Annotated in this window: 53 protein-coding genes and 2 tRNA genes (2 of these 55 running past the window's edge); 18 read left to right on the top strand and 37 right to left on the bottom strand. The window is 65.3% G+C overall.

Translation table 11 applies throughout. The annotated features are described in order from the left end of the window. The 3 genes in view from lysA to argH are tightly spaced (at most 18 nt apart) and all read right to left on the bottom strand, a layout consistent with a single transcriptional unit that may run on beyond the window. A protein-coding gene (gene lysA / locus PP1Y_RS08505) for a diaminopimelate decarboxylase (protein ID WP_013831872.1) crosses the window boundary here: on the bottom strand, positions 1 to 130 show its start. The gene continues 1136 nt to the left of window position 1, outside the view; 130 of the gene's 1266 nt are visible here — the first part of the coding sequence; the start codon lies at positions 128 to 130; the stop codon falls past the left edge of the window. 18 nt (positions 131 to 148) lie between these two features. Then, positions 149 to 388, bottom strand: a complete 240-nt coding sequence (locus PP1Y_RS08500; RefSeq protein WP_041558695.1) for a hypothetical protein — start codon at positions 386 to 388, stop codon at positions 149 to 151. A gap of 7 nt (positions 389 to 395) precedes the next feature. Beyond that, the gene (gene argH / locus PP1Y_RS08495; protein ID WP_007013027.1) at positions 396 to 1769 is read right to left on the bottom strand and encodes an argininosuccinate lyase; all 1374 of its coding nucleotides are present in this window, start codon (positions 1767 to 1769) and stop codon (positions 396 to 398) included. A 19-nt stretch (positions 1770 to 1788) separates the two neighbouring features. On the opposite strand from argH, the gene PP1Y_RS08490 reads away from it, so the two are divergent. Beyond that, complete coding sequence (locus tag PP1Y_RS08490) at positions 1789 to 2373, top strand: TlpA disulfide reductase family protein (RefSeq protein WP_007013026.1); 585 nt, start codon at positions 1789 to 1791, stop codon at positions 2371 to 2373. 133 nt (positions 2374 to 2506) lie between these two features. Here PP1Y_RS08490 and PP1Y_RS08485 read toward each other — a convergent pair. Continuing rightward, a tRNA-Val gene (locus PP1Y_RS08485) sits at positions 2507 to 2582 on the bottom strand. Between the two features lie 206 nt (positions 2583 to 2788). On the opposite strand from PP1Y_RS08485, the gene PP1Y_RS08480 reads away from it, so the two are divergent. Next, the gene (locus PP1Y_RS08480; protein WP_041558694.1) at positions 2789 to 4087 is read left to right on the top strand and encodes a HAMP domain-containing sensor histidine kinase; all 1299 of its coding nucleotides are present in this window, start codon (positions 2789 to 2791) and stop codon (positions 4085 to 4087) included. Between the two features lie 13 nt (positions 4088 to 4100). On the opposite strand, the gene PP1Y_RS08475 is transcribed toward PP1Y_RS08480, so the two are convergent. From PP1Y_RS08475 to dcd, 6 genes are all read right to left on the bottom strand, one after another. Further along, on the bottom strand, positions 4101 to 5543 hold the full coding sequence (locus PP1Y_RS08475) for an aspartate kinase (RefSeq protein WP_013831868.1): 1443 nt from the start codon (positions 5541 to 5543) through the stop codon (positions 4101 to 4103). Beyond that, entirely contained in the window at positions 5540 to 6454 is a 915-nt protein-coding gene (gene thpD / locus PP1Y_RS08470; protein WP_013831867.1) for an ectoine hydroxylase, read from the bottom strand. The genes PP1Y_RS08475 and thpD overlap by 4 nt, the downstream gene beginning before the upstream one ends. A gap of 18 nt (positions 6455 to 6472) precedes the next feature. Beyond that, on the bottom strand, positions 6473 to 6886 hold the full coding sequence (locus tag PP1Y_RS08465; protein ID WP_013831866.1) for an ectoine synthase: 414 nt from the start codon (positions 6884 to 6886) through the stop codon (positions 6473 to 6475). Positions 6887 to 6956: 70 nt separating this feature from the next. Next, complete coding sequence (gene ectB / locus PP1Y_RS08460) at positions 6957 to 8288, bottom strand: diaminobutyrate--2-oxoglutarate transaminase (protein WP_041558693.1); 1332 nt, start codon at positions 8286 to 8288, stop codon at positions 6957 to 6959. Between the two features lie 17 nt (positions 8289 to 8305). Continuing rightward, positions 8306 to 8794, bottom strand: coding sequence for a diaminobutyrate acetyltransferase (gene ectA / locus PP1Y_RS08455; RefSeq protein WP_013831864.1), 489 nt, complete (start codon positions 8792 to 8794; stop codon positions 8306 to 8308). A 454-nt stretch (positions 8795 to 9248) separates the two neighbouring features. After that, complete coding sequence (gene dcd / locus PP1Y_RS08450; protein ID WP_007013018.1) at positions 9249 to 9803, bottom strand: dCTP deaminase; 555 nt, start codon at positions 9801 to 9803, stop codon at positions 9249 to 9251. A 685-nt stretch (positions 9804 to 10488) separates the two neighbouring features. Between dcd and wecB the strand changes: the two genes are divergently transcribed. Together wecB and wecC are read left to right on the top strand one after the other, a co-directional pair. Next, positions 10489 to 11628: a non-hydrolyzing UDP-N-acetylglucosamine 2-epimerase gene (gene wecB / locus PP1Y_RS08445; protein ID WP_013831862.1), complete on the top strand. Its 1140-nt coding sequence runs from the start codon at positions 10489 to 10491 to the stop codon at positions 11626 to 11628. Then, on the top strand, positions 11606 to 12907 hold the full coding sequence (gene wecC, locus PP1Y_RS08440; protein ID WP_013831861.1) for a UDP-N-acetyl-D-mannosamine dehydrogenase: 1302 nt from the start codon (positions 11606 to 11608) through the stop codon (positions 12905 to 12907). Before wecB ends, wecC begins: the two co-directional genes overlap by 23 nt. 192 nt (positions 12908 to 13099) lie before the next feature. Here wecC and PP1Y_RS08435 read toward each other — a convergent pair whose 3' ends face one another. The 5 genes from PP1Y_RS08435 to PP1Y_RS08415 form a co-directional block, all read right to left on the bottom strand. Continuing rightward, on the bottom strand, positions 13100 to 14608 hold the full coding sequence (locus tag PP1Y_RS08435) for a sodium:alanine symporter family protein (protein WP_013831860.1): 1509 nt from the start codon (positions 14606 to 14608) through the stop codon (positions 13100 to 13102). Positions 14609 to 14766: 158 nt separating this feature from the next. After that, complete coding sequence (locus PP1Y_RS08430; RefSeq protein WP_013831859.1) at positions 14767 to 16146, bottom strand: L-serine ammonia-lyase; 1380 nt, start codon at positions 16144 to 16146, stop codon at positions 14767 to 14769. Positions 16147 to 16266: 120 nt separating this feature from the next. After that, the gene (locus tag PP1Y_RS08425) at positions 16267 to 17034 is read right to left on the bottom strand and encodes a molybdopterin-dependent oxidoreductase (protein WP_013831858.1); all 768 of its coding nucleotides are present in this window, start codon (positions 17032 to 17034) and stop codon (positions 16267 to 16269) included. Continuing rightward, positions 17031 to 17885: a cytochrome b/b6 domain-containing protein gene (locus tag PP1Y_RS08420; protein ID WP_013831857.1), complete on the bottom strand. Its 855-nt coding sequence runs from the start codon at positions 17883 to 17885 to the stop codon at positions 17031 to 17033. Before PP1Y_RS08420 ends, PP1Y_RS08425 begins: the two co-directional genes overlap by 4 nt. A gap of 19 nt (positions 17886 to 17904) precedes the next feature. Beyond that, complete coding sequence (locus tag PP1Y_RS08415; RefSeq protein ID WP_013831856.1) at positions 17905 to 18321, bottom strand: secondary thiamine-phosphate synthase enzyme YjbQ; 417 nt, start codon at positions 18319 to 18321, stop codon at positions 17905 to 17907. A 319-nt stretch (positions 18322 to 18640) separates the two neighbouring features. Here PP1Y_RS08415 and PP1Y_RS08410 point away from each other — a divergent pair, with 319 nt between their 5' ends. Together PP1Y_RS08410 and PP1Y_RS08405 are read left to right on the top strand one after the other, a co-directional pair. After that, a complete protein-coding gene (locus tag PP1Y_RS08410) occupies positions 18641 to 21250 on the top strand; it encodes a TonB-dependent receptor (protein ID WP_041558692.1) in 2610 nt (869 codons plus the stop codon). A gap of 17 nt (positions 21251 to 21267) precedes the next feature. Beyond that, a complete protein-coding gene (locus PP1Y_RS08405; RefSeq protein ID WP_013831853.1) occupies positions 21268 to 22320 on the top strand; it encodes a tyrosine-protein phosphatase in 1053 nt (350 codons plus the stop codon). A gap of 30 nt (positions 22321 to 22350) precedes the next feature. Here PP1Y_RS08405 and PP1Y_RS08400 read toward each other — a convergent pair whose 3' ends face one another. From PP1Y_RS08400 to PP1Y_RS08385, 4 genes are all read right to left on the bottom strand, one after another. After that, positions 22351 to 23610 (bottom strand): bifunctional alpha/beta hydrolase/OsmC family protein, encoded by a 1260-nt coding sequence (locus PP1Y_RS08400; protein ID WP_013831852.1) that lies wholly within the window; start codon positions 23608 to 23610, stop codon positions 22351 to 22353. Between the two features lie 25 nt (positions 23611 to 23635). Beyond that, the gene (locus PP1Y_RS08395) at positions 23636 to 24022 is read right to left on the bottom strand and encodes an OsmC family protein (RefSeq protein ID WP_013831851.1); all 387 of its coding nucleotides are present in this window, start codon (positions 24020 to 24022) and stop codon (positions 23636 to 23638) included. 29 nt (positions 24023 to 24051) lie between these two features. Further along, positions 24052 to 24948 carry a pirin family protein gene (locus PP1Y_RS08390; RefSeq protein WP_013831850.1) on the bottom strand — a complete coding sequence of 299 codons (897 nt, stop codon included), beginning with the start codon at positions 24946 to 24948 and terminating at the stop codon, positions 24052 to 24054. 67 nt (positions 24949 to 25015) lie between these two features. Continuing rightward, positions 25016 to 25729, bottom strand: coding sequence for a pirin family protein (locus PP1Y_RS08385; protein WP_013831849.1), 714 nt, complete (start codon positions 25727 to 25729; stop codon positions 25016 to 25018). A 182-nt stretch (positions 25730 to 25911) separates the two neighbouring features. On the opposite strand from PP1Y_RS08385, the gene fumC reads away from it, so the two are divergent. Beyond that, complete coding sequence (gene fumC / locus PP1Y_RS08380) at positions 25912 to 27303, top strand: class II fumarate hydratase (protein ID WP_013831848.1); 1392 nt, start codon at positions 25912 to 25914, stop codon at positions 27301 to 27303. Between the two features lie 116 nt (positions 27304 to 27419). Beyond that, a tRNA-Gly gene (locus PP1Y_RS08375) sits at positions 27420 to 27493 on the top strand. Between the two features lie 20 nt (positions 27494 to 27513). Here the strand turns inward: PP1Y_RS08375 and PP1Y_RS08370 are convergent. The 10 genes from PP1Y_RS08370 to PP1Y_RS08325 form a co-directional block, all read right to left on the bottom strand. Beyond that, entirely contained in the window at positions 27514 to 28011 is a 498-nt protein-coding gene (locus PP1Y_RS08370; protein WP_013831847.1) for a nuclear transport factor 2 family protein, read from the bottom strand. Next, positions 28004 to 29059 (bottom strand): NADP-dependent oxidoreductase, encoded by a 1056-nt coding sequence (locus PP1Y_RS08365; RefSeq protein ID WP_041558691.1) that lies wholly within the window; start codon positions 29057 to 29059, stop codon positions 28004 to 28006. The genes PP1Y_RS08370 and PP1Y_RS08365 overlap by 8 nt, the downstream gene beginning before the upstream one ends. A 43-nt stretch (positions 29060 to 29102) precedes the next feature. Further along, positions 29103 to 29405 carry a putative quinol monooxygenase gene (locus PP1Y_RS08360; protein ID WP_013831845.1) on the bottom strand — a complete coding sequence of 101 codons (303 nt, stop codon included), beginning with the start codon at positions 29403 to 29405 and terminating at the stop codon, positions 29103 to 29105. A 36-nt stretch (positions 29406 to 29441) separates the two neighbouring features. After that, positions 29442 to 30638, bottom strand: coding sequence for an SRPBCC family protein (locus PP1Y_RS08355; protein WP_013831844.1), 1197 nt, complete (start codon positions 30636 to 30638; stop codon positions 29442 to 29444). 41 nt (positions 30639 to 30679) lie between these two features. After that, complete coding sequence (locus PP1Y_RS08350; protein ID WP_041559210.1) at positions 30680 to 31315, bottom strand: Dabb family protein; 636 nt, start codon at positions 31313 to 31315, stop codon at positions 30680 to 30682. 132 nt (positions 31316 to 31447) lie between these two features. Next, positions 31448 to 32035 (bottom strand): TetR/AcrR family transcriptional regulator, encoded by a 588-nt coding sequence (locus PP1Y_RS24645; RefSeq protein ID WP_013831842.1) that lies wholly within the window; start codon positions 32033 to 32035, stop codon positions 31448 to 31450. A 72-nt stretch (positions 32036 to 32107) separates the two neighbouring features. Continuing rightward, a complete protein-coding gene (locus PP1Y_RS08340; RefSeq protein ID WP_013831841.1) occupies positions 32108 to 32560 on the bottom strand; it encodes a MaoC family dehydratase in 453 nt (150 codons plus the stop codon). Then, complete coding sequence (locus PP1Y_RS08335) at positions 32560 to 34413, bottom strand: acetyl/propionyl/methylcrotonyl-CoA carboxylase subunit alpha (RefSeq protein WP_013831840.1); 1854 nt, start codon at positions 34411 to 34413, stop codon at positions 32560 to 32562. Before PP1Y_RS08335 ends, PP1Y_RS08340 begins: the two co-directional genes overlap by 1 nt. 5 nt (positions 34414 to 34418) lie before the next feature. Then, on the bottom strand, positions 34419 to 36020 hold the full coding sequence (locus tag PP1Y_RS08330; protein ID WP_013831839.1) for a carboxyl transferase domain-containing protein: 1602 nt from the start codon (positions 36018 to 36020) through the stop codon (positions 34419 to 34421). 187 nt (positions 36021 to 36207) lie between these two features. Beyond that, on the bottom strand, positions 36208 to 37227 hold the full coding sequence (locus tag PP1Y_RS08325; protein ID WP_013831838.1) for a DUF2889 domain-containing protein: 1020 nt from the start codon (positions 37225 to 37227) through the stop codon (positions 36208 to 36210). A 226-nt stretch (positions 37228 to 37453) separates the two neighbouring features. On the opposite strand from PP1Y_RS08325, the gene PP1Y_RS08320 reads away from it, so the two are divergent. Next, on the top strand, positions 37454 to 38908 hold the full coding sequence (locus PP1Y_RS08320) for an NAD-dependent succinate-semialdehyde dehydrogenase (RefSeq protein ID WP_013831837.1): 1455 nt from the start codon (positions 37454 to 37456) through the stop codon (positions 38906 to 38908). 25 nt (positions 38909 to 38933) lie between these two features. On the opposite strand, the gene PP1Y_RS08315 is transcribed toward PP1Y_RS08320, so the two are convergent. The 4 genes from PP1Y_RS08315 to PP1Y_RS08300 form a co-directional block, all read right to left on the bottom strand. After that, the gene (locus PP1Y_RS08315; protein ID WP_013831836.1) at positions 38934 to 39800 is read right to left on the bottom strand and encodes a DUF2182 domain-containing protein; all 867 of its coding nucleotides are present in this window, start codon (positions 39798 to 39800) and stop codon (positions 38934 to 38936) included. Further along, on the bottom strand, positions 39800 to 40432 hold the full coding sequence (locus PP1Y_RS08310) for a DUF1326 domain-containing protein (RefSeq protein WP_013831835.1): 633 nt from the start codon (positions 40430 to 40432) through the stop codon (positions 39800 to 39802). The genes PP1Y_RS08315 and PP1Y_RS08310 overlap by 1 nt, the downstream gene beginning before the upstream one ends. Before the next feature lie 409 nt (positions 40433 to 40841). Next, the gene (ppa, locus tag PP1Y_RS08305; protein ID WP_007012444.1) at positions 40842 to 41378 is read right to left on the bottom strand and encodes an inorganic diphosphatase; all 537 of its coding nucleotides are present in this window, start codon (positions 41376 to 41378) and stop codon (positions 40842 to 40844) included. A gap of 109 nt (positions 41379 to 41487) precedes the next feature. Then, positions 41488 to 43422, bottom strand: a complete 1935-nt coding sequence (locus tag PP1Y_RS08300) for a M61 family metallopeptidase (protein WP_013831834.1) — start codon at positions 43420 to 43422, stop codon at positions 41488 to 41490. A gap of 179 nt (positions 43423 to 43601) precedes the next feature. Between PP1Y_RS08300 and hisS the strand changes: the two genes are divergently transcribed. From hisS to PP1Y_RS08265, 7 genes are all read left to right on the top strand, one after another. Then, positions 43602 to 44858: a histidine--tRNA ligase gene (gene hisS, locus PP1Y_RS08295; protein WP_013831833.1), complete on the top strand. Its 1257-nt coding sequence runs from the start codon at positions 43602 to 43604 to the stop codon at positions 44856 to 44858. A gap of 45 nt (positions 44859 to 44903) precedes the next feature. Then, positions 44904 to 45974, top strand: a complete 1071-nt coding sequence (gene prfA / locus PP1Y_RS08290) for a peptide chain release factor 1 (RefSeq protein ID WP_013831832.1) — start codon at positions 44904 to 44906, stop codon at positions 45972 to 45974. Then, the gene (prmC, locus tag PP1Y_RS08285; RefSeq protein ID WP_013831831.1) at positions 45967 to 46800 is read left to right on the top strand and encodes a peptide chain release factor N(5)-glutamine methyltransferase; all 834 of its coding nucleotides are present in this window, start codon (positions 45967 to 45969) and stop codon (positions 46798 to 46800) included. The genes prfA and prmC overlap by 8 nt, the downstream gene beginning before the upstream one ends. A 241-nt stretch (positions 46801 to 47041) precedes the next feature. Next, entirely contained in the window at positions 47042 to 47842 is an 801-nt protein-coding gene (locus PP1Y_RS08280) for a DUF4167 domain-containing protein (RefSeq protein WP_083835185.1), read from the top strand. Between the two features lie 70 nt (positions 47843 to 47912). Beyond that, complete coding sequence (gene lnt / locus PP1Y_RS08275) at positions 47913 to 49613, top strand: apolipoprotein N-acyltransferase (RefSeq protein WP_013831829.1); 1701 nt, start codon at positions 47913 to 47915, stop codon at positions 49611 to 49613. A gap of 43 nt (positions 49614 to 49656) precedes the next feature. Further along, the gene (gene metK, locus PP1Y_RS08270) at positions 49657 to 50874 is read left to right on the top strand and encodes a methionine adenosyltransferase (protein WP_013831828.1); all 1218 of its coding nucleotides are present in this window, start codon (positions 49657 to 49659) and stop codon (positions 50872 to 50874) included. Positions 50875 to 51041: 167 nt separating this feature from the next. Then, positions 51042 to 51905, top strand: a complete 864-nt coding sequence (locus tag PP1Y_RS08265) for a sulfurtransferase (protein ID WP_013831827.1) — start codon at positions 51042 to 51044, stop codon at positions 51903 to 51905. Between the two features lie 17 nt (positions 51906 to 51922). Here PP1Y_RS08265 and PP1Y_RS08260 read toward each other — a convergent pair whose 3' ends face one another. From PP1Y_RS08260 to PP1Y_RS08245, 4 genes are all read right to left on the bottom strand, one after another. Further along, entirely contained in the window at positions 51923 to 52606 is a 684-nt protein-coding gene (locus tag PP1Y_RS08260; RefSeq protein ID WP_041558690.1) for a glutathione S-transferase family protein, read from the bottom strand. Positions 52607 to 52644: 38 nt separating this feature from the next. Further along, on the bottom strand, positions 52645 to 53190 hold the full coding sequence (locus PP1Y_RS08255) for a glutathione peroxidase (RefSeq protein ID WP_013831825.1): 546 nt from the start codon (positions 53188 to 53190) through the stop codon (positions 52645 to 52647). 98 nt (positions 53191 to 53288) lie between these two features. Further along, the gene (locus tag PP1Y_RS08250) at positions 53289 to 53942 is read right to left on the bottom strand and encodes a CoA transferase subunit B (RefSeq protein WP_007012457.1); all 654 of its coding nucleotides are present in this window, start codon (positions 53940 to 53942) and stop codon (positions 53289 to 53291) included. Continuing rightward, positions 53942 to 54649 carry a CoA transferase subunit A gene (locus PP1Y_RS08245; RefSeq protein WP_013831824.1) on the bottom strand — a complete coding sequence of 236 codons (708 nt, stop codon included), beginning with the start codon at positions 54647 to 54649 and terminating at the stop codon, positions 53942 to 53944. The genes PP1Y_RS08250 and PP1Y_RS08245 overlap by 1 nt, the downstream gene beginning before the upstream one ends. A gap of 89 nt (positions 54650 to 54738) precedes the next feature. On the opposite strand from PP1Y_RS08245, the gene PP1Y_RS08240 reads away from it, so the two are divergent. After that, positions 54739 to 55641, top strand: a complete 903-nt coding sequence (locus tag PP1Y_RS08240; protein ID WP_013831823.1) for a LysR family transcriptional regulator — start codon at positions 54739 to 54741, stop codon at positions 55639 to 55641. Between the two features lie 110 nt (positions 55642 to 55751). After that, positions 55752 to 55933, top strand: the beginning of a protein-coding gene (locus PP1Y_RS08235) for a universal stress protein (RefSeq protein ID WP_013831822.1). 601 nt of this gene lie beyond the right edge of the window; only the first 182 of its 783 coding nucleotides appear in the window; the start codon lies at positions 55752 to 55754; its stop codon lies off the right edge, out of view.

The raw sequence follows: 55933 nt of genomic DNA, 5'->3' as shown, positions 1-55933 counted from the left end.
AGACGCGGGCATGGCGCGTCAGCGTGGCGCGCGAATAGACGTAGACCGGCGTGCCGACTTCGCGCGCGATCGTTTCGAGCGGCACGTCCTCGGCGTGAAGCGCGCCGTTCTTCAGTTCGAAATGGTCCATTGTTGTCCTGTCAGGGGCTTATTCGGGCGGCGGGAGATCGTAGGGATCGTCCTCGCGTTCCTCGGATCGGGTGCGCAGTTCGACGCTGCGCTCGGGGATCGCCAGGGTCGGCGGATTGAGCAGTTCGTCCGATGTCGGCCTTTCCGCACGGCCATAGGGCGCGGGCGGCAATTGCTGCCCTTCCCGCAGCGACAGCCCCTTGCGCTGGCCGCAGGCAACCAGCGCAAGAACGAGAACGAGCGGGATGAGCTTGCGCAAGGTAGACTTACTCCAGACCGAGCGCGGACCGGGCCTCGGCCACGCGCAGGCGAACCTGATCGGGTGCGGTGCCGCCGTGCGAATTGCGCGCGGCGACCGAAGCCTCGACCGAGAGCGCCTTGAATACGCGCTCGTCGATGCGGCTGTCGATCTCTTTCAGGTCGGAGAGCGGCAACTGGTCCAGCGCCAACCCGCGCGTTTCGGCGAGCTTGACCGCAGCGCCGGTTATGTGATGCGCCTCGCGGAAGGGAATGTTGCCCTCGCGCACCAGCCAGTCGGCAAGGTCGGTGGCCGTGGCAAAGCCCAGCTCGGCCGCGCCGCGCATGCGGTCGGTGCGGAATCTGGTGTCGGCGACCATCCCGGTCATCGCCGCGACCGACAGCGCCAGCAGGCTGGCGGCCTCGAAGACCGGTGGCTTGTCGTCCTGCATGTCCTTCGAATAGGCGAGCGGCAGGCCCTTCATCGTCATCATCAGCGCAGTCAGGCAGCCGGTGATGCGACCGGCATGGCCGCGCACCAGTTCGGCGGCGTCCGGGTTCTTCTTCTGCGGCATGATCGAGCTGCCGGTCGACAAGGCATCGGGCAGAGCCACGAAGCCGAAGGGCTGGCTCGCCCAGATGATGAATTCCTCCGCCAGACGCGAGAGGTGCAGCGAGCACTGCGAGGCCGCCATCAGGTAGTCGAGCGCAAAGTCGCGGTCGGACACCGAATCGAGACTGTTGTCGGTCGGCGCATCGAAGCCCAGCGCCTGAGCGGTCATCTTGCGGTCGATCGGAAAGCCGGTCCCGGCCAGCGCCGCCGAGCCGAGCGGGCTGCGGTTCATCCGCTTGCGGGCATCGGCGAAGCGCGAACGATCGCGCGAGATCATCTCGTAGTAGGCCATCAGGTGATGGCCCAGGGTAACCGGCTGCGCGGTCTGCAGGTGGGTGAAGCCGGGCATGATCGAATCGGCATGCTCACCGGCGCGGGTGACGAGCGCGACCTGCAGCGCCTCCAGACCGGCGTCGATCTGGTCGATGGAGTCGCGCACCCACAGGCGGAAATCGGTCGCCACCTGGTCGTTGCGCGAACGCGCCGTGTGCAGGCGACCCGCCGCCGGGCCGATCAACTCGGTGAGGCGCGATTCGGTCGTCATGTGGATGTCCTCGAGGTCCCAGTCCTCGGGCACGCCGTTCGCCTCGTACTCGGCCGCGACCTTGTCCAGCCCCTCGGAAATCAGCACCGCGTCCTCGCCCGCGACGATGCCGCAGGCACCCAGCATGGCGACGTGCGCCTTGCTGGCGGCGATATCCTGACGCCACAATGCCTTGTCGAAGGGGATCGAGGCATTTATCTCGCGCATGATTGCCGACGGTCCACCTTCGAACCGTCCGCCCCACATCTGGTTGGAGCCTCCCATCTTGCTGTCTTCCCGATCGCTCAAGTGTCTCGTCCTTACTGGCGCCCTGCTGGCCGCGGGCTGCGATAGGCAAAGCGAAGGGGAGTCGCAACCGCAGGCTTCGCAGGCGCCTGCCGAATCTGCCGCGCCGGCCCAGGCCGCCTCGAAAAAGCTGGATCGCTCGCACAAGGGCGATCCGATGCCGGTAATCACGCTGGTCGACAATACCGGCGAAACGCTCGACCTTGCCTCGTTCAGGGGCAAGCCGCTGCTGATCAACCTGTGGGCCACCTGGTGTGCGCCCTGCATCGAGGAAATGCCGACGCTGAACGCCCTGATCGCCCGCGAGGACGAGACCGGCGTCGCCGTCCTGCCGATCTCGCAGGACATGGGCCAATCGGACAAGGCCGTGGAAATCCTGCGCCGCCGCAAGCTGGACCATATCCAGCCATGGGTCGACGACAACGGCGACCTCGGCTTCCAGTATGGCGGCAACTTGCCGGTGACGGTGCTGTTCGACAGCAAGGGCAAGGAAGTCTGGCGCTACACCGGCGGCAACGACTGGACGAGCCCGGAGGCGCTCAAGCTGATCGCCGAGGCCAAGTAGGCTCTCGGCGGAGGGAGGAGAAGGCCCTGCGCCATCAGCCTTCCGGGCTGACCACCTCCTCCTGCCCCACCAAGACGAGCAGCATGGACAGCGTGCCAACGGCACCGCGCGATGAACTGAGACTTGAGGAAAATGGTGGGCGGTGAGGGGCTCGAACCCCCGACCCTCTCGGTGTAAACGAGATGCTCTACCAACTGAGCTAACCGCCCGGCCTGCCGGAGCCCCGGGCCTTTACGCGAAAATGACCGCTCGTCAACCGGAGGTTTCGTTTCCGGCGCGTCGGACGTTCGCCGGGTTTCAAATCGTTGCTGGCCGCGCTTGGCGATTGACCTGCATGGCGCGGGGTGGAAGCCAGCACATGACAAGCATCGGTAGCCGCGCAAAAGGCGGCCCGGCCGAGAGAGGATCGAGATCAGTGGCCCGCCCAGTCCCTACCCGTCTTGCAGCCTACGTGGCGGTCGTGTTCCTCGTCCTTGCACTGGTGCAGCTGGGCGCGAGCCTGCTGTTCTACAGCGCGATCGATCGCCAGACGCTTCGCGACGATCATGCACGGCGCGTGGCCGAGCTGCTGGTGGTGAGCGACAGGGTGAATGCGCTCGATCCCTCGCGCCTTGCCGAGAGCATGACGACGCGGCACCTCTCCGCCCGGGTGGCAACGGCTCCGCTGGTCGCCGCGCCGACGGGCGATGCCGCGCTCATGGCGATTGCCGCGCGCATCGTGGAATGGGAGCCCTCACTCGCCAATCGTTCGCTGAACCTTGCAACGACGCGCGCGTCCGGCGGCGGACGGGACCTGATCGGCTCGATCCGGCTGGGCGAGAAGGGCTGGCTCAACTTCCGCTCGCGCGACATCAGTTCGATGTGGCCGGTCGCCCTGCGCGCTACCGCGCTGACACTGGCGACGACGCTTGCCTGCCTGGCGCTGGGCCTGGGCGCGCTGCATCTGCTGACGCGCCCGCTGCGACGGCTGGCCGATGCCGCCGAAGCGATCGGTCAGGGACGGCAGGTGCCGATCCGCGAAGGCGGCCCCAAGGACTTGCGCAATCTGGGCCATGCCATGAACGTCATGCAGGCGCGCATCGAACGCCTGCTGCGCGACCAGGCGCTTTCCTTCGAGGCGATCAGCCACGATTTGCGCACACCGCTATCACGCCAGAAAGTCGCCAGCGACCTGATCGACGATCCGGAAATCGCCGCGCTGATGCGCGAGAGCGTCGATGAAATGGAAGACCTGCTGGCCTCGCTGCAGCGCTTCCTGCGCGCGCAGCACCTCTCCGCTGAGCCAGAGAGCATCGACCTTGCGTCGTATCTCGCCGACCTCCTCGCCGGGTTCGGCAACCGCGCGAGCCTGGAAATGCACGGTCGTTCCACCGCGCGCACCTACCGTGAGCCGCTGGCGCTCGCCGTATGCGCCCTCGTCGAGAACGCTGTGCACTTCGGCAAGCGGGCCCGAGTTTCACTGGTGGAAGAGAACGGGCGTCACGCGGTGATTATCGAAGACGAAGGGCCGGGGATCCCGCCCGACTATTTCGAGGCGATCCTCGACCCTTTCTTCCGTCTCGACGAAGCCCGTCAGCGCGACACGAGGGGCTTCGGTCTGGGTATTCCCACGGCGCACCGGCTGATGATGCGCTTCCACGGCGGGCTCTCGTTCGCCGCTGCGCCGGGCGGCGGATTGATCGCCCGACTGGAAGTGCCCAGCCCGCCGCCCTGACAGGCAGAGCCCGTCAGGCTGCGGCGCGCTGGCCCAGTCGTCCGGCGTCCTCGACGAGCGCCCCGTGGAGAGCGCGGATCGCCGCGTCGAAATCGTGTGAGTGGATGATGAACTGTAGGTCGACGTTGCGGATCTGGTGCTGCATCGCGAGCACGTCCACTTCGGCGTCCATCAAGGCCGCAAGCGCGTGGGGGACGAGGCCCGGTTCGGACAGGTCGCTGCCGATCGCCGAAACCATCGCCACCGGCTGCGAAGTGATTACCGCACCCGGATAGGCACGCTCGAGGTCGGTAACGATACGCTCCATCTTCGCTGCGGCGATACCGCTCAGGTAATGGGTGATCGTGTTGGCGTTCGAGCTCTTGCTGACGATCCACGCCCCGTGCTTGGTGAGGGTTTCGAGGATCGCGGCGTCGTAGCCCTTCTCGCCGACCATGTCCTGCTCGAAGAACTGCAGGGCGTGGACGGTCTGGAGCCCGGTGACGATCTCTACACGCGGCTTGTCGGACACATAGTTGCCGCGGATGAGCGTGCCTTCGTCCTCGCGGTCGAAGGTGTTGCGCACGCGCAGCGGGATTTCCGACTGGCGCAGGCCGCGGCCCGCGCGCGGGTGGATCGCTTCCATGCCCAGGTTCGCGAGCTGGTCGGCCACATCGTAGTTGGTGCGGCCGATCTTGCGGGCCTTGCCGGTGCCGACGAGCTTGGGGTCGGCGCTGGAAAGGTGGAACTCCTTGTGGATGATCGCCTCCCGCGCCTCGGTCAGCACCGCGATGCGCGAGAAGGTCATTTCCGAATAGCCGCGGGCATAGCGGCGCACCATGCCGCCTTCGCAGCCGGCATAGCCGGTGACGATCGGCATCTGCGTCGCCAGGTCGATCGGCTCGAGCGCCTTGAGGATCTGGTCGTCGAGGCTGGCAAGCTCGTCATGGTTCCAGGTGGTGAGGTCGACGAAGACCGCGTTCACGCCCCGGTCGCGCAGCAGCAGCGCAGTCGAGTGCGCGGAATGCGCTTCGCCGAGGCCGGCAAGCATTTCGCGCACGGTGACCATTTGCTCCTTGAGACAGAACCGGCCATGCGAGCGCAGGCGGTCGAGATCGTCGAGGCAGGCATCGAGCGCGGCAACACGGTCGTCGACGAAGCGGTTCGCCTCGCGCAGGCTCTCCGGCCTGACGAACATCTGCGCATTGCGCTCATGCATGGCGTCGCGCACGCGGGCGAGCGCATCCTGCCAGCCACCTTCGACATCGTTGGCCGAGAAGTGGGCATAGACGCCCGCCTCGCCCGACTTCTTGTGCTCGAGCAAGAGGTCGGTCATTCCGGCATAGGCCGAAACGACGAAGATGCGATTGTACAGCTCGGCGCCTTCGCGTCCCGCGATGAGGACATTGTCGAAGACGGTAGAGGTGGCGGCCATCGAGGTACCGCCGATTTTCTCGACGCTATGGGCTGCAGTCATGCGGCAACTCCCATGAGTTCGCCCGAGACCGGCCGGATCGGCTCGACCTTGCGGGCAGCAATGAAATCGGGGCGGGGCTTCTCCGCGCCGAAAGGAGCAACGAGGCGATTGCTCACCGCGTTGAATACGAAGAATGCATTGGAACGGGGAAACGGCGTGATGTTGCCGTTCGAGCCATGCATGGTGTTGCAGTCGAACAGGATCACCGTGCCGGGCTTGCCGGTAGGCGCATCGATGCCGTGCCTGTGGGCCAGTTCGGCCAGGCTGTACTCATCGGGCACGCCGAACTCCTGCTTGCGCAGCGAGTGCTTGTAGTGATCGTCCGGCGTCTCCCCGACGCAGCTGACGAAGACCCGCTGCGAACCCGGAATCAACATGAGCGGGCCGTTGTTGGCATCGTTTTCCGCCAGCAGCACCGACATCGACAGGCAGCGCATCGACGGCATGCCGTCTTCGGTGTGCCAGGTCTCGAAGTCCGAGTGCCAGAAAAATTCCTTGCCCTTGAAGCCCGGCTTGTAGTTGAGGCGCGACTGGTGGATGTACACCTCGTCGTCGAGCAGGTAGCTGGCGACGCCCGCCAACCGCTCGTCGGCGGCCAGGCGCTCCATCATCCGGCTCTGTCCGTGGATGCGAAAAATCGAACGGACTTCGCGGCTGTCCGGCTCGGAAATGACGGTCTCGTCCTCCAGCCCGGCGGGATGGGAGAGAAGACGGCCGGTCTCGGCCTGGAGTGCGGCAATTTCAGCTTCGGAAAAGACGTTTTCCAGTACGAGATAACCGTCCCGGTCGAACCGCTCGATCTGCTCGGCGGTCAGCGGCGCGCCCGGTTCCCAGGCACGCCGCGCGACAGGTTCGTGACGCGCGAGCAGCTCGGGCTGCCCGGCGCATCGCGACGGATATTGGTCCTGCATTGCTACCCCCGTCTGCGTTCAGTCCGAAAGCGCGGGTTCGCGCTCTGCGTCGACATCGGCGGGGTAGGCACCGTTCTCGTCATGGACCTCGCGGCCGGTGACGGGCGGGTTGAACACGCAGGCACACAGGATCTCGGTCTCGGGACGGACGATGTGCTTGTCGTTGTTGTTGAGCGCATACATCACGCCCGGCTTCAGCTCGTGGGTCTCGCCGGTACCCAGGTCCTCGATCGTGCCGGTGCCCTTGAGGATCAGCACCGCCTCGAGGTGGTTCTGGTAATGCATGTGCAGTTCCGCGCCGGCGTACAGGGTCGTGACGTGGAACGAGAAGCCCATGCCGTCATCCTTGAGCAACAGGCGGTCGCTGGTCCAGCCTTCGGATTTGACGTGCTTGTCGCTCTTGCGAATGTTCTTGAGCTTGCGAACGATCATATTATTTTCCTTGGTTTCTTATGGGAAGCCGCGTGGCAAGGGGCGGCCGCGCGGGGCCGCCTTCCAGGCCTCAGGCGGCGACGTTGAGCTTGCGCTCGGAGCGCGTGTCCGCATCATCGACGGGGGCGATCGCCTCGGCGATCGCTTCCTCGAGAATGTCGAGGCCGGCGTTGAAGGTCTCGTCGTCGATGACGAGCGGGGCGAGCACCTTGACGATCTCGTCATGGGCGCCGCTGGTCTCGATGATCAGGCCCTCATCGAAGCAGGCCCCGGTAATCTTGTCTGCCACTTCCCCGCTGCCGACATTGATGCCGCGCATCATGCCGCGGCCGCGGGTCGAAAGACCGTGGCGGCGGGCAATGCGTTCCAGTCGCTGCTCGAGAATGCCGCCGCGGCGGGCGATGTCGTCGGCGAAGGACGGATCGGCCCAGAATTCGCGCAGCGCCGCCGTCGCGGTGACGAAGGCGTGGTTGTTGCCGCGGAAAGTGCCGTTGTGCTCGCCCGGGTTCCACACGTCGAGTTCGGGGCGGAACAGGGTCAGCGCGAAGGGCAGACCCATGCCCGAGAGCGACTTGGCCAGGGTGACCACATCGGGGGTGAAGCCCATGTCCTCGAAGCTGAAGAAGCCGCCGGTACGGCCGCAACCGGCCTGGATGTCGTCGACGATCATCAGCGCGCCGTGCTTCTTGGCGAGCGCGGCGATCTTGCGCAGCCATTCCGGACGCGCTGCATTGAGGCCGCCTTCGCCCTGCACCGTCTCGACGAGGAATGCCGCCGGGGCATCGAGGCCGCTCGACGGGTCGGCAAGGCGCTGTTCGAGCAGGTCGGCGGTATCGACCTCGTCGCCGAAGTAGCCGTCGAACGGCTCATGGCTGACGTGGCTGAGCGGAACGCCGGCGCCGCCGCGCTTGCCGGCATTGCCGGTGCAGGCGAGCGCGCCCAGGGTCATGCCGTGGAAACCGTTGGTAAAGGCGATCACCATTTCGCGGCCGGTGACCTTGCGGGCCAGCTTGATCGCGGCCTCGACGGCGTTGGTGCCGGTCGGACCGGTGAACATGGCGCGATAGTCCAGGCCGCGCGGGCGCAGGATCACGTCCTCGAAGGTCTGCAGGAAATCGGTCTTGGCATCGGTGTGCAGGTCCAGCGCGTGGGTCACGCCATCGCTGGCGATGTAATCCATCAGCGCCTGCTTGAGCACCGGATGGTTGTGTCCGTAGTTGAGCGAGGAGCAGCCCGACAGGAAGTCGAGATAGCGTCCGCCCTCGCTGTCATGCATCCAGACGCCCTGCGCGCGGTTGAACTGACGCGGCATGGAACGGGAGTAGCTGCGCACCCCGGATTCACGGCGGTCATAAATGGCGGTATCAGGCGTCTTGGCGCTCGGCTTGGGAGTCGTCATCATCTCAGGTGTTTCCCTGTTCAGTTGAATTGGGCGGACGGCAGCGGCGAAATGCTCGCCTGCCATTCCGTGTCGTGCGCACCTGCGAAGTGCGCCTCGCGCTCGAAGCGCGGTTGTTTGGTCAGCTCGGCGCCATGGCGGCGCGCGAAGGCCTGGAAGAGGCCCCATGAAGCATCGTTGGTTTCGGTCACGGTCGTCGTGAGCGTGGTCGCCCCCTTCACGGCGGGGCGCGCAATCAGTTCATCGAGCATGCGCCCGCCCAGACCCAGGCCACGCGCCGAAGCGTCGACGGCGACCTGCCAGACGAAGATTCGCTCGGGATGCGAAGGGGGCCGGTATCCGGAAATCCATCCGACGATCTGGCCGTCCCTCTCGGCGACGACGCAGGTATCGGCGAAGTCGCTGCACTGCAGGAGATTGCAGTAAGCGGAATTGGTATCGAGCGGCGGCGATGCTGCGATCAGCGCCGAGATCGCGGGCCCGTCTTCGGCCCGCGGACTTCTCAGCAACAGGCGGTCATCGCCGCTCGTTCGTTTAGGGCCCTCCGGATCGTCCCGGTGGCCCGGCTTACTCAAACTTTCTTCAAAAATTCCTTCACCCTCCAAAGCACATTTCAGTGCTTGGTTATCCTCGCTCTCACGCTTTGGACGGCTTCACATAGTTTTTCATGGGATTTTTGCAACAGCCAGCACGGCCGCGTTCGGGGAGATCCTTCACATTTCGAATGAGATAGTTAGGCCGAATAAGCATCTGCCAACAGGCCGCAAAGCCCCGCAAACACTGGCGCTTGCGGGGGTCGGCGAAAGGCAGCCACCGGCCCCCTCGCTGCACTGCGAAAAAAATTATCCCCGAGAGCGCTTCACACGCGCTTCGAGCGGCGAATCAGCGAAAGGCCGGACGCAGGCACGCGCCGAGCGGACCAAAAGCGGCCCGAATTCGGACGGAAATTCGGAAAGGCGCGCCTTACAGGCGCGGCAGGGTCACACCGCGTTGACCCATGTACTTGCCGGCGCGGTCCGCATAGCTCGTCTCGCACGGCTCGTTCCCCTTCAGGAACAGGAACTGGCAGGCGCCCTCGTTGGCATAGATCTTGGCCGGCAGCGGCGTCGTGTTCGAGAATTCGAGAGTGACGTGCCCCTCCCAGCCGGGTTCGAGCGGGGTGACGTTCACGATGATGCCGCAGCGGGCATAAGTGGACTTGCCCAGGCAAATCACGAGGATGTCCTTGGGCACGCGGAAATATTCCACCGTGCGGGCCAGAGCGAAGGAATTGGGCGGGATCACGCAGACGTCGGTTTCACGATCGACGAAGGAGTTCGCGGCGAAGTCCTTGGGATCGACCACGGCCGAATCGACATTGGTGAAGATCTTGAACTCCGGCGCAACGCGCGCGTCGTAGCCATAGGAAGACAGGCCATAGGAAATGCATCCGTCGCGGCGCTGCGCCTCGACGAAAGGCTCGATCATGCCGTTTTCCTGCGCCTGCTGGCGGATCCACTTGTCGCTCAGAATTGCCATGCCCGGTTGATTCCCCAAGGGCGCCGCCGGGGCAAGTGGCCAGGCCCGGTTGTCCACCGAGGCGAGAGGCACGAGCCACCACGGACATCGCCCCGCCAGTCGTCGTACGGGCGCGAGAGGCACCCAGCGCGCGTGGGCGACAAGGGCCAAACCGGGCGATGCCATCCACCAGCCGAATCGCCTGGAGCCGGCGATTCGGCTGGGAAGGCCTTGGGCACAGCGCCAATCACATCCGTAAAGCCATGGAAAACGGAGATAGTTTACGCCCAGCCTTTTGCGACTGGATCGAATCGGCCCCGTATGATCTACTTAGAGATGCGACCCGAAGGGCCTGTTTACACAGTAGGCTCTGAACAACTTGAACGGCGGCTTGTTTAAGCTGCCGTTTCTTTATGCGGCAGCACAGACGGACATAGCGACAGTCATCGCCAAGTAACATTAGCGCGCCATGACTATATCTTGTTATGACCGCAATTTTCATCCTGCGAACTGACAGCACTATAGCGAAAGCAAGGACTTTGCGCACGTTCATTTCAGCCGAAATGGCACAGTAAGGCATTAAAATGTCGTCACCTTCCCGTATCGGCATGGCGCCTGCCGCAAATGCCGCGCAGGATGGTGTCCGATCCGGGCCGCGAGGCGAGCCTTAGATCAAGGTTAACCACAGGGTGCTATTTCCGGCGCGATGACCCAGACTTCCCGCATTCTCGTGATCTTCGGCACCCGCCCCGAGGCGATCAAGCTCTTCCCCGTCGTCCATGCACTGAAAGCCGATCCGCGCTTCGAATGCGTGGTCTGCGTCTCGGCGCAGCATCGCCAGATGCTCGACCAGGTGCTGGACATCGCGCGGATCGTGCCCGACCACGATCTCGACGTCATGCAGCCCGACCAGACGCTCGACGCGCTGACCGCCAACCTGCTGACCGGCATCGGCAAGGTCATGGACCAGGTGAAGCCGGACCGGGTCATCGTGCAGGGCGACACCGCCACTGCCATGGCCGGCGCGCTCGCCGCCTATTACCGCAAGGTTCCGGTCGACCATGTCGAGGCGGGCCTGCGCTCCTACAATATCTACCATCCCTGGCCCGAAGAGGTGAATCGCAAGATCATCGGTGCGATGGCCAGCCTGCACTTCGCGCCGACCGAGACCTCGGCCGCGGCACTGGTCAAGGAAAACGTCGATCCCCAGCGCGTTCATGTCACCGGCAACACGGTGATCGATGCGCTGCACTGGGTCAGCGCCCTGATCGAGTCCCAGCCCCATCTTGCCGCCGGATTGGCAGACCTCGAAACGAAATTCGCCGGCAAGCGTATCATCGGCGTCACCAGCCACCGGCGCGAGAATTTCGGCGAGGGCATGGAGCAGATCGCCACGGCCATCCGCCGCATCGCCGAGCGTCCGGATACGGCAGTGATCTTCCCGGTCCACCTCAATCCCAACGTGCGGCGGGTGATGAACGATCGCCTGTCCGGACTGGACAACGTCGCCCTGATCGAGCCGCTCGACTATCCGCATTTCGCGCGCCTGCTCAATATCGCGGAGATCATGCTGACCGACAGCGGCGGCGTGCAGGAGGAAGCCCCGGCGCTGGGCAAGCCGGTCCTCGTCATGCGAGAGACCACCGAACGCCCCGAAGGCGTGGAGGCGGGAACCGCGAAACTCGTCGGAACTTCAGCCGAGACGATCGTTACCGAAATATCAACCTTGCTCGACGATACCGTGGCCTACGAGGCCATGGCGCGCGCCCACAATCCCTTCGGGGACGGGCAATCCGCGCGCCGAATCGTGGAGCTGCTAGCGAATGAAATCGGACAAGAAGCCTGAGGTCTGCGTCGTCGGACTGGGCTATATCGGACTTCCCACTGCCGCCGTGATCGCCCGCGCCGGATGCCGGGTGCTGGGCCTCGACGTCTCTCAAAAGGTCGTCGACACGATCAATCGCGGCGAGATCCACATCGAGGAAGTCGATCTCGATGGGCTCGTCCATGGCGTCGTTTCGCGCGGATTGCTGTCCGCCTCGACGCAAGTGGCGCCAGCCGATGTCTTCGTCATTGCCGTGCCCACGCCCTTCGACAAGGATCACGCCCCCGACATTTCCTATGTCCTGTCGGCCGGGCGCACGATCGCCCCGGTGCTGAAGCAGGGCGATGTCATCATCCTGGAATCGACTTCGCCGGTCGGCACGACCGAACAGCTGCGCGACCTGATCGCCGGGCTGCGCCCCGACCTCAAGATTCCCGGCCTCACCGGCGAGATACCCGACATCTCGATTTCCTACTGCCCCGAGCGCGTGCTGCCCGGCCGCATCCTGGAAGAACTGACCAACAACGACCGCTCGATCGGCGGCATCACCCCGCGCTGCGCGCGCAAGGCGCTGGCCTTCTACAAGCGCTTCGTGCGCGGCGAATGCGTCACCACCGATGCCCGCTCGGCCGAGATGACGAAGCTGGTCGAGAACGCCTATCGCGACGTCAACATCGCCTTCGCCAACGAGCTTTCCATCGTCGCCGACCGCATGGGGCTCGACGTGTGGGAAGTGATCCGCCTTGCCAACCGGCACCCGCGCGTGAACATCCTGTCACCCGGCCCCGGCGTGGGCGGCCACTGCATCGCCGTCGACCCCTGGTTCATCGTCCACGGCGCGCCGGAGGAGACCCCGCTGATCCGCACCGCGCGCGGCGTCAACGATGGCAAGATGCATCACGTGATCGCCAAGGCCGAGGCGCTGGTCGAAGCGCATCCCGGCGCGAAAGTCGCCTGCCTCGGCCTCGCTTTCAAGGCCAACATAGACGACTTCCGCGAGAGCCCGGCGCGTTTCGTCGCCAGCCGCCTCGCCCGCAAGTTCGGGGATCGCATCCATATCGTCGAGCCCTATGCCGCCGAATTGCCGATCGAGTTCACCGGCACCGGCGCGCGCCAGATCGACATCGACGATGCCCTGGAAGCCTGCGACATCCTGATCGTGCTGGTCGACCACGATGTCTTCCGCGTCGTGCCGCTGGCCGAGCGTGCGGACAAGCTGGTCTACGATACCCGCGGCATCTGGCCCGACCAGCCCCGCGCAGTGCGCGAGACGGAAACCGCCCTGCGACTGGTCGGCTGAGGGCCGCAAGCGCCCTTCGGCAGGCTCCGGGCGCTTTGCGGGCGCCCTTCGGCAGGCTCCGGGCGTTTTGCGGGCGCCCTTCGGCAGGCTCCGGGCGAGCGGGCCTCCGTGTGCCCGCTGCCTTTCGCTGCGCCATCGACTTACCCCCGCCCATCCTAAGCTTGTCGAAGGATGAACGGGGCAGCCGGGGCCTTATTCCTCGCGCATCGCCACGTGATGATCGTGGCCCGCGTCCTTCTCGCCCCGGGCGAGCCTGAAGACCACGCCTGACAGCGCCGCCAGCGCAATCAGGTTGGGCACGGCCATCGTCGCATTGGCGATGTCGCCCAGACGCCACACCAGCTGCAACGGCTGGCTCGCGCCGATGAACACCGCAAAGCACCACAGCACGCGCCAGATGTAGTGCAGGATCTTCTCACCGCGCGCGCTGGCACCGGGCACCTTGTCGTAGAGGAAGGTGATCGCGCGCTCGCCGTAGTAGCTGAATGTCAGCAGGGTGGAGAAAACGAAGAGGATCAGCGCCAGCGAGGCGATGATACTGCCAATCGCAAGACCCCCGATCTGTACCGGGAAAGCCGCGGCGAAGGCCCCCGAAGTCATCGCGAAGCCGGTCAGGTCGGACTGCCATGCGTGCTTCACCGCATGTCCGCCACCGGTGAAGTTACCCTCTACGGTAAGGATCACCAGCGCGGTCATGGTGCAGATGACGATGGTGTCGATGAAAGTGCCCATCATCGCCATGCGACCCTGCACTTCCGGGTCGTCGGTCTGGGCGACGGCGTGAGCCATCGGGGTCGTGCCCTGCCCGGCCTCGTTGGAGAACAGGCCGCGCGCAACGCCGGCGCGCAGGGCAAGCATGATCCCGGCGCCGACGAATCCGCCGACCGCCGACTGCCCCGAGAAAGCGCCGCCGAAGATGCGCCCGAAAGTCTCCGGAATGTCCTTGATGTCGAGCAGGATCGCGATGAGGGCCATGAGGATATAGGTCCCGGCCATGAACGGCACGATCTTCTCCGCGACGGCACCGATGGACTTGATGCCGCCGATGATGACCACGAAGACCGCGATCGCGGCAATCAGGCCGCCGAGCCATTCGTCGATGCCGAACAGTTCGTTCATGCCGTCAGCCACCGCGTTCGCCTGGATGGCATTGCCGGTGATGATGGTCGAGATCAGCGTGCCGATGCAGAAGATGACCGCAAGCCAGGTCCACTTGGGGCCAAGGCCGCGCACGATGTAGGTCATCGGGCCGCCGCGCCAGTAGCCTTCCAGCGACTTCTCGCGGAAGCGGATCGCCAGCGAACCTTCGGCAAAGGCCAATGCCATGCCGATCAGCGCCGTGACCCACATCCAGAAGATCGCGCCCGGACCGCCCAGCGCAAGCGCGGTGGCGACGCCGGCCATGTTGCCGGTGCCGACCTGTCCGGACAGCGCAGTCGAAAGTGCGGCAAATGGACTGATTTCACCCGACCCGGCGCCCTTGCGGCTGCGAAACAGGCCGGCAAAGGCATTGCCCAGCTTGCGCAGCGGATAGAAGCGCAGGCCGATCATCATGTACAGGCCGATGCCCAGCAGAACGATGACCATCGGCGGGAAAGGCAGGACGATCGCCCCGTCCCAGGTGCCGCCCCAGATGAAGTCCGAGATATTGGTGATACGGTCGATCAGGCTGGTATCCTGCTGCGCTGCAACTGCCGCCATGTTCAAGATTGTCATTCGCTGGCTTTCCCCTGATTGCTGCCTTGCGAGGTTTTCTGCCCGTTCTGTGGATCGACGGGCTCAATTGCGGAATCGTGAACTAAAGTTGCGCGATGGGAAAGGTCCTATCCGCAACGGGTGAAGGGTCCACCGCTCAGCCATCAGCAGGCCACGACGTTGATCGCGAGGCCGCCCTGGCTGGTTTCCTTGTACTTGCTCGACATGTCGACGCCGGTCTGGCGCATCGTCTCTATCACCTGGTCGAGCGAGACGCGCGGCGTTTCGCCTGCGTGTAGCGCGAGCTTGGCGGCGTTGACCGCCTTGACCGCGGCAATGGCATTGCGCTCGATGCACGGGATCTGGACGAGTCCGCCGACCGGATCGCAGGTGAGGCCAAGGTTGTGTTCCATGCCGATCTCTGCCGCAGCGGTGACCTGTTCGGGCGTGCCGCCCCAGACCGCCGCGAGCCCCGCCGCCGCCATCGAGCAGGCAACGCCGACCTCGCCCTGGCAGCCCATCTCCGCACCCGAGATCGAGGCGCGCTGCTTGTAGAGCATGCCGATCCCGGCGGCCGTGAGCAGATAGCGGCAAGCCTTGGCGGCAATCGCACTGTTACCCTCGCTGCAATACTGGCGCAGCAATGAAGGAATGATGCCCGCCGCGCCATTGGTGGGCGCGGTGACGACCCGGCCGCCCGACGCGTTCTCCTCGTTCACCGCCATGGCATAGAGGTTGAGCCAGTCCATCAGCGTCTCGGCCTGATTGTCCTGCGGCCGCGCAATCAGGTTCTGGTGAATGGCGCGCGCCCGGCGGCGCACCTTGAGTTCGCCGGGAAGATGCCCTTCGCGCGACAGGCCGCGGTCGATGCAGGCATTCATCGCCTGCGCTATCGCATCGAGGCCAGCCATCGTCTCCGCCTCGGGGCGCCAGGCCGCTTCGTTCGCAAGGACGACTTCGCAGATCGCCATGTCCTCGCGGGCGCAGATCTCGAGCAATTGCGCGCCGGAACCGAATGGCAGGCGTACTGGCGGACCGAAGATCAACTGGTCGTTGCGCGCCGTCTGCTCAAGCTGCGCCCGGCTGGAAAAGAACCCGCCGCCGGTCGAGTAGAAATCCGCTTCGTCGATCCGTGCGCCGGCATCGTCGTAAGCGGATAGCACCATGCCGTTGGGATGCAGGTCGGGCATGGAGGCGAAGTCGAGGACAAGGTCCGATTGCGGATCGAAACCGATCTCGCGCTCGCCCAGCAGCGTGACGCGGCCCGTTGCGCGCACGTCAGCCACGGCTGCGTAGGCTTCCTGGGGATCGACGGTTTCCGGGCGGTAGCCGCACAGGCCGATGATGCAGGCATCCGGCGTACCGTGCCCTTCCCCCGTCAGCGCCAGCGATCCCTGCAGGCCAATGCGCACCCGCGCTACCTCGCCCAGCCTGCCGCGTTCACGCAGTTCGACGAGGAACGCAGTGACAATGCGCATCGGGCCGACGGTGTGGGAGCTCGAAGGACCAAGGCCGATGCGAAACAGGTCGAGAGCGGAAATCACTGCTGGGGACTACTCCTGCGTAGGGCTGAGGTCATGCCCGGAGCCTTGCGGCCTCGAGGGGACACCAAGTGGGAAGACGCAGGAATAGGCCCGCACCTCATTACGTCACGGGCCAAGGCGTCAAATTCCGGCATACCAGGCGTAGGCGCCCTGGTCTTCCCAATAGCCACCCTTGCCGCCGTAGAGCCCATCGAGCGACGCGCGCGCCTCGATGCGGGTCACGAACTTGGCGTGCTTGTAGCCTAGCTGCTTTTCGACGCGCAGGCGCAGCGGCGCACCGTGCTGCTGCTCAAGCGGCCTGCCATTCATCTGCCAGGCCAGGATCGTCTGGGGATGGAATGCATCGACGAGATCGATGGATTCGTAGTAGGGCCGCCCGCGATAGAGATCGGCGCAGTGGAAGACGATGTATTGCGCCTCGGGCTTGAGCCGCGCCAGATCGAGGATATGGGCGAGGCGCGGCCCCTGCCACTGGCCGATCGCGCTCCAGCCTTCGACGCAGTCGTGCCGGGTGATCTGCTTGCGCTGGGGCAATTGCCTCAGCGCGGTGAGCGGGATCGCCAGCGGCCGTTCGACCAGCCCGTCCACCTTGAGCGACCAGTTCGCAAATCCCTGCGCAAGGTGGCGGCGATATTCCTCGCCTGCGCCTTCGCGGCTGCCGTTGGCGCGGAACACCGGCGACATGTCGCCGGCGGAGAACTCACGCGCAAGGGCATTGCGGCCCAGCGCGCGCTGGCTGGCCTTGTGCAGGTCTTCCCCGCTTTCGAGCGCGGAGCGAAAGGCGGGATTCTCGAAAAGCTTGTCGCAGCCCGACAGGAGCAGGCCGCCGGTCCCGACCACCCCGGTGCGGATCAGGGTGCGGCGCGAAAGGATCAACTGACGGCTCATTGGCCTTTCTCCTTCGGCAGCCGGTACCTGCCGGTAATCATCGAGCGCACTTCGTTGATGGGCCCGGCCAGCACGACCATGACAATGTGCACGACGAAGAAGGCCACGAGCAGGAAGGCGCAGATGAAATGGACCGAGCGCGCCGATTGCCGCCCGCCGAACAGTTCGGTGACGATGGGCGCCCACGCATCGGTGCCCGGCGACATGGCAAGGCCGGTGACGATCATCAAGGGCAGCAACCCGAACAGGACCCCGGCATAGGCGAGCTTCTGCAAGGCATTGTAGCGCAGCGCCGCCGCGCCTTTCGGAAAACGCAGGCGCGCGTGCTGCTTCACGTCATGCCACAGGTGCCGCGGGCTCCATTCCCTGCGGGTGATATGGATGTCGCGCCGCAAGTGCCCGTTGACCAGCGACCAGAGCAGGTACGCCAGCAACCCGAGAGCCAGCACCCATGCGAAGGCAAGGTGCCAGATACGCGCGCCGGCCAGGCTGTAACGCGAAGGGATCGTCACCCAGGACGGGAAGGCATAGCGTTGCTGGCGCCCGTCGCCGTCCTCCCACAGGCCGAGGACGCCGGTGGTGTCGACCCGCGCGTCGCCTACCTGCAGAAACCCGCTGTACTCGCCGGTGCGGGTATTCTGGAGGGTGCCGATCTTGAGCCAGGGCCGGTCGAAGTTCGCCCCGTATTCGCCCCAGTAGAGCCGCGGGTGGGCATTGAAGATCATCAGACCGCTCATCAGCATCACGAGCAAGGTGACGGCATTGATCCAGTGCCAGAGGCGGGTCGAAAGGCGATGGCGGCGCACGAGGTCTCCGCCTTGCGCGCGCTCGGGTGATTCCAGTTTTCCCATCCCTGCCGGCTCCTTTCGGCTATTGACCCAGAAGGTGGATCGCCACCTGCCGGCGATGCGGCATGCGGCGGTGCTCGGCAAGGTAGATGCCCTGCCAGGTGCCCAGCGCCATCCTCCCGCCGATCACCGGGATCGACAGGTTCACGCCGGTCAGCGTCGCGCGCAGGTGCGCGGGCATGTCATCGGGCCCCTCATCGTCATGCGCGTAGTGATCGCCTTCAGGCGCAAGGCGCTCCAGCCAATCGAGCAGGTCGCTGCGCACTTCGCGCGCGGCGTTCTCCTGGATCAGTAGCGACGCCGAGGTATGACGGCACAGCAGGGTCAGCAGCCCTTCATCCACGCCTTGTGCAGCAAGCCATTCGGCAACTGCGCGCGTGATTTCGGTCAGGCCCCGTCCGGGCGTGTCGATGGAAAGGAGTGTGGTGACCTGCTGCATGGAGGCGGCGATACTGCGCTGGGCGCGGCTGGCTTTCAACCGGTTCCGCGCGATCGTGCAAATGCCATCACATTTTTGCAGTCCACATCATTTTTACGAGAATGGCGCCCGATGGCGTCGGCGCTCTCCGCCAGAATGTACGGCGCAAGCCACTGGTAAACAGAGGAAATCGTTAGCTTCCCGACATCTGTCGGACAGGCAATTGTCATAATACTATTATAAATCTGAAACCGAACTGTCCCTGAACTTTTCGCGCCCTGTCACAAACCCCTCCTAGGCGCCGCCCCGAAGACAGATCACTTCAGGGAAAGACCAGCAGATGAAACATCTTTCGTACCGCGCGGCGGGCCTCGCCAGCGCGCTGGCCATTGCAGTATCCGGCGCCGGAATGGCGCGGGCCGCGGATTCCGGAGCTTCCGACCTTGCCGCCGCCGAAGCGGGCGTTTCGCCGCAGGACGACATGATCCCGGGCGGCGAAATCGGCAACACCATCATCGTCACCGGCACCATCCTCGCCTCGCAGCAGGCCTCGGTCGAAGCCAAGCGCAAGGCCGACAATCTCAGCGACATCGCCGCAGCCGACGCCGTGGGCCGCTTCCCCGACCAGAACGCCGCGGCCGCGCTGGCGCGCCTGCCCGCCGTCGCCGTGCAGCGCGACCAGGGACAGGAGCGCTACATCCAGGTGCGCGGCGCGCCAAACCGCTGGACCTCGGTCTCCATCGACGGCATCCCGATGGTCGGCGTCGACGAAGGCGGCGACACCCGCGCATACCGCTTCGACGCGATCCCGGCGGTGATGCTCTCGGAGATGGTGGTCAACAAGTCGCTGACCTCTGACATGCAGGCCGATGCCATCGTCGCGACGATCGACCTGCGCACCTATTCGCCGATGGAGCAGCGCGGCCTGCACGTCTCTGGCGATCTGGGCTATGGGTTCATGGGCCTTGGCGGCGGTGAACAGCGCCAGGGTTCGCTGCGGCTTTCATGGTCCAACGATACCTTCGGCTTCGTGCTGGGCGGTTCGCACTATCGCCGCAAGCAGCTCACCGACAACCGCGAGGTGGGAGCCTACGACGCCGAAGGCCCGACCGAGTTCGACATCCGCCAGTACGAGCTCGAACGCTGGAACAACGGCCTGTTCGGCGCCGTGGAATACAGCCCCGAAGCGGGCCAGCGGATCTATGCCAAGGCGATCTTCTCCGAGTTCAACGACGACGAGCAGCGCAACCAGTACGAACTGCGGCTCGACAAGGCAGCGGGCGGCACCCGCGGCTTCTCTTCGGGCGACCTGACCGGCGTACCGATGCGTGGCAGCTTCAACTACGGCGAATACCGCAATCGCAACTACATCGGCACGATCGGCGGCGAGTACGACGACTTCGACGGTTTCACGGCCGCGGTGAAACTCAACTACACCCGCACCGAAAACAGCAGCTACCTGCCGCTCGTCCAGTCCTCGACCAGCGGGGCCGACAACCTCTCGTTCTCCTACGATGCCAGCAATCCGAACTTCCCGATCGTCTCGCTGAACGGCGGCGCGTTCAACCAGGCCAGCCTCTCGGTCGCCGGTACCTACATGATCGGCGCCAGACAGGAGACGGTCTCGGACAGCTACACCGCCAAGGTCGACTTTTCGAAGGAGATGGGCGACCTGACCCTTTCGGGCGGCGGGCTCTATGCCGACCGCGACATAGCCGGGAACAACTTCTCGTTCTCCAACCTTACGTTCCTCGGCGCGCTCGGCTCGATGGTCGGCCAGCCGTTCGACGTGAACAGCTACGTCACCGACAAGGCCTGGGACACCGACTTCCCGCTCGGCCTGCAGTTGAATTACGTCGACAATGTCGCCATGCGCCGTGACATCGAAAGCCTGCTCGCCAGGCTGGAAACCGCAGGGCTCTACGATCCCGCGGCCGACATTCCGGCCAGCGACCGCTACGCCCAGCGCGAGAAGACGCTCGCGGGCTATGTCTCGGCCAAGCTCGAAACCGGTGCGCTGACCGCGATTGCCGGCCTGCGCGTCGAGAACTACGTGCTCGACAATTCCGGCTCGGTCCTTTCGGACGGCGGCTACACGCCGCTCACCTTCCACAAGAGCCGGACCGACTTCTTCCCGAGCCTCAACCTCAAGTACGAGGCCAGTAACGACGTGGTTCTGCGCCTTGCCGGGCAACGCGGCGTATCGCGCCCGGCCTACGGCGCGATCCGCGTCGGCGCCTCGATCAACGATACGGCATCGCCTGGCGAAATCACCGGCGGCAACCCGCTGCTCAAGCCAGAGTACACCTGGGGCCTCGACGCCAGCGTCGAATACTACCTGCCGGGCAACGGCCTGCTATCGGTTGCAGGTTTCTCCCGCTGGGTCGACAACGTGCTGTACTCCAGCCAGCAGCCGGTCGGCTCCGACTTCTACAGCTTCGGCGGCGTCGACCGTTCGGGCTACCTGCTCAGCGGCACCTTCAACGGCAAGCACGGCAAGCTCTACGGCGTCGAGTTCAACGCGCAGAAGCAGTTCGACTTCCTGCCCGCACCGCTCGACGGCTTCGGCTTCCAGGGCAACCTGACCCTGCTCGACGGCGACTTCGATACCCCCACGCAGGAGGGCATTCCCTTCCAGGGCATGTCGAAGACGATCGCCAATGCCTCGCTGTTCTATGAAAAGTACGGTTTCTCCGGCCGCGTCAGCTACCAGTGGCGTTCGCACTGGCTGGATACGCTGGGCGGACTTGGCAGCGGCGAATACCGCCAGGGCTACGAGAACCTCGACGTTTCGCTGCGCTATGCGGTGAACGAGAACTTCACGCTCTTCGCCGACCTCGCCAACCTCACCAACGAAACGTACATCGCCTACGCCAACACCCCGGCAACGCCGACCGAAGTAGAGCGCATCGGTTCGCGCTACCTCTTCGGCGTGCGCTTCGGCTTCTGATCGAGAAAGACATCCGCATGCGTAACACCACCTGCACCGCCCTCATTGCCACGCTCGCCGTGCTGGCGTCCTCTCCCGCGTCCGCGCGGGAGATGGCGACCCTCACCCGTCTCGACGCGCAGACCGTCGAACTTGATCGGGGCGACGAGGTCCCGGCTTCGATCTGGATCAGCGCCGACACGACAATCGACGATGGCGACCGGCGCGTCACCGCCACCGCCAAGGAGCGCAAGGTGAAGCTGGCAATCCCCGCCGACGCGCGTCGCTACGTCATCCTCCTTGGTGAGAACGGCCACTCGACCGTCGTTGCCGAGCGCGTGCTGCCACTGCAGCAGGGCAGCAACTTCCGCGACATCGGCGGCTATGTAACCAAAGACGGCCATCAGGTTCGCTGGGGCAAGGCGTTCCGTTCGGGGGCGATGCCGCTGCTTTCCGATGCCGACTATGCCCTGATCGACCAGCTTCACATCGACAGCGTCGTCGACCTGCGCTCCATCGAAGAACGCGAAGTCGCGCCCGACTTCGTCGACGATCGCACCGGCGCCCTGTTCCTTGCCAACGACTATTCGCTCAAGCCGCTACTGGCGGCCTATGGCGCCGGCGATGGCGAGAACACCTACAAGGGCATGGAAAAGATGCTCGTGCCCCAGTTCCGCTCGCTGTTCCGCCGCCTGCTGGCGGATGAGGGTGCGGTGATCTACCACTGCTCGGCCGGGCAGGACCGCACCGGGATCGCCACTGCGCTGATCTACGACCTGCTGGGCGTCGACCGCGAGACGATCCTCAAGGACTACCACCTCTCGACCGCGCTGCGCCGCCCGCAGTTCGAGATGCCCAAAGTCGATCCTAAGGACTATCCGAACAATCCCATCGTCGCGATGTACATGTCGGGCGACGAGAAGCAGCGGCAGGTCGTCCAGCCGCTCTACACGCCGAGCGGGGCCTCGCACCTTGCGCAGTTCTTCACCTATCTCGACCAGCAGTACGGCGGGACCGAAGGCTACCTGAAGCAGGAAGTCGGACTGACCGACGCGGACTTCGCCAAGCTGCGCCACGAACTGCTCGACTGAACGGAGGCTATGGAACGGAGCGCCCGGGTCTCAGTCCCGGGCGTCCACCGCCACCTGCATGTCGGCCGCATGGGCCGATTCCGGTTCGGCCGCAGCGGGCGGCTCACCGATCACCGTGTCGAAGCGCGCCCCCTTTTCCAGCGTACGATGAACCGGGCACCGTTCGGCCATCTCAAGCATCCGCTGGCGCTGTTCGGAGTCGATTTCGCCTTCGATCGCAATGCGGCGGGTAAAGACATCGGGCTGCGCCTGCCCGTTCTCGCGGCGATGGCCGACAGCCGTGCGGATACGCGTGACCGGCAGGCCCTTGTGATCGGCATAGAGGCGCAGCGTCATCGCCGTGCAGGCCGCCAGCGCAGAAGAAAGCAGGTCATAGGGCGAAGGGCCGGAGCCGAGCCCGCCGACATTGCGCGGCTCGTCGGCGAGGAAGCGCGCGCCGCCCGCCGAGATCGCCAGCTGGAACTTGCCCACCCCGGTTTCTTCGGCCAGCACGTCCTCGCTCGGGCGCGGTGCGGGAACCGCTTGCGGCAGGTCGAGATAGCGCGCCGCCCAGGCCAGCACGACGCCCGCAACATAGTCCGCATCCCCCTTGCGCGTAAGCAGATGGTCGGCATCGTCCAGCGTCACGAAGCTCTTGGGATGCAGCGCCGCAGTGAAGATCTTGGTCGCCTGCGCCAGCGGCACCGTATCGTCCAAGGGGGCATGCATGATCAGCAGCGGCTTGCGCAGGGCCTTGAGCGCCGCGCCGAGATCGGTTGCGCGCAATTCCTCGACCATCGACTTGCCGACGCGGAACGGACGTCCGGCCAGATGGACATCGGCCTCCCCGTCGCGCTCCAGCGCCAGAAGCGCCTCGTCGCCGAAATGGTGCATCGCCACCTGCAGCGAGAATGGCGCCCCGATCGTCGCCACTGCGCGCACCGAGGCGATCCGGCCCGCTGCGGCAATCGCCGCCGCGCCGCCCATGCTGTGACCGATCAGCAGCGAAGGCGCCATGCCCTCGCCCGTCATCACTTCGGCGGCGGCGATCAGGTCGGCGACATCGGCGCTGAACCTGGAGGCAGCGAATTCGCCCTCGCTGGCGCCGAGCCCGGCAAAGTCGAAGCGCAGCACGCCGATGCCCTGCGCCGCCAGCGCGCGGCCCACGCGCACCGCGGCCAGGTTGTCCTTGCCGCAGGTAAAACAATGCGCGAAGATCGCCCAGCCCCGGGCCCGGCCGTCCGGCACGTCGAGACGGCCGGACAGGCGATGTCCATTGGCTCCGGTGAAATCGAATGCCCTTGCAGCCATGATCTGCTCCTCAGCGCGCCGCCGGTCAGGCCAGCGTGGTCTCGATGCCGATGCCATTCTTGAGCGTGAGCGTCACGGGCGTGCGCTCGGCTATGTCGGCCAGCCGGGCACGCTGGTCCTGGCTCAGCGCCCCGGTGAGGGTCAGGGTCCGCTCGATATGCGCGCCCTCCTTGCCGCCCACCAGCCGCAAGTCGACATCGGCGGATTCGAGCGGCCAATCCTTGCGGTCTGCATACATGCGCAGCGTGATCGCAGTGCAGGCACCGAGCCCGGCCAGGATATAGTCGTAGGGCGCCGGTCCGGTGTTGGCGCCGCCAAGCCCGGACCCTTCGTCCGCCACGAGGGCGTGACCGCTCACTTCGATCTCGGTACGATAGCGATCGCGGCCGATGCGGGCAGTTCCATGTGCCATGTGCAATGCTCCCTTGCGGTGTGCGGCGGTCAGGCCGGCAGCGGGATGAATTCGCTATCGCCCGGGACGGGGGCGAAGCGCTGCGCCTTCCAGTCTTCCTTGGCCTGCTCGATCCGGTCGCGCGAGGAGGACACGAAGTTCCAGAAAATGTTGCGGCCCTCGGGGAACGGCTCGCCGCCCAGCAGCATCAGCCGCGCCGCACCCCTGGCCCTGAGCACGACTTCCGCGCCGGGCTGGAACACCACGAGTTCGCCGGTGGAAAAGGAACCGGTCTGCCCGATCACCTCGACCTCGCCGGAAACGACATAGACCGCCCGTTCGATATGCTCGGCCTTCACCTGGTAGCGCGCGCCTTCGGCCATGACGATATCGGCATAGACCATGTCCGAGAACGTCTTCACCGGGGAGACCAGCCCATCGGAACTTCCGGCAACGAGGGTCAACCGGGTGCCGCCGTCCTCGGTCACCGGGATCCGGTCCGCCTTGTAGTGCGAGAAATCGGGATCGACTTCCTCGCGGTCGAGCGGGAGGGCGACCCAGGTCTGCAGGCCGAACAGCTTGCCGCCGCTTGCGCGGACTTCATCGGAAGTGCGTTCGGAGTGGACGATGCCGCTGCCCGCGGTCATCCAGTTGACCTCGCCGGGCCGGATCGGCTGCAACGATCCCAGCGAATCGCGGTGCAGGATCTCGCCTTCCAGCAGGTAGGTCACGGTCGCGAGGCCGATATGCGGGTGCGGCCGCACGTCGAGGCCCTCGCCGCTGTCGAAGGCCGCCGGGCCCATCTGGTCGAAGAAGATGAACGGGCCGACCATGCGACGGTGGGCAGAAGGCAATGCACGGCGGACCTTGAAGCCGTCGCCAAGATCGCGGACCGGCGGGAGTATGACGGAATCGACACCTTCGATGTCGGTGGAACGGATGGACATGGGCACTCTCCTCGGGAACTGCAGGGATCGGCGGACGCGCCATGCACGCCCGCCTCTCTCATCGGTTTCAGGCCGCGTCGACCAGGACGATCTCGCTGTCGTCCAGCGCCGTAACGCGCAGGACCTCGACATCGTTCACGGCCACGCCATCACGCTCGCGCGCTTCGACTCCGTCGCTCTCGCCCCCTTCTACACGGACCTGACCGGTCGCGGGAACAAGATAGGCCTTGCGATCGCGGCCCAGCGGGTACTCTGCCGTCTCGCCGGCCTTGAGCGTGGCCGCCACAACCCGCGCATCGGTGCGGATCGGCAGGGCATCGCCGTCGCCGTCATAGCCCGAGGCCAGGGTGATGAACCGGCCCGAACGCTCACCCTTGGGAAAGGGCCGCGCACCCCAGCTCGGCGCATCGCCGCTGCGGGTGGGGATGATCCAGATCTGGAAGATCTTGGTCGTCACCTCCTCCAGGTTGTATTCCGAGTGGCGGATGCCGGTGCCCGCGCTCATCACCTGGACGTCGCCGGCCTCGGTCCGGCCCTTGTTGCCCAGGCTGTCCTCATGGGTGATCGCGCCTTCGCGAACGTAAGTGACGATCTCCATGTCGGCGTGCGGGTGCGGCGGAAAGCCGGTGCCCGGCGCAATCGTGTCGTCGTTCCAGACGCGCAGGTTGCCCCAGTGCACCCGCGCCGGATCGTGGTAGCCGGCGAAGGAGAAGTGGTGCTTGGCATAGAGCCAACCGTGATTGGCACCGCCAAGGCTTTCGAAAGGACGCAGTTCGATCATGGTGTGTCTCCGGCGGGCAGCGGGGGCCGCCCGGTCGAGGGTCCATATATGGCCATCCACCCAGACGGATAACTGGAACAAAATCGTCCAAGATGTTCGAACAAGTGGAAATGATGAAACTCCCGCCACCATCCCCATGTGGAACGCTGGGGGTAGCGACGCCATTCCACCACGGAGCCGACATGACCGAGACCCGCATCGAACGCGATACCATGGGCGAGATCGCCGTCCCCGCAGACCGGCTGTGGGGCGCGCAGACCCAGCGCTCCTTCGAGAACTTCCGGATCGGGGGAGAGCGCATGCCCCTCGCGATCGTGCAGGCCATAGCCCAGATCAAGCGGGCCGCCGCCCGCGTGAACCAGCGCCTGGGCAAGCTCGACCCGTACCTGGCCGAGGCGATTGTCTCGGCCGCCGACGAAGTGATTGCGGGCAAGCACGACGATCACTTCCCGCTGGTCGTGTGGCAGACCGGCTCGGGCACGCAGACCAACATGAACGTCAACGAGGTGATCGCCAACCGCGCCAACCAGCTGCTCGGCGGCCAGCCGGGCGACCAGAAGCCGGTCCACCCCAACGACCACGTCAACCGCAGCCAGTCGTCCAACGACACCTTCCCCACCGCCATCCACATCGCCGCCGCGCACGCGCTGACCGCAAGGCTGCTACCGCAGCTCACCGCCATGGCCGAAGTGCTGGAGGCCAAAGCCAAGCAATGGGCGCGGATCGTGAAGATCGGGCGCACCCATACGCAGGACGCGACGCCCCTCACGCTCGGGCAGGAGTTCTCCGGTTATGCCGCGCAGGTGCGCGCCGGGATCGACCGGATCGAGACGACGCTGCCGGGCCTTTGCCACATCGCGCAAGGCGGCACGGCGGTCGGCACCGGAATCAATGCACCGGTCGGTTTTGCCGAGGCCATCGCCGCCGAACTCGCGGAGACCACCGGACTGCCGCTGGTCACCGCGCCCAACAAGTTCGAGGCGCTGGCCGCGCAGGATGCCCTGATCTTCTCCCACGGCGCGCTCAACACGCTGGCGGCCTCGCTCTACAAGATCGCCAACGACATCCGCTTCCTCGGCTCCGGTCCGCGCGCGGGACTGGGTGAGCTTGCCCTGCCCGCCAACGAGCCGGGATCGTCGATCATGCCGGGCAAGGTGAATCCCACCCAGTGCGAGGCGATGACCCAGGTCTGCACCCAGGTCTTCGGCAACCACGCGACCCTGACCTTCGCCGACAGTCAGGGCCAGTTCGAACTGAATGTCTATCGCCCGGTCATGGCCTACAACGCGCTGCAATCGATCACCCTCCTCGCCGATGCCGCGCAAAGCTTTCGCGAACACCTCCTCGAGGGGCTGAAACCGCGCGAGGACAACATCGCCGCAGGCGTCGAACGGTCGCTGATGCTGGTAACCGCACTGGCCCCCCAAATCGGTTACGAAGCCGCCGCGAAGATCGCCAAGAGCGCGCAGGAAAGCGGCAAGACCCTGCGCGAGGCCGCCGTGGAAAGCGGCGCCGTCACCGCCGAGGACTTCGACCGCATCGTGCGCCCCGAAACGATGACCGGCCCAAGTTGAAGCAACCTGCAAGAGATCCGTTGACGACCCGGCCAAACCCATGGCACTAGGCCCGCCGCCCCAGCGGAAGTTCCCGGACTTCCCGGCGCGCGCCAGACGGACCGTTTCGTCGAAACGCGGGTGTAGCTCAATGGTAGAGCAGAAGCTTCCCAAGCTTACGACGAGGGTTCGATTCCCTTCACCCGCTCCATTACCGGTTCGTAGCTGTTCTTATCTTGTCGCAAACGGATGCTTGGGTGACAGGCCGTCGCCGAAATTCATCGGTCCGGTTCGATCATCGGTTGCACGCTCGGCCCGGTCGAACAGGTTGAGCACGTAAGTCAGGCTCGACAGTCGCCATTCGCCTTTGCGGCATTCGGCTTCGAAAAGGTAGCGGCCCCAGAACGTGTCGTCGATGCCGGGCGCAGGATCGTCGGTGCGGCACACTATGACAGAGCCGGCGTCGATCCTCGCATACTCGCCCGCCAGGGTGATTGCAGGTATGGCAAACATGTGCAGGCGGCGCGCGTAGCTTTCCTCGAGCTGGGCCACGAAGCCCCGGTATTCCTCGAAGTTGCCCTTGAACATGCCGAAATCGAACTTCGCTTCGGGCCAGAAAACCGCATCGAGTCGGCCCCAGTCGATCCAGTCGATCAGATTGCCGTATTCGGCGACCAGTTCGGTCAGGCGAGCCCGTGCGACGAGATCGGCTAGCGCCACCTCAGGCATGAGCCGCGGCCTTCCAGTCGGCCAGCGTCGAGACGCTCTCGTCGATGCGCACAAGCGTTTTACCGGTGGTCTTGCCCGACATCAGCCGGATGAACGCCTCGGGCGTCGCTTCCAGGCCCGTGGCGACGTTTTCGGTCGCGATCAGGTCGCCCGAGCGGATCCACTGCGCCAGCGCTTCCTCGGCCTCGTGCAGCATGTCGGTCGCCTCGTAGGCGAGGAAGCCACGCATGGTGATGCGGTTGACCAGCACCTGCCAGATATTGCGCAGGCGATAGGGATCGGTCTGGTGGTTGTAGTTGGCGATCATGCCGCAGACCGGAATGCGCCCGAAGGCCTTCATCCGGGGCAGTACGGTGTCCAGCGTCACGCCGCCGACATTGTCGAAATAGAGGTCTATCCCATCGGGGAAGTGCTTTGCGATCTCGGCGTCGAGGTCCTTGCAGTCGCGGTAGTTGATGGCGCCGTCCATGCCGAGTTCCTCGGTGACGATGCGCGCCTTCTCGTCCGATCCGACCGTGCCGACGACGCGGCAGCCCGAGAGCCTGGCCACCTGCCCCGCGACCGATCCCACGGCGCCCGCCGCAGCGCTGATCAGCACTTCATCGCCTTCGCGCATCTCGCCGTAGCGCTTGAGCCCGACATAGGCCGTGATGCCCGACCAGCCGGCCGCGCCCATGTAGGCGGTAAGCGGCAGGTCCTCGGCCACGCGCACGTTCTCGAAGGCGACGCTGCCGGGCGCGATAATCGAATGGGTTTCCCAGCCGATGAAGGCACGGCCATAATCGCCTTCCCGGAAATCCGGATTGCGCGACTGAACGACGCGGCCCAGCACCATCGTCGGGATCAGTCCGCCGATCGGAACCGGGGGCAAGTAGCTCTTCACGTCGTCGAGCATCCCGCGCACGGCCGGGTCGATGGCAAAGACGCGGTTCTCGAGCAGGACCTGCCCTTCCTCGAGTTCAGGCAGCTCCGCTTCCTCGATGCGGAAATTCTCCGGGACGGGGACGCCGGTAGGGCGCGATTCGAGGACGATACGGCGGTTCATCATGGCGGTCTTCTCCCGGTATTTTCTGGCTTGGCGGCGCGCTGCGTCAGTCGGCGAAGCCGCGCTCCCTGTCCGCATCGAACTTGCGCACGCCCGAGGTGTCGATGCTGTCGGCCCAGTCGCCCAGGACGCCGAGAATCGCAGGCTGCGCGAGGTGGGCCGCCAGCGCCGCTTCGTCGCGCCAGCGCTCGTAGACGAGCACGGTGCCCTCTTGCCGGCTGTCGACGGCGAAGTGGTAGTTGAGGCAGCCGTCCTCCTGCAATGTCGCGGCGACGAGACCGCGCAGGGTTTCGGCCAGCTCGTCGACGCGATCCGGCGACGTCTTGAGGTGTCCGGCAAGGATGATCATGGTTTCAGGCCCTCTCGTTTTTTCTGTCGGGCGCCATCAATCGGCGCGCAGCAAGGGTTCGGGCACTGTCCCTTGTGACAGGTAATGCGCGATCCACTTGTGGAAGTACTGGTTGCCCAGTTCGTTGCGGCCGAAAGTGACGTGCCCGCTGCGCTGCGCTTCCAGCCCCTGCTGCACGCGCATGCCCATCAGATAGTCCTCCTTCTCGACGACGTCGAAGAAGAAGTCGCTCATCCGGTCGAGCTCCTCCCGCTCGGCTTCGGACGCCGGGGCGGTCGGGAAGATATAGTTCATGATGGTGACGTTGCGCCCCGGCGCATCGCCGGGGAAGAGCTGCGCGACCTGGCACATCTCGGGCGCGAGAAACATCGCGAAGTTGGGAAAGAGCATGCGGATGAAGTCGTAGTTCAGGTTCTCCCGCTCGCCCCATTCCTCGCGCGGCAGGTCCTTCAGCTCGACGATGCGATGCTGCGGGTAGGAGAGGCGGATATGCGGACCGAATGCCTCGTAATAGGCGCGGTTGGACGGCGTGCGCGGCAGGACCGTTTCAGGATGCGCGGCCTGGAAGTGATAGCCCTCAAGATATCCGTCATAGGCAACTTTCCAATTTGCGCCCTGCATCGGCTTGGACTTGTGGAAGTACCATGTCTCGAGCCTGAGCGCGGCAAGGTCATCGAGCATGCCGCCAAGAAACGCAGGCATGTCAATGGGCATGCCGGGCGTGAGGATCGCGAAGATCATCCCCGCCACTTCCTCGCAGGGCAGTTCGGTCAGGCCGAGCGTGGACTTGTCGACATCGCCGAATGTACTGGCCTCGGTGATGCCGAGCAAGCGCCCGTCATTGGCATATGTCCAACCATGGTAGGGGCAGGAAAAGGCGCGGCAATTGCCCCTTCCTCCGTTATCGCCCTCATCCACCAGCTTCATCGCCCGGTGACGGCAGACGTTAAGGAAGGCGCGCGCCCTGCCGTCGCTGCCGCGGGTCAGGAGGACCGGCATGCCCATCGGCGAGATCGCCTTGTAGTCACCCTTTGCGGGCATCTCGACGGTCAGCGCCAGCATCAGCGGCAGGCGCTTGAAGATCAGGTCGATCTCGCGCTGCCACTGATCCGGGTCGAGGTAGCTTTCGACCGCGACCTGCATGGTAGAGCCGGTCTGGTCGGTCGTCTTCGACTCGACGAAGTGGAGCAGTTTTTCCGCCGCATCGCCGTAAGCCTTGCGCATTTCGGTCATCGCGCCTTCTCCCATCGCGCGCCGGGCCGCCCCGGCAATCGTTACCAGGCGGGGCCGTCACCTTCAGGCGTAGCGGGGCCGGTGAGCCAATTGCCGGTAATGCCGATTTTCACCTCGCTGCCGCGGACCACTTCGGTGTCGGGATCGGGAGTCTGGAACATGATGCGGTTGGGCGCCCAGACCGATCCGATGATCTCGTCCTCTTCGCTTGCAAGCGAGAGGCCGACCATCTCGAGCATTTCCTTTGCCCGCTCGCGGGTCTGGCCGCGGATCTCGGGGACGTAGGCCTTGTCGGCATCGTCATGCAGCTTGAGCACACGGGCCTTCTCTCGCTCTGCTTCCTCGGCGGCGAGCTTCTCGTCGAAGTCGGGGCCTCGGTAGTCGATCTCCCAGTCGAAGGAGATCATGTTCTCCAGGATGTCGGGAAGGAAGGGCGTCATGCGCAGGTGCGCCCAGTGCGACATGTAGCGATCCATCGCCTCGTAGCTGTCGATGTCGCAGCAATTGGCGAAGTCGAAGTCGCCCGAGTGGTAGCGTGTCTTGACGCAAAGGCCGTGGCTGTAGTCGCGCACTTCGCGGTTAAGGTGCGAGAGCTTCTTCACCTCTTCGAGGAAGACGTCGATCTTCTCCTGCGGGGCGTCCTTCTTGAACTTGATCATCACGACATGCCGGATCACGTCTCTCTCCATCGCTGCGGCCGCGCCTTTGAGTCCTGCCTTTCGCGGCAGGGGCCGGCCTTGTTGTTGGCGAAGAGACTAACCCGGATCGTTTCATCTGACGCCTGTCAGATTAAACAGGTCGCACCGATTTCAGCCGCGCTCGGCGAGACCGAGATCCCTGAGCACGGCGGCCAGCACTGCGTGCATCTGCTCGACCGTCCAGTCATCGGGCGCAAAGCAGGCTTCCAGCCCGATCCCGGCGATTGCGGCGATCAGCCGGCGGGCGGCGGCCTGCATCTGCGGATCGCACTCCGGCCTGCCGAGGCGCTCAGCCAGCATCGCCCGGTAAAGCGCCAGGCTGTCTTCCGCAGCGCGGCGACGTTCTTCGAGGTAGGCCGGTTCGAGGTGCGCGCGCGACCAGAAGGCAAGCCATACCCGCCAGTTGCGCCGTGATTCCTCGCAGACGGGCAGGATCGCATCGAAACATTCGAGCAGCGGACGTCCCGCGGCATGAGCCTCCTGGAGTCGCTGGCTCGCGTGGGAGTTGGCGACCTGGTAGACCTTGAACAGCAGCTCGTTCTTGTTGCGGAAATAGTGCGAGACGATCGATGTGCTGCACCCGTTGGCCGCGGCAATCTCGCGGAAGGTCAGGGCCTCTATGCCCTTTTCAGCGACGAGATCGAAGGCGATCGATACCACTGCGGTCCGACGCTCTTCCCTGTCGACCATGATCGGCATTGTCCGCGCACCCTCGCTTGCACCTGATGTCACCCGCCTTGGTCACAGGCCGGCCGGTGTCAAGTCCGGGGGCTACTTCGGTTTGCTGTTCAGCAGGGTGCTGCGTTGGCAGGACAAGACGACTTCACCCTTCTGGTTGGTCAGTTCATGGCGGAAGACCACGATGCCCTGCCCGGGCCGCGACTTGCTTTCGCGCAACTCGATCACTTCGCTGGTGCAGGTGAGCGTATCGCCGATGAAGGTCGGCTTGGGCGTCACCACCTTGTCGAAGCCGAGGTTGGCGACGAGCGTGCCCACCGTCGTATCGGCAACCGACAGGCCGATGGCGAGGCTGAAGGTGAAAGTCGAATTGACGAGGATGCGGCCGAATTCGCTCTTCTTCGCCAGTTCCGCGTCGAGATGCAGCGGCTGCATGTTGTGGGTCATGGCCGAGAACATCAGGTTGTCGGTCTCGGTAACGGTGCGGCTCGGCTGGTGGGTCAGCTTGTCACCGACGTGCCATTCGTCGAAATAGCGGCCCGGCATTACTCAGTCTCCTCGATCTGCACCAGCAGCGCATCGACCTGCACCAGCGCGCCTTCCTCGACGTCGATCTTCGTGACAAGCCCGTCGAAGGGTGCGGTCAGGGCATGTTCCATCTTCATTGCCTCAAGGGTCAACAGCTTCTGCCCCCGCTTGACGACGTCGCCCTGCGCAACGTCGACCGCGATCACCTTGCCCGGCATCGGCGCGTGGATCGCACCGGAACTGTCGGCCGCGCCATGCGCTGCATCGTGACGCCAGGGCGAGAGCAACCAGGCCTGGCCCTGCTCCGTCACCAGTACGCTGGGCACCGGCTCATCGCTGCCTTCTCCGGTCAGCGGGATCTCGACCTTCTCGCCGTCGAGCAGGAACCATGCTGCACGCGCGGGTGCAGCATTGAGCCGGAAGCCGGCCATGTCGGTGACCGGCAGCATGGCATTGGCCGCCGCCTGCAGCACTTCGTCCGAAGGCACCGGGGACTGCGCCATGGCCTCGCCGTGGCGCCCAATCAACCCGGTGTCGACATCGCCGGACACGAACTGCGGATGCTGCAGCGCGCGGACCAGGAAGGAGGCATTGGTCCTGACCGGCCAGACCGCAGTATCGGCTAGCATTTCGCCCAGCCGCTCGCGCGCCTCGTCGCGATCCTCGCCCCAGGCGATGACCTTGGCGATCATCGGATCGTAATGCGGCGACACTTCCGCGCCCTCATAGACGCCGGTATCGATGCGGCCCCAGCCCTCGGCGCCTTCCGCCTCGCCGAACTGCAGCAATTCGAGCGTGCCGATGCTCGGCAGGAAGCCGCGCGCGGGATCTTCCGCATAGAGGCGCGCTTCCATCGCCCACCCGTCTATGGTGAGGTCTTCCTGACGCATCGGTATCGGCTCGCCGCTGGCCACGCGCAGCTGCCACTCGACCAGATCGACGCCGGTAATCGCCTCGGTCACCGGATGTTCGACCTGCAGGCGGGTGTTCATTTCCATGAACCAGATCCGGTCCGCGGAGAGCTTGCCCGATCCGTCGGCGATGAATTCGATGGTTCCAGCACCGACATAGTCGACGGCTTTTGCTGCACGCACCGCTGCAGCACAAAGCGCCTCGCGGGTCGCAGCATCCATGCCCGGCGCGGGCGCTTCCTCGATCACTTTCTGGTGACGGCGCTGCAGGGAGCAGTCGCGCTCGAACAGGTGGACGACGTTGCCGTGGCTGTCGCCGAAGACCTGCACTTCGATATGGCGCGGGCTGGCGATGTACTTCTCGATCAGGACGTGGTCGTTGCCGAAGCTCGCCGCCGCTTCGCGCTTGCAGGAGACCAGCGCGTCGGCGAAGTCCTCCTCGCTCTCGACCAGCCGCATGCCCTTGCCGCCGCCGCCCGCGACGGCCTTGATGAGCACCGGATAGCCGACCTTGGCGGCCTCCTCGGCGAGGAAGGAAGTGGACTGGTCCTCGCCCATGTAGCCCGGCGTCACCGGCACCCCGGCCTCGGCCATCAGCTTCTTGGCGGCATCCTTGAGGCCCATCGCCGTGATCGAGGAGGGCTTGGGCCCGACCCAGATGAGCCCGGCATCGATCACCGCCTGCGCGAAGGCGGCGTTTTCGGACAGGAAGCCGTAGCCGGGATGGATCGCCTCGGCCCCGGTCTGCCGGGCAGCTGCGATGATCTTCTCGCCCACAAGATAGGATTCGCGCGTCGGCGCCGGACCGATGTGGACAGCTTCTTCCGCCTCGCGAACGTGCAGTGCGTCGGCATCGGCGTCGGAGTAGACCGCCACCGTGCGGATGCCGAGCGCGCGCGCGGTGCGAATGACCCGGCAGGCGATTTCGCCGCGATTGGCGATAAGGAGCGACTGGATCATGGCCATTACATCCTGAACACGCCGAATTGCGGAGCTTCGGGCATGGGGGCCTCGAGCGCCGCGGCCAGGGCAAGGCCCAGCACGTCACGGGTCTGCGCCGGGTCGATCACGCCGTCGTCCCACAGCCGCGCGGTGGCGTAGTAGGGATTGCCCTCATCCTCGTACTTCTGGCGGATCGGCGCCTTGAAGGCCTCGGCCTCGCGTTCGTCCCACTGGTCGGCATCGCGGTGGACGGTCGCGAGCACGCTTGCCGCCTGCTCTCCGCCCATCACCGAGATGCGCGCATTGGGCCAGGTGAACAGGAAGCGCGGAGCATAGGCCCTGCCGCACATGCCGTAGTTGCCCGCGCCGAAGGACCCGCCGATGAGCACGGTGATCTTGGGCACGCTGGCGGTTGCCACTGCCGTCACCAGCTTGGCGCCGTGCTTGGCGATGCCCTCTGCCTCGTACTTGCCGCCGACCATGAAGCCCGAGATGTTCTGGAGGAACAGCAGCGGGATCTTGCGCTGGCAGGCCAGCTCGATGAAGTGCGCGCCCTTCTGCGCGCTTTCGGAGAACAGCACGCCGTTGTTGGCAAGGATCGCCACCGGCATCCCGTGGATATGCGCGAAGCCGCAGACCAGCGTGCTGCCGTAGAGCGCCTTGAACTCGTGAAACTCGCTGCCGTCGACGACGCGGGCGATCACCTCGTGCACGTCATAGGGTGCGCGCACGTCCTCCGGGATCACCCCGTAGAGTTCTTCCGGATCGTACCTGGGCGGGCGCGGCTCCTGCAGGCGCAGATCGTGAAGGTACTCGGGGCCGAGATGGCTGACGATGTCGCGCACGATCGTCAGCGCATGTTCGTCGTTGTCGGCCAGATGGTCGGTCACGCCCGACTTGCGCGAATGGAGATCGCCGCCGCCCAGGTCCTCGGCGGAGATGACTTCACCCGTCGCCGCCTTCACCAGCGGCGGGCCGGCCAGGAAGATGGTGCCCTGCTCCTTCACGATCACCGTCTCGTCAGACATCGCCGGGACGTAGGCGCCGCCTGCGGTGCATGATCCCATGACGCAGGCGATCTGGGCGATGCGCCTGGCGCTCATGTTGGCCTGGTTGAAGAAGATCCGGCCGAAGTGGTCCCTGTCCGGAAAAACCTCTGACTGGTGCGGCAGGTTGGCCCCGCCGGAATCGACGAGGTAGATGCACGGCAGGTTGTTCTCGAGCGCGATCTCCTGCGCCCGCAGGTGCTTCTTGACCGTCATCGGGTAGTAAGTCCCGCCCTTAACGGTCGCATCGTTGCACACGATCATGCACTGGCGGCCTGAAACCCGGCCGATCGCGGTGATGAGGCCCGCGCCCGGGATGTCCTCGCCGTACAGGCCGTTGGCCGCGAGCTGCCCGAGTTCAAGCAGCGGCGAACCCGGATCGAGCAGGCGCTCCACCCGCTCGCGCGGGAGCAGCTTGCCGCGGCTGACGTGACGCTGGCGCGATTTCTCGCTGCCGCCAAGCGCCGCCTGGGCGACCTTGTCACGCAGTTCGGCGGCCAAGGCGCGATTGTGCGCGGCGCGGGCCCGGACCTCGGGGCTTTCGAGATTGATGCTGGTCTGGAGGACAGGCGCACTCATGCCCGGATCGTCCTTGTCGCTGCTGGGAGCATAACCCTCTTCACCGGTTCGTTCTGATTTGCGGCATCTATGTACCAAGGGCGAAACCGGTGGGGAAATTGAAAGTTTCCGGGGTACTTTATAGACAGTGTCTATGAATGATCGTCGACGTCATAGGGAATGAGGGGAATGCGAGCGACGCTCAGTCTCACCCCGGCAGGTGCGCCACCAGCCCCGGAATGTCGGCAAGGGCGCGCAAGGCGTCGTTGAGGTGGGTGCAGCCGGCAGGGCCGCGCAGCAGGGACAGCACTTCGTCGCGCAGGTCGCCGATGCGCTTGCCGACCAGCCTCTGGGCATTGGCGATCGCACCGGGGCATTCCGAGAAGGGAAGAATACGCGCTTCGGGTTCGATGGAGAGGATCTCCAGCGTCCCGATATCCACCGTGGCGCGCAGGTTGTACTCGTGAATGGCGACGCGGCCGCCCTGCTTGAGCCTGGCACTGTCCTGAAAGGCGGAGTCCACCCGGATGACCCCGGCTGTGCGGTCGCGCATGACATCGATGCGACGCGCCCGGCGAAACCCGGCGCCCTCCGTTTCGGGGAACGCGTGCCAGCCTTCGGGATCGGCGGGGTTGCGCAAGTGGCCTGCGTCGGCATCGGCAACCGCATAGGGCGAACCCTCGGGCGAGACGCCGCTGTGCCCTTCCTTGAGCCCCCAGCAGATATCGATGCGCTGCTCCAGCTGCTTGCGATAGGCATCCTCGCCCAGCTGCTCGCGGTGCCGTGCGACCAGTTCCGGCGCCCACTGCAATCGCGCGAAGGCAGAGACCAGCGCAGTACCAGATATGTCGTCGAGCGTCAGGTAGAGCGGATCGTACCCGGCGATCAGCTCGGGCATGCGCTCTGCCAGCACCATGCGCAGATGGCCTCCGCCGCGTTCCCCGACCAGTTGACCGATCTTGGGATAGCCCGCATCGGCAACGATCGACCGGATCGTCTTGTCATCGCCGATGCGCGCTTCGAAGAAACCTTCGGCGCAGACCTGTCCTGCATCCCCCGATGCCGGCGTGACAAGATCGCGCGCGCGTCCAACGAACAGGCGTTCGCCGTCCAGCCCATTGGGCCAGCAAACATCGATGCTGCTCGTGCGGCGCACCGAATCCGCAGGTCTGATCGGGGCAGGATTGGCAGTGGTGCGCGGAGGCGGGGGCAAACGGTTAACGGTCATGCTGTCCCCCGTGTCCTGCTTTCCCGGTTCGATCAAGCCCGCCCCGCCGGATCGGAAATTGTCGTACCGGTAACTTCCAGGAAGGAAAGCAGGTCCTATAATCGCCGGGCCGGCGCTGCGACCTAGCAGCACTGAGCGGTTGCCACGAGGTATTCGCCACCCTATCGATCTTGAAAATAACCAGCCCTGCCTGTCGGGGCCGACGAAGAACAGGGAACCTGAAAGCATGGCCTACACCGACTTCCTCAAGCAGCAGTGCTACATCGACGGCAAGTGGTGCGATGCCGATTCAGGGGCCACCTTCGAAGTGACCGATCCCGGCAGCGGCAAGGTGCTGGGCACCGTACCCAAGATGGGCAAGGACGAGACCGCGCGCGCCATCGATGCCGCGGAAGCGGCCCTGCCCGGTTGGCGCGCCAAGACCGCGGGCGAGCGCGCCAAGCTCCTGCGCAAGCTCTACGAACTGATGATGGAGCATCAGGACGACCTGGGCGAACTGCTCAGCCGCGAACAGGGCAAGCCCTTTGCCGAGGGCAAGGGCGAAATCGCCTATGGCGCAGGGTTCATCGAATGGTTCGGCGAAGAGGGCAAACGTGCCTATGGCGACGTCATCCCCAGCCATGCCGCGGATCGCCGCATCGTCGTGATCAAGCAGGGCGTCGGCGTCGTGGGCGCGATCACGCCCTGGAACTTTCCCAATGCGATGATCACCCGCAAGCTCGGCCCGGCGCTGGCGGCGGGCTGCACCATCGTCATCAAGCCGGCGTCGGCCACGCCATACTCCGCGCTCGCCATTGCCGCGCTGTGCGAGATGGCGGGCATTCCGGCCGGCGTCGTCAATGTCGTCACCGGCAGCGCGGGCCAGATCGGTTCGGAACTGACCGGCAATCCCAAGGTCGCCAAGATCACCTTCACCGGATCGACCGAGATCGGCCGCGACCTGCTGCGAGAGAGCGCCGAGACGATCAAGAAGTGCTCGATGGAACTGGGCGGCAATGCGCCGTTCCTGGTCTTCGACGATGCCGATGTCGATGCCGCGATCGACGGCGCGATGATTTCCAAGTTCCGCAACGGCGGCCAGACCTGCGTGTGCACCAACCGCTTCTACGTGCAGGACGGCGTCTATGACGAGTTCGTCGACAAGCTGGCCAGGCGGGTTTCTGCGATGAAGGTCGGCTACGGCATGGACTCCGGCACCGACATCGGTCCGATGATCGATGAAAAGGCGGTTGAGAAGGTCGAGGAACACCTCGAAGACGCCAAGGCCGGCGGCGCCACCGTTCTGGCCGGCGGCCAGCGCAATGCGCTGGGCGGCACTTTCTTCAACCCGACCGTGATCGCAGGGGTGAAGCCCGACATGAAGATCGCGCGCGAAGAGACTTTCGGCCCGCTCGCCGGCGTTATCCGCTTCAAGGACGAGGCGGACGCCATCGCCATGGCCAACGACACCGAATTCGGCCTCGCCAGCTATTTCTATGCACGCGACCTCAGCCGCGTGTGGCGCGTCGCCGAAGCGCTGGAGGCGGGCATGGTCGGCATCAACACCGGCCTGATCTCCACTGAAGTCGCCCCCTTCGGAGGGGTCAAGCAATCGGGACTCGGCCGCGAGGGTTCGCACTACGGCCTCGATGACTTCATGGAAGTGAAGTACCTGTGCATGGGCATCCAGCCCAGCGCCTGACCCAAGGTCGAGATTACGCCTCAGGTCACGCGAGGACGATCCACGCGCCCCAGGCGATGCAGGCCAGCCCTCCGGCGATCGCGATTCCGCGGCCGCCGGGGAGCAGCTTTTCGGCAGCCACGACAAGCGTCAGGAACGCGATCCAGACGAGGTTCATAACCCCGCCGACGAACAGCAGCGCCATCAGCAGCCAGCAGCATCCGGCACACCAGGCCCCGTGCAGCAGCCCCATGCGCAATGCGCCCGTCTGCCCGGGGCGATAGTGCCGGGCCAGGAACCGGGCGGGATTGCGGCAGTGGCGCAGGCATGCCTCCTTCAACGGCGATAGCTGGTAGAGCCCGGCAAGGACGAGCACGGCGGCCGAAAACGGTCGGCTGACCGAGACCATGTCCATCCCGGCCATGATCCCGGCCCGTTCAAGCGCCATCTGCAGGACCGTTGCGGCGAGCGAGAACAGACCCCAGACAAGCAGGTAGCCGGCGAGAAAGGTGCCGGTCGCTGGCGGCGATCCGGTTGCCGAGGCGTTTCCGGCGCGGGCATGGAGCAGGATGGTGGGGGCCGCGGACGGCAGCATCATGGCCACCATCATCACCCACCACATCGCAAAGGTGAGCAGGAAGCGCGGCAGGGCCCAAGGCGCAGCGGCTGCGGCCATCCCCGGCATCGCCCCCATCGATGCGCCCGTGCGGTCGCCCATGGCATTGTCGAGGCCCCGCATCATCTCCGGCGACGGGCTGCTGGCCGGCATGATCGCAGGAAACGACAGGCCCGGGACCATGCCCGAACCCGCCCCGGTCGCCAGCCATATCCACGCAAGGACCGTCAGAAGGAAAAGCATGGCGACGGTGACGGCGCGATGCCGTGCCAGCATGGCCTCAAGGGCGGTCGCCATCAGGCGCGCACGACCCCGTGGCTATCGAGATGCAGGTTCGCGAACTGGCCGTAGCTGTGCGAATGTTCCAGCTTCATCGGGGCAAAGGACTTGCTGGAGCCCGAGCCGATTTCGGCGATCTCATATTCGAAGCCATCTGGCAGATTGATGCGGGCGCGCACTTCGGCGCCGTTGACCGGACTGCGGATCGGCTCGCCGTCCATTTCGACATGCCCTTCGATGCGCAGCCGCCCCGTGCGCCCGTCGACGTCGACATCGAACTCGATCGGCACGAAGCCCGGCGGGTGCATTGTCTCGATCGTCGAGGCAAAGACGGCGAAGACGGTAGCGAAGGGATCGGTGTCGCCCCCGGTCATGATCGTCAGGAGGGCATTGCGCTGCGCATCTGTGGCCCGTTCATCGACGAAGGCAGCGCATTCCCCGTGGCCTTCGTGGATGGGGCCGGGCCAGGAAAAGACCGCCGCGATGTTGAGCCCAGAAAGGTCGGTGTCGCCGTGGATGCCCTGATCTATCGCCATGGCGAAGACGGCCTGGCAGTTGCCCTTGTCCGGCAGGCCGCCGAACTGGCAGTTGCAGCCATACTCGCAATTGCAGTTGGCGAGTTCGCGTCCCTTGAGTTTCCAGTATGCCATTGCTTCATCTCCCGTAAGCAATGCAGACGCGCTGATCGGCGCGCTTGGGAAACCTCTTCTAGCACGATTTGCCCCGCTTCGGACGCTATTTGCAGTCCCGACCGAGGTAATCCGACAGAACCCGCCCCGAGGCCGGCATTTTCATGAAAATTCGGGGCGCAATCGCCATCGTGCGGCCCGCGAGCGGGGCTTCCTGCGTCGACTCGGCCATCGGCATTTGGGACGATTTCTGGCCTGCGCCCGCCCGCCTCAACGAGGGCAGAAAGGCCGCGCCGGGAAGCTCCCGCGGCAACTCAAAAGCAAAAAACCACGATTCCAGAATGACAAAGGGCCGACGATTTGCACCGTCGGCCCCCGTTCCACATGGGGGAGTGGAACTCGTGCTGTCCGCGCGACTCAGAAGAGCCGCTTAGCGCGTGGATTCCTTATAGCGCTCAATCGCCTCAACGACGATTTTCCGCGCTTCGTTGGCATCGCCCCAGGTCCCGACGCGTACCCACTTTTCCTTCTCGAGGTCCTTGTAGTGGGTAAAGAAGTGCTCAATCTGGCTGAACACGATCTCGGGAAGGTCGGTCTTTTCCTTCACGTCCGAGTAGTACGGGAAAGTCGAGTCCACCGGCACGCAGACCAGCTTCTCGTCGCCGCCATGTTCGTCCTCGAGATTGAGGACGGCGATCGGACGGGCGCGCACGACGCAGCCCGGAATGAAGGGCGAGCGGGCAACGACCAGCGCATCGAGCGGGTCGCCGTCGGGCGACAGGGTGTGCGGCACGAAGCCGTAGTTGGCCGGGTAGCGCATCGGCGTATGCAGAATACGATCGACGAACAGGGCACCGGAGGCCTTGTCGAATTCGTACTTGACGGGTTCGCCGCCAGTCGGAACTTCGATGATGACGTTGAGGCTTTCCGGCGGATTGTCGCCGACGGGAATCATGTCGATGCGCATACTATTCCTTACTTGTGCAGACGTGAGTCCGCTGACCGCGGTACGATTACGGTGCGCGGCTTAGCCTCGCCCCTGTTGCGTCGCAACAGGCTAATGGTCGTAGACTGATTTAGTTGCGACGGGCCGCAAGAAGGCGGTCCAGGCCGTTTTCCCTGCCGGGTGTCGTCGATACCAGCCATGGCCAGCGCATGCCGTCATGATAGTCGACGGAAACGGTCATGACCTTGTCGCCGCGCCGCACAACGATCTGCAAGGGCTCCTTGCGCGACTTGGCCGCGGTGATTGCCTTGGTCATCGCATCGGCGGAATAGACCGTGCCGTCGACCGCGATGATCTTCGCGCCCGACACGATCCCTGCGTTGAAGGCCGGACTGTCCCAGACCACGCCGCTGACGTCGCCGTCCTTGTCGACCGTCATGCCCAGCGAGTGCGAAAGGTAGAGGCTGCCGTACTTGTCGACGAGCGCCTTGTCGTAGGGGTTGGGCTCGTCCTTGAAGACGATCTGGTAGCCGGCCTTCTCGATCCCCGCGTAAGGTGCGCCGCGGCCCGGCTGGTAGATGCGGTCCTTGAGGAAGCGCGCCCAGTCGTACGGATAGATCTCGTTGAGCGTCGCCACCACGTCGTCGAAACCGTAGCGCAGCGTCGGGGCCGTGCCATCGCGGTAGGAGAAGAACGCCTTGGCGAAGTCGTCCAGGCCCTTGCGCCCGTTGGTGCCCTCGCGAATCACCTGGTCGGCCTCAAGCCAGACCATCGCGCCTTCCCAGTAGTAATCCTCGGTGCGGGCCATCGAGGCATAGGGCTTGGGTTTGCGGGCGGCGAAGACCGGATCGAAAGTGGTATCTTCCACCGAGCGCCAGCCGCGCCCGGGATTGGCGGCAAGCGCAGCGGCCGCGCGTGCGATCGCACCCAGCACAGTGTCCTTTTCCTGCACGCCGGAACGCACGGCAAGCACCTGCCCCCAGAACTGGGTCTGGCCTTCGTAGACCCAGAGCAGGTTGTCCTGCATCGGCGTGCGGTAGTCCGGCGTCCACAGTTTGGCGGGGCGGCGATACTTGCCGTTCCAGCTGTGCGTGAACTCGTGCGGCAGGACATTGCGGTCCCAGTCCATGCCCTTCCAGTCGACGAAGGCACGCGGCTCGAGCTGGTTCTCGCTCGAGCGCAGGTGCTCAAGGCCGATCCCGCCGATCTTGCCGGAAAGCGCGACAAGGAATTCGTAGTGATCGAAGGCCGGCTTGCCGAACAGGTAGAGCGCCTGATCGGAAAGCGCGCGCAGCTTGGCGAGGTTTTCCGGGGCGAGTTCCAGCAGTTCGGGCGAATCCGCCACGGCATCGAGCGAGACATCGTTGCCCAGATCGAAGCGGCGATAATTGGCGCCGGCAAAGATCGGGGAATCGACGAGTTCCTCGTAATTGGTCTCGGCCCAGGCGTAGCGATCGCCGGCGTAAGTCTCGCCGTCGAGCGCGGTTGCCGGGGTCCAGCCCTTGGGGAAGGTCACGCTTGGGCGCACCTTGATCCGGCTGACGTAGTGCCCGGCCGGATAGAGGCTCATCTTCTCCCATTGCAGGTTGAGCATGTCGGGCGTCACGGTCACACGGCCCTCGGAAGGCTGCAGCGGCGAGGTATGGATGAAGCGGGCCACGACCTTGCGCGCATTCGCGGGCAGCTCGACGTGGAAAGCATAGACCTCGATCGGGTCACGCTCCCATTTCACCGGCTTGCCGTCGACGGTGAAGCGCAAGTCGACCAGTTCCGCCAGCGGCCCGCGCGGCCCGTGGTTGCCGGGCAGCCACTGCGGAAAGAGCAGCGTCAGCCGCTCGGTTCCGGGCGCAACCGGAATCGTCTCGGTCACCTTGTAGGTCGCGCGAGTCACGTCGCTCGCATCGATGTCGAGCTGGATTGTTCCCCCCGGCCAGGGACTGTCGACCGCATCGGGCACCGTCGGGCTGGCCATCTCGATACGCGTCGGCTCGGCGCTGATGGCCGGGACCGAGGTGGAAAGGCAAAGGGCGGAGAGAAGCGTTGCAACCGCAGGAATATTTTTCATGGCCCCGGGTATTGGCAACCCGGCCGCGCGAGCGCAACCGCAAGAGTGCATGGACCCTGCAACCTTCCCGATTTGGACCGGATCGGTTACCACGACGGGGCCAATCGGCGTCATCCCGGCGCCATCGCGTCCAGCAGCGGTCTTCCCCCGCAGCGCCATTCCCGCTAAGCGCGCGCGTCATGAGCAGCACACCACAGGCCATTCCCAAAGCGATCAGGGGAACCCAGGACATTTTCGGCAGCGACGCCGAGGCTTTCGCGCATGTCGTCGAAACCTTCGAACGCTTGCGTAAGCTCTACCGCTTCCGCCGCGTCGAAATGCCGGTCTTCGAGAAGACCGCCGTATTCTCGCGTTCGCTGGGCGAGACGACCGACGTCGTTTCCAAGGAAATGTACTCCTTCGAGGATCGCGGCGGCGAATCGCTGACCCTGCGCCCCGAATTCACCGCGGGGATCGCCCGCGCCTACCTCACCAACGGCTGGAAGCAGTTCGCCCCGCTCAAGGTCGCGACCCACGGCCCGCTGTTCCGCTACGAGCGTCCGCAGAAGGGCCGCTACCGCCAGTTCCACCAGATCGACGCCGAAGTGATCGGCGCAGCCGAGCCAATGGTCGATGTCGAACTTCTCGTGATGGCCGACCAGTTGCTCAAGGAACTGGGCATTGCCGAAGGCGTGACGCTTCAGCTCAACACCCTGGGCGATGCTGCCAGCCGCGAAGCCTGGCGCGCCGCGCTGATCGAGTACTTCCGCGACCACAAGGACTCGCTCAGCGAGGATTCGCAGGACCGTCTCGAACGCAACCCGCTGCGCATCCTCGATTCCAAGGACCCGCGCGACAAGCCCTTCACCGCCGATGCACCGAAGATCGACGATTTCCTCTCGGCCGAGGCGCAGGACTTCTTCGGGCAGGTGACACAAGGGCTCGACGCGGCCTCGGTGGACTATGTGCGCGCGCCGGCCCTTGTGCGCGGGCTCGACTACTATCGCCACACTGCGTTCGAATTTGTGACAGACCGGCTCGGCGCCCAGGGCACCGTGCTCGGCGGCGGTCGCTACGACGGCCTGCTCGAGGCGCTGGGCGGACCGGCGACCCCGGCGGTCGGCTGGGCAGCGGGCATCGAGCGCCTCTCGATGCTGGTCGCCGATGCAGGCGCGCTTGGGGAAGCCCCGCTCACGGTGATCCTCGCGGTCGAGGACGATACCGCCCTGCCCTATGCCCAGAAGGCCATCACCGCGCTGCGCCACCAGGGCATCGACGCCGAGATGATCGCCACCGGATCGCCCCGCAAGCGCTTCGACAAGGCGGTCAAGCTCGGTGCGAAAGTCCTCGTCTCGTTCGTGATGCGCGACGGCGTGCCCGTCGCCAACTTGCGCGCGGCCGATCCGACGGCGGAATACCTCGCGGTCGAGCAGGTCATCCAGTCGATCCGGCCGTGAGCACGGGGATGACCGACCGGCGCGCGGCATGGGAGGTAAGGCACGATGTCCGTCTCTGACGAGCGCCTCGCCCAGATCGCGCACCGTTTCGCCGAGCTCGAAGCCCGGCTGGCTTCCGGCACACTGGAAGGGGAGGCCTTCGTGGCCGCCAGCCGCGACTACGCCGAACTCGAACCGGTAGCGCGCGTCTCCGCCGAAGTCGTCTCGATGCGCGAGGAACTGGCAAGCCTGCAGAAGCTCGACGATCCGGACCCGGAGATGCGGGCCCTGGCGGACGAGGAAATCGCGCGGATCAAGTCCGAATTGCCCGAGGCCGAGCGCAAGCTCGCCATTGCCATGTTGCCGCGCGATGCTGCCGACAGCCGCCCGGCCATGCTGGAAATCCGCGCCGGCACCGGCGGCGACGAGGCCGCGCTGTTCGCTGCCGACCTCTATCGCATGTACGAGCGCTTCGCGGCCGAACAGGGCTGGAAGGTCGAGATGATCTCCGCCAATTCCAGCGACATCGGCGGCTTCAAGGAAGTGGTCGCCAATGTCTCGGGCACCGGCGTCTTCGCGAAGCTCAAGTTCGAAAGCGGCGTCCACCGGGTCCAGCGCGTGCCGGTGACCGAGAGCGGCGGGCGCATCCACACTTCGGCCGCGACCGTTGCAGTCCTGCCCGAGCCAAGCGAGGTCGACGTCCAGATCGAGGACAAGGACCTCAAGATCGACATCTACCGTGCAAGCGGCGCGGGCGGTCAGCACGTCAACACCACCGATTCCGCGGTGCGCATCACGCACCTGCCCTCCGGTCTCGTGGTGATCTGCCAGGACGAGCGCAGCCAGCACAAGAACAAGGCCAAGGCGATGCAGGTCCTGCGTGCGCGGCTCTATGAAAAGATGCGTGACGAAGCGCAGGGCGCCGAGGCCGAAGCGCGCAAGGCGATGGTCGGATCGGGCGACCGCTCCGAACGCATCCGCACCTACAACTTCCCGCAGGGCCGCGTGACCGACCACCGCATCAACCTGACCCTGCACCGGCTGCCCGAGATCCTCGAAGGCCCGGGCCTGGGCGAACTCGTCGACGCGCTGATCGCCGAGGACGAGGCCAAGCGCCTTGCCGCCATGGATGCCTGAAGACACCGTCGCCGCGGCGATCCGCGAGGCTGCCCTGGAACTGGGCGCGAGCAGTGACACGGCCCGGCTCGACGCCGAAGTGCTGATGGCCCACGCCCTTGGCGCCACCCGGTCCGAACTGCTGCTGCGCCACATGGGTGCGCCGGTGCCTGAAAGCTACGAAGCGATGGTTGCGCGTCGCATGGCGCAGGAACCGGTCGCCTACATCACCGGGCAGCAGGAATTCTTCGGCCTGCCCTTCGCGGTATCCAGCGACGTCCTGATCCCGCGCGGCGATAGCGAGGTCCTCGTCGAGACCGCGATCGCCGAGCGGCCGCAGGCACGCAGGATCCTCGATTGCGGCACCGGATCGGGCGCACTGCTGCTGGCCGTGCTCTCGCAGCTTCCCGGCGCGCGCGGCGTCGGCATCGACTGTTCCTCTTCGGCCCTTGCCGTGGCCCGGGCCAATGCCGAGGCACTGGGCCTTGCCGGACGCGCCGCACTGGCCCTGGCCGACTGGCATGTCCCGGGCTGGGCCGAGGCACTGGGCGGGCCTTTCGACCTGATCCTGGCCAATCCGCCCTATGTCGAGGACGATGCCCCGCTCGACCGATCCGTCCGCGCATTCGAACCGGCCGGCGCGCTGTTTTCCGGGTCTGAAGGGCTCGACGACTACCGCGTCCTCATTCCCCAGCTGCGCGACCTGCTTGCCCCCTCCGGGATGGCGCTGGTCGAGATCGGCCATGCCCAGGCCGATGCCGTCAGCGCAATCGGCCGCGCCGCCGGGCTTTCGGTGCGGCTCCATCGCGACCTGGCAGATCGGCCACGAGTCCTGGGATTTTGGTGAATAACTCAAGATTTCGCTTGGAATCCGGCGCTGGAGTGCCTAAGCCTAATGACGAGCCAAGGCATGGATGAAACTTCCCATGCACGGTTCACCTCCACAATTTGCAATCGGTGCAGCTTACGGCGCCTCGACTGAGCAGATTTGGAAATCACGGCAATCACAGCGAACCGTGAACTTGCGACGTGCGGCTGAACCGCCAGGCATTCTGGACGGCAGCCAGGGGTTTTGAGGAACGTAATCCTTGAATAACAATCGTGGTAATAACCGCAGGCGTGGCCGCGGCAATAACCGTCAGCAGGGCGGACAGCAGATGAACCGGATCGATAGCAGGGCGCGGGGCAATGCACCGCAGCTGCTGGAGAAGTATCGGAAGCTGGCCCATGACGCGCACCTCAATGGGGACCGTGTCCAGGAGGAATACTACCTCCAGTTTGCTGACCACTACTTCCGTGTCATTGCCGACCAGAAGCAGCGACAGGAAGAATCGCGCCAGCCGCGCCGCGACGATCGTTCGCAGGATTACGGCGACGACGCCGGTTCCGAGGACGAGAACGAGGGCGAAACCCCGCGCTATCACCAGCAGGATCGCGGCCAGCGCTACCAGCGCGGCAACGAGGCTCCTGCCGAGCAGGTCGAAGCAAAGGAAGAGGCCGAAGGCAATGACGGCTCGATCTACGAACCGCCGCAAAACCCCTTCGTGCGCGAGAATCGCGGCCCCCGTGGCGGCCTGAAGCAGCGCAAGCCGCGCCGCGGCGATGACGCGGGCGACGGCAACGAGGAAGCCGAAGCCAGCGAAGGCGCCGAAGCCAGGCAGGGCCATGCCGAGGACGCGCAGAATGCCTCCGACGGTTTCGATCCGGCAACCCTGCCGCCGCCGATCGCGGCCAAGGCGGAAGAAAAGCCCAAGCGCCGTACCCGCGCCAAGGCCAAGCCCGAACCGAGCGCGGAGGGCGAGGAAAAGCCCAAGCGCCGCCGGACCCGCAAGGCCAGCGCTTCGAACGAAGACGGCAGCAGCGGCAGCGCGCTGGAAACCGTAGACTGATACGACAACCAATCCGGCCGCGCGCAACTTCGCTTGCGTCGCGGCCGGGCTGGCTTACATACCGGCGCCGATGAATTTCCCTCGGCACGCTCCGGCCTCCCGCAATCCCCTGTCGATCCTCGACCGCTTCCCGCGCCTTGCCGCGGGCCTGCTTGCAATCCTCGCGGGCGCAGTGGCCGCCTGCGGTTTCCAGCCCCTCTCGCTCTGGCCGCTGACCCTTGCAGGGATCGCCATTCTCGCCGAGCTCGTCGTGCGGGCCGGCAGCGGACGCAGCGCCTTCCTGCTTGGCTGGTGCTTCGGCCTCGGCCACTTCACTCTCGGCAACAACTGGATTGCGACCGCCTTCACCTACCAGGCGGAAATGCCCGCATGGCTGGGCAGCATCGCCGTGTTCCTGCTCTCGCTCTATCTCGCGATCTATCCCGCCCTTGCCGCGCTGTGCGCATGGCTGGCGCTCAAGGCTGGGCGCAAGGTCAAGGGAAATGGCAAGGAAAAGGCCACCTCAGCGGCAGGCCCCGCAGCCTTCCTGATCGTCCTTTTCGCGCTCCCGGCCGCCTGGATCGTGACCGAGTGGCTGCGCGCCTGGGTCTTCACCGGGTTCTCGTGGAATCCGCTGGGGGTCGCGCTGCTCGGCCAGTTCGACACGCGCGGGCTGGCATTGCTGGCCCCCTGGATCGGGACCTATGGCCTGTCCGGCGTACTGGTCCTGCTGGCCTGCCTGCCCGGCTACCTTGCCCGTCTTGGCTCTGCTCGCAGCGGCCATGGCCGCTGGGCCTGCGCGCTTGCGCTCCTCGCGCTCGCCGCACCGCTCATAATGGTGATGACCGGGCCCGACCGCTGGGCCAAGCGCGAGGAAGGCGAGATCCACTACACCCTCGTCCAGCCCGACCTGCGGCAGGAGGTCATCGACGATCCGCGCGAGTACGAAGCGAATTTCATCAAGCTCGCCATGCTGTCGCTGCAGCGCCGACCGGGCGAGAAGCGCGTGGTGTTCTGGCCGGAATCGGGGCTGGGCGACTACTTGCGCGACGGGTATCCGGATTACCTCTACCGCATGTACACTTATGCCGGGGATCCGCTGCTGGCCCGCCAGCGCATCGGCCGCATGATCGGCCCTTACAGCGTGCTGCTGACCGGCGCAGTCGACCTGGTGATGAGGGACGGCGAGAGCGTGGGCGCGCGCAACACCGTCACCGCCTTCGATGGCGAAGGGCACATCCTTGCCAGCTATTCCAAGGCGCACCTCGTGCCCTACGGCGAATATCTCGCCATGCGCTGGCTGCTGGAACCGCTGGGCGCCCGCCGTCTGGTGGCCGGATCGCTGGACTTCTGGCCCGGCCCGGGGCCACGCACTTACGATCTCGGCAGCTATGGCGAGGCCGGCATCCAGATCTGCTACGAAATCATCTTCAGCGGCCAGGTCGTCGATCCCCGCAATCGCCCGGACTACATCTTCAATCCCTCGAACGACGGATGGTTCGGCACCTGGGGCCCGCCGCAGCACCTGGCACAGGCCCGTCTGCGGGCGATCGAGGAAGGGCTGCCGGTCCTGCGTTCGACCACCACCGGCATCAGCGCCGTCGTCGACGCCGACGGGATCGTGCGCAAGTTCGTCCCCTGGCGCCGCGCCGGACGCCTCGACGGCCGCATCCCGCCGCCGCATGAACCCACGCTTTTCGCCCGCTACGGCAATGCCCTCCCGCTTGCCTTCAGCGCATTCCTTGCCCTTCTGGCGCTTTCCGTGGTTGCACTCGGCCGCCGCGGGAGGTAAACGGCAACAGACATAAAGCAATCTTTATATCCCGGTGCCCAACATGCGCAGTGACTACGTCTTCACCTCCGAGAGCGTCTCGGAAGGCCATCCCGACAAGGTTTCGGACCAGATTTCCGATGCCATCGTCGATCTCTTCCTCTCGCGCGACCCCGAAGCGCGCGTCGCGTGCGAGACGCTCACTACCACCCAGCGCGTCGTGCTGGCGGGGGAAGTGCGCGGCAAGGGCATGATCGACCGGAACGGTCACTGGGAAGAAGGCGCGCAGGAGGAAATCCAGCGCGTCGTTCGCGAAACCGTGCACCGCATCGGCTACGCTCAGGACGGCTTCCACTGGAAGGACCTGACCTTCGAAAACCACCTGCACCCGCAGAGCGCCGACATCGCGCAGGGCGTCGATTCGGCCGGCAACAAGGACGAAGGCGCGGGCGACCAGGGCATCATGTTCGGTTTCGCCTGTGACGAGACGCCGGACCTGATGCCGGCGACGCTCGACTACAGCCACAAGATCCTCCAGCGCCTCGCGACCGACCGCAAGTCGGGCGAAGCGGCTTTCCTCGAACCCGACGCCAAGAGCCAGGTCACCCTGCGCTTCCATAACGGCGTGCCGGTCGCCGCAACTGCCGTGGTCGTCTCGACCCAGCACAAGCCGGGCTACCACGAGGGCGAGAAGGAAGCGCAGCTCAAGGACTACGTGAAGCGCGTCGTCACCGAGATCCTGCCCGAAGGCTTCGTGACCGGCGAGACGGTGTTCCACATCAACCCGACCGGCAAGTTCGAGATCGGCGGCCCCGACGGCGATGCCGGCCTCACCGGCCGCAAGATCATCGTCGACACTTACGGCGGCGCAGCCCCGCACGGCGGCGGTGCATTCTCGGGCAAGGACCCGACCAAGGTCGACCGTTCTGCAGCCTACGTCACCCGCTACCTTGCCAAGAACGTCGTCGCGGCCGGCCTTGCCAAGCGCTGCACGATCCAGGTGTCCTACGCGATCGGCATTTCCGAGCCGCTTTCGCTCTACGTGAACCTGCATGATACCGGCACGGTCAGCGAGGAAGCGCTGGAAGCCGCGATCACCAAGGTCGCCAAGGAGCGCCTGGGCGGCCTCACCCCGCGCGGGATCCGCGTCGGGCTTGGCCTCAACAAGCCGATCTACGCCTGCACGGCGGCCTACGGCCACTTCGGCCGTCAGCCCAGCGGCGACCTGTTCCCCTGGGAACGCACCGACCTGGTGGACGACCTCAAGGCCGCGCTGGCCTGATCCGGTCCGGGGCGGGGGGTTCATGACCCCTCGCCTTACCCGCACCCGCGCCATCGAGCGGATCGGGGCCCTGCCGGGCTGATTGGCCCGATCTACCGACATGCGTCGACTTTGCGGCTGCCGGTCCCTACTGCGGTGCAGGCAAGGAACCGGACGTGCGAGGCACCATGAACGACAAGACGCCCTTCGAAACGCTGATTTCGGTCGCGGAACTGCAGGCCCTGCTGGAATGCGGCACGTCGGTCCTTCTTCTCGACTGCGAGTTCGACCTGGCCTCGCCGGAAAAAGGCCGCACGGTCTATGCGCAGGAGCACCTGCCGGGTGCCCGATATGCCCACCTGGACAACGACCTAGCCAGCGCACCCGACGGCTCGAACGGCCGCCACCCCTTGCCGGACCGAGATACCTTTGCCGCCTGGCTGCGCAGCCTCGGCCTGCGCAAGGGCCAGCAGGTCGTCGCCTACGATTCGAACGGCGGAGCGTGGGCGGCGCGGGCCTGGTGGCTGCTGCGCTGGATGGGACACCGCGCGGTCGCGGTGCTCGACGGTGGCAAGCCGGCCTGGGTTGTCGCCGGACATCGCCTCACCAGCGAAGTGCCCGGGGCGGGCATCGAAGGCGATTTCACCCAGGGCGATCCGCTCGTCGGCGGGATCGTCAGCGCACAGGACGTGCTTGCGGGCATCGACGGCGGCGCGGCGCAAGTGCTCGATGCCCGCGATCCTTCGCGCTTTCGGGGCGATGCCAACCCGCTCGATCCGGTCGCCGGGCACATTCCGGGGGCACGCAACCGCTTCTTTCGCGACAACCTCGACGGCGACGGGCGCTTCCGCTCGGCCGAGGAACTGGCCGCAACCTTCTCGGCGCTGCTCGAGGGCAAACCTGCCGTGCTCAGCTGCGGATCGGGCGTGACCGCCTGCCACAATGCGCTCGCCTTGGAAATCGCAGGCTTGCCCGGCGCGCGGCTCTATCCCGGATCGTGGAGCGAGTGGATCAGCGATCCCTCCCGTCCGGTCGAAACCGGAGAGGCCTGAGCGGCCCTCCGAACGGTTCAGCTCTTGCGGTAGTCCGCGACGATCTCGCCGCATTCGGCGAGTTCCGCTTCGTGCGCTTCCTCGCGCCAGGTCTCGGTCAGCGCTTCGGCTTCCCATTGCCGCATGGCCGGATGGTCGAGCACACGATCGACCCATTCCTGCCCGCCGCCCACATCCAGACCATAGGTACGGATGCGAAAGGCTACCGGCGCATAGAAAGCATCGGCGGCGGTGAAATCGGGTCCGGCGAGCCACGGGCCGCCGAAACGCGCCAGCCCTTCCTCGAACATCTCGCGCAGGCGCGCGACGTCCCGGCTGAGCGCTTGCGACATCGGGCGCAGGCGAACGCGCACGCCCACGTTCATCGTGCAGTCGTTGCGCAGGGCCGCGAAGCCGCCGTGCATTTCGGCAACGATGCTCTGTGCGAAGGCGCGCGCAGCCTCGTCCTGCGGCAACACGCTGGGGTGACGGTCGGCAAGATAGAGCGCGATCCCCAGCGAATCCCAGACGGTGCGCTCACCATCGATCAGCGCCGGCACCTGTCCTGTGGGGGAGAAGCTGCGGAATTCCTCGAAGTTCACCGGCTTGGTGAACGGCTCGACGCGGTCCTCGAAAGCGATGCCGAGGGCTTTCATCAGTACCCAGGGCCGCAGCGACCAGCTGGAATAATTGCGGTTGGCGGTAATCAGGACATAGCTCATGCCCCGACCGCTAGGCCGGGGCATGAGCACTTGGCAAGCTACTTCGCGAGTTCGGCTTCGATGGCGCCGACAAGCTCGGGCGCGCCAGGCTCAATGCCCGGAGCAAAGCGGCCGGCGACGCTCCCGTCGCGGGCGATCAGGAACTTTTCGAAGTTCCACAGCACTTCCGGATCCTGCGTCGGCGTCATGCCGAACCCCTTCAGCTTTTCGCGGAATTCCTCGGCGGGACCGACCTTTTCAGGCTGCGCCTCGATCAGCGCGGCATAGAGCGGCTGCTTGCCCTCGCCGGTGACGTCGGCCTTGGCGAAGAGCGGAAAGGAGACGCCGTAGTTGAGCGAGCAGAATTCCATGATCTCCTCATGGCTGCCCGGCTCCTGCGCACCGAAATCGTTGGCCGGGAAGCCGAGGACTTCGAAACCCTTGTCCTTGTATGCGTTGTAGAGCTTTTCCAGCCCCTCGTACTGCGGGGTGAGGCCGCACTTGGAAGCGACATTGACCACGAGCAGGACCTTGCCCCCGTGGTTGGCAAGGCTGTCGCCGGCACCGTCGATGCGCGTCAGCGGAATGGCAGCAAGATCGGTCATCTCCGAATTCTCCCGTGTGGCTTGGTTTGCGATGGGAGATATGCGGCCCCGGCATGACCGCTGCAAGTCATGCCGGGGCAAATGCGCTTAAACTCTTGTCAGACCTCGTACTTGCCCGAGGTCTTGGCCGCCACTTCCTCAGCCGTGACACCAGGCGCGAGTTCCACCAGCTTGAACGGGGAGTTGTGGTCCGGACGCTGGAACACGCACAGGTCGGTGACGATCATGTCCACCACGTTCTTGCCGGTCAGCGGCAGGGTGCAGGCGGGAATGAACTTGGGATCGCCGTTCTTGGAGGTATGCTCCATGACGACGATGATCTTCTTCACGCCGGCGACAAGGTCCATCGCGCCGCCCATGCCCTTGATCATCTTGCCCGGGATCATCCAGTTGGCGATATCGCCGTTCTCGGCCACTTCCATTGCGCCCAGAACGGCCAGGTCGATATGCCCGCCGCGGATCATCGCAAAGCTGGTGGCGCTGTCGAAGAAGGCGGTCTGCGGCAGTTCGCTGACCGTCTGCTTGCCGGCGTTGATCAGGTCGGGGTCGACCTCGTCGGGATAGGGGAACGGCCCGATGCCGAGCATGCCGTTTTCCGACTGCAGGGTGACGGTGACGCCCTTGGGCACGTGGTTGGCGACCAGCGTCGGAATGCCGATGCCCAGGTTGACGTAGAAACCGTCTTCCAGTTCCTGCGCCGCGCGGGCGGCCATCTGGTTGCGATCCCAGCCCTTCTTGGTTTCCTCGGACATCAGGCGGCCTCCCTTTCGCGGGTCGTCGTGAATTCGATCTTCTTGTCGTAGGGCGCGCCAAGCACGAGGCGCTGGACGTAAACGCCGGGCAGGTGGATGTGATCCGGATCGAGCGAGCCGGTCGGCACGATCTCTTCCACTTCGACGATGCAGACCTTGCCGCAGGTTGCGGCGGGCACGTTGAAGTTGCGGGCCGTCTTGCGGAACACGACATTTCCGCTCTCGTCGGCCTTCCACGCCTTGACCAGCGAAAGGTCCGCGAAGATGCCGCGCTCGAGCACGTATTCCTGTCCGTCGAAGTCCATGGTCGGCTTGCCCTCGGCCACCTGGGTGCCGACGCCGGTCTTGGTATAGAAGCCCGGGATGCCCGCGCCGCCCGCGCGCATGCGCTCGGCCAGGGTACCCTGAGGGCTGAATTCGACCTCCAGCTCGCCCGAAAGGAACTGGCGCTCGAACTCCTTGTTCTCGCCCACGTAGGAGGAGATCATCTTCTTCACCTGCCGCGTGCGCAGGAGCTTGCCGATGCCCTCATTGTCGATGCCGGCATTGTTCGAGGCGAAGGTCAGGTCCTTCACCCCGCTGTCGCGCACCGCGTCGAGCAGGCGCTCGGGAATGCCGCAAAGGCCGAAACCGCCGGCGGCGATCAGCAGGCCGTCCCTGAGCAGCCCGTCGAGGGCAGCTTCAGCACTGGGATAGAGTTTGTTCATCGGATCTCCTCTCGCTTGCGCGGCACCCTAGACATGCAATGACATTACGAATAGCGATTGTTTTTTATCTGTTTCGATAAGCAGGCTCTATGAAACGGATTGCGCTCTATCATCTGGAAACGCTCATGTGGATCGACCGCCTGGGCACTTTCGCGGCGGCCGCGCAGCGGCTGAACACGACCCAGCCGGCGATTTCCGCCCGGGTGCGCGAGATCGAGGAGCAACTGGGGCTCTCGCTGTTCCAACGCGACGGACGCCGAATGGTTCTCACCGCCCGCGGGCGCAGGCTTGTGCAGGCCTGCGAACCGCTGCGCAGCGGGCTGGAACAGGTACTGCTGGAAGCGAGCGACTTCGCCGGCGCAACGGGCGCGGTGCGCATCGGCTCGGGCGAGATAGCGGCGGCGAGCTGCCTGCCCGCCTTCATCGGCGCAATCGAGCGCGAACGCCCCGGCGTCACCATGGAAATCGACCTCGACCTGACCGCACGCCTGCTCCAGCAGCTTTTGTCGGGCACGCGCGACATCGTCTTTCTTGCCGGTCCGGTAGCTAGCCCCGGGATTCGCACGACGCCGATCGGCTCGGTTGACCTCGCCTGGGTGGCCGGCCCTGCGGTGGCGCGCGCGGGCGGGTTCGCGCAACCGCTGCCGGTCTGGTCACTGCCCGATCACTCGCCGATCCACGCTGTCGCCGTGAACACGCTGGCGGCCCACGGCCTTGCCCCGCGGGCGCTGCATACCTGCAACAACGTGCGCACCATGATCGAGATCGTCTGCAGCGGACGGGGCGCTGCGGTCCTGCCCGAAACCATGGTAAGAGAGCATCTGCAGAGCGGGTCCCTCGTCGAAATCCTGCCGCGGCCCGAACAGAAGGTACATTTCGAGGCGGCGATTCGCACGCGTGAACGCGAGCCCGTCATTCTCGAGCTGTTCGCACGGGCAAGCCGCCTGACAGTGGACGCACATCCGGAACAGGCAGCGCCGATAACGCTTTGAAGAGGAACCGGGCCACCGATCGTGACAGCAAATGCGATTAATGTTTGATCTCGGTCATGGCGGGAGCGTACCTTCCCGCTAAGGTTCGAAAATCAGTGGGAGAAATGGACATGCGCTCGATTCTCGTCAATGCGGACCGCAAGCCGGACAGCGATGTCCGGATCAACACTGCGCTTGACCTGGCACGACGGACCGACGGTCACGTCACCGTCCTCGTCGATACGCCGGTAACCCGCTACATCGCCATGGACCCCATGGGCGGTAGCTACGTGATCTCCGATGCGCTGGAACA

The organism is Novosphingobium sp. PP1Y, from assembly GCF_000253255.1.
Classification (GTDB): domain Bacteria; phylum Pseudomonadota; class Alphaproteobacteria; order Sphingomonadales; family Sphingomonadaceae; genus Novosphingobium.
This window is presented reverse-complemented; position numbering and strand designations above follow the sequence as displayed.

Excerpts from the sequence above, each read along its gene's own strand:
- PP1Y_RS08390 (WP_013831850.1), bottom strand. The coding sequence starts at position 24,948 with ATGTCCATCCGTTCCACCGACATCGAAGGTGTCGATTCCGTCATACTC.
- PP1Y_RS08335 (WP_013831840.1), bottom strand. The coding sequence starts at position 34,413 with ATGATCCAGTCGCTCCTTATCGCCAATCGCGGCGAAATCGCCTGCCGG.
- PP1Y_RS08385 (WP_013831849.1), bottom strand. The coding sequence starts at position 25,729 with ATGATCGAACTGCGTCCTTTCGAAAGCCTTGGCGGTGCCAATCACGGT.
- PP1Y_RS08300 (WP_013831834.1), bottom strand. The coding sequence starts at position 43,422 with ATGAAAAATATTCCTGCGGTTGCAACGCTTCTCTCCGCCCTTTGCCTT.
- PP1Y_RS08355 (WP_013831844.1), bottom strand. The coding sequence starts at position 30,638 with ATGACCGAAATGCGCAAGGCTTACGGCGATGCGGCGGAAAAACTGCTC.
- PP1Y_RS08395 (WP_013831851.1), bottom strand. The coding sequence starts at position 24,022 with ATGGCACATGGAACTGCCCGCATCGGCCGCGATCGCTATCGTACCGAG.
- PP1Y_RS08340 (WP_013831841.1), bottom strand. The coding sequence starts at position 32,560 with ATGCCGGGCCGCTATTTCGACGAATGGCACGTCGGTGACAAGCTGACC.
- PP1Y_RS08360 (WP_013831845.1), bottom strand. The coding sequence starts at position 29,405 with ATGATCATCCTTGCCGGACACCTCAAGACGTCGCCGGATCGCGTCGAC.
- PP1Y_RS08265 (WP_013831827.1), top strand. The coding sequence starts at position 51,042 with ATGAACGACAAGACGCCCTTCGAAACGCTGATTTCGGTCGCGGAACTG.
- PP1Y_RS08320 (WP_013831837.1), top strand. The coding sequence starts at position 37,454 with ATGGCCTACACCGACTTCCTCAAGCAGCAGTGCTACATCGACGGCAAG.
- PP1Y_RS08400 (WP_013831852.1), bottom strand. The coding sequence starts at position 23,610 with ATGGCTGCAAGGGCATTCGATTTCACCGGAGCCAATGGACATCGCCTG.
- thpD (WP_013831867.1), bottom strand. The coding sequence starts at position 6,454 with ATGCAGGACCAATATCCGTCGCGATGCGCCGGGCAGCCCGAGCTGCTC.
- dcd (WP_007013018.1), bottom strand. The coding sequence starts at position 9,803 with ATGGCAATTCTGAGCGACAAGTGGATCCGCCAGCAGGCGCAGGAAAAC.
- lnt (WP_013831829.1), top strand. The coding sequence starts at position 47,913 with ATGAATTTCCCTCGGCACGCTCCGGCCTCCCGCAATCCCCTGTCGATC.
- ppa (WP_007012444.1), bottom strand. The coding sequence starts at position 41,378 with ATGCGCATCGACATGATTCCCGTCGGCGACAATCCGCCGGAAAGCCTC.
- PP1Y_RS08410 (WP_041558692.1), top strand. The coding sequence starts at position 18,641 with ATGAAACATCTTTCGTACCGCGCGGCGGGCCTCGCCAGCGCGCTGGCC.
- PP1Y_RS08250 (WP_007012457.1), bottom strand. The coding sequence starts at position 53,942 with ATGTCCGAGGAAACCAAGAAGGGCTGGGATCGCAACCAGATGGCCGCC.
- PP1Y_RS08435 (WP_013831860.1), bottom strand. The coding sequence starts at position 14,608 with ATGGCGGCAGTTGCAGCGCAGCAGGATACCAGCCTGATCGACCGTATC.
- PP1Y_RS08260 (WP_041558690.1), bottom strand. The coding sequence starts at position 52,606 with ATGAGCTATGTCCTGATTACCGCCAACCGCAATTATTCCAGCTGGTCG.
- PP1Y_RS08325 (WP_013831838.1), bottom strand. The coding sequence starts at position 37,227 with ATGACCGTTAACCGTTTGCCCCCGCCTCCGCGCACCACTGCCAATCCT.
- prmC (WP_013831831.1), top strand. The coding sequence starts at position 45,967 with ATGCCTGAAGACACCGTCGCCGCGGCGATCCGCGAGGCTGCCCTGGAA.
- PP1Y_RS08245 (WP_013831824.1), bottom strand. The coding sequence starts at position 54,649 with ATGAACAAACTCTATCCCAGTGCTGAAGCTGCCCTCGACGGGCTGCTC.
- fumC (WP_013831848.1), top strand. The coding sequence starts at position 25,912 with ATGACCGAGACCCGCATCGAACGCGATACCATGGGCGAGATCGCCGTC.
- PP1Y_RS08370 (WP_013831847.1), bottom strand. The coding sequence starts at position 28,011 with ATGCCTGAGGTGGCGCTAGCCGATCTCGTCGCACGGGCTCGCCTGACC.
- PP1Y_RS08315 (WP_013831836.1), bottom strand. The coding sequence starts at position 39,800 with ATGGCGACCGCCCTTGAGGCCATGCTGGCACGGCATCGCGCCGTCACC.
- hisS (WP_013831833.1), top strand. The coding sequence starts at position 43,602 with ATGAGCAGCACACCACAGGCCATTCCCAAAGCGATCAGGGGAACCCAG.
- metK (WP_013831828.1), top strand. The coding sequence starts at position 49,657 with ATGCGCAGTGACTACGTCTTCACCTCCGAGAGCGTCTCGGAAGGCCAT.
- wecC (WP_013831861.1), top strand. The coding sequence starts at position 11,606 with ATGAAATCGGACAAGAAGCCTGAGGTCTGCGTCGTCGGACTGGGCTAT.
- PP1Y_RS08330 (WP_013831839.1), bottom strand. The coding sequence starts at position 36,020 with ATGAGTGCGCCTGTCCTCCAGACCAGCATCAATCTCGAAAGCCCCGAG.
- prfA (WP_013831832.1), top strand. The coding sequence starts at position 44,904 with ATGTCCGTCTCTGACGAGCGCCTCGCCCAGATCGCGCACCGTTTCGCC.
- PP1Y_RS08465 (WP_013831866.1), bottom strand. The coding sequence starts at position 6,886 with ATGATCGTTCGCAAGCTCAAGAACATTCGCAAGAGCGACAAGCACGTC.
- PP1Y_RS08310 (WP_013831835.1), bottom strand. The coding sequence starts at position 40,432 with ATGGCATACTGGAAACTCAAGGGACGCGAACTCGCCAACTGCAATTGC.
- PP1Y_RS08255 (WP_013831825.1), bottom strand. The coding sequence starts at position 53,190 with ATGACCGATCTTGCTGCCATTCCGCTGACGCGCATCGACGGTGCCGGC.
- PP1Y_RS08415 (WP_013831856.1), bottom strand. The coding sequence starts at position 18,321 with ATGCAGCAGGTCACCACACTCCTTTCCATCGACACGCCCGGACGGGGC.
- PP1Y_RS08365 (WP_041558691.1), bottom strand. The coding sequence starts at position 29,059 with ATGATGAACCGCCGTATCGTCCTCGAATCGCGCCCTACCGGCGTCCCC.
- PP1Y_RS08425 (WP_013831858.1), bottom strand. The coding sequence starts at position 17,034 with ATGAGCCGTCAGTTGATCCTTTCGCGCCGCACCCTGATCCGCACCGGG.
- argH (WP_007013027.1), bottom strand. The coding sequence starts at position 1,769 with ATGTGGGGCGGACGGTTCGAAGGTGGACCGTCGGCAATCATGCGCGAG.
- PP1Y_RS08475 (WP_013831868.1), bottom strand. The coding sequence starts at position 5,543 with ATGACTGCAGCCCATAGCGTCGAGAAAATCGGCGGTACCTCGATGGCC.
- PP1Y_RS08420 (WP_013831857.1), bottom strand. The coding sequence starts at position 17,885 with ATGGGAAAACTGGAATCACCCGAGCGCGCGCAAGGCGGAGACCTCGTG.
- PP1Y_RS08240 (WP_013831823.1), top strand. The coding sequence starts at position 54,739 with ATGAAACGGATTGCGCTCTATCATCTGGAAACGCTCATGTGGATCGAC.
- wecB (WP_013831862.1), top strand. The coding sequence starts at position 10,489 with ATGACCCAGACTTCCCGCATTCTCGTGATCTTCGGCACCCGCCCCGAG.
- PP1Y_RS24645 (WP_013831842.1), bottom strand. The coding sequence starts at position 32,035 with ATGCCGATCATGGTCGACAGGGAAGAGCGTCGGACCGCAGTGGTATCG.
- ectB (WP_041558693.1), bottom strand. The coding sequence starts at position 8,288 with ATGATGACGACTCCCAAGCCGAGCGCCAAGACGCCTGATACCGCCATT.
- PP1Y_RS08405 (WP_013831853.1), top strand. The coding sequence starts at position 21,268 with ATGCGTAACACCACCTGCACCGCCCTCATTGCCACGCTCGCCGTGCTG.